This is a genomic window from Shewanella sp. FDAARGOS_354, from assembly GCF_002209245.2.
GTDB lineage: Bacteria > Pseudomonadota > Gammaproteobacteria > Enterobacterales > Shewanellaceae > Shewanella > Shewanella xiamenensis.
This window is the reverse complement of record NZ_CP022089.2, coordinates 1211103-1268773: the sequence shown is the minus strand read 5'-3', so window position 1 is coordinate 1268773 and position 57671 is coordinate 1211103. Positions and strand designations below refer to the sequence as shown.

The window sequence follows — 57671 nt, the reverse complement described above, 5'->3', positions numbered from 1 at the left end:
CGTTTATCACTCTGGGACGATCAACATCTTCATTAAACCATGCTCTATAAATACCCTTAAGTTCTTCTTTAGCCTTATTATCTAATTTATAGTTGGTGGCTATTTGGTCTACTATTGGTAACATAGCTTCAAATCCACCAGCCATTTGTTTATCGATTGACATCACTCTAAACATTTCATCTATTGGTGCTTCTTGCGCTACTACGGGAGTAGATAAAATAAATAACATTAACGGTAATAATTGGAACTTTTTCATTTTATATCCTTAATCATCTCAACGTTTATAAACGTAAACCTTAATTGAGTTATATATCCATAATTGAAGCTTCGTGCAAAATTAAGTCATTAGCACAATCATTAACGCAACTTAGCAGCTTATCTCTTAGCAAGCAATCGGTGAAAAGTTGAGTTAAGCCTTTGGTTGTTAAATCATTTAAACTACGCTACTCCATGTTTTAGCTCAAGAAGCTCGGCGCTAGATTAAAACTATTGGTATTATCAGGCGGGCTTAATTACACTGCGGCAACAGCGTTATGCTCCTTAGCGAAGGCTAACGCCTTAACCCACAACTCGCTTTTTTTGAATCGTTTTTATAGGAACTCGCTCGCCATTGACTCACTCTCGACGCTCAGCTCCGCGGCAAGCTAAACATCTGCAATCAAATCAGCAGTTGCTTGATGCTCCTCGTTCGATGAGCAGATTGACGAATGAAGTGCTGCGCGCTTTTGCCAGCGATGGCGTGCTCGCTAAGTATATTCAAGGGTTTAGTGCGCGTCATAGTCAGGTTGAGATGGCGCAAATCATCAGTGAAGCGATTGCGAGTAAGGGCAATGCACTGATCGAAGCGGGTACAGGGGTCGGTAAAACCTTCGCCTATTTAATTCCCGCTATGTTAAGTGGCAAGCAAGTGATTGTCAGTACTGGCAGTAAAAACTTGCAGGAACAATTGTTTTTAAAGGATTTACCCGCATTGACATCTATGCTTGGGATTGCGCCCAAGCTTGCGCTATTAAAAGGTCGCAATAACTATTTGTGTCAGTATCGGCTTGATAGGCAGATGCAGGAGGCCAGCCATATTGAGGCGCGATTATTGGACGATTTACTCAAAATCAACCAATGGGCGGGCATGAGTAAAGACGGCGATATTGGTGGCTTAACCTCAGTGCCTGAACATTCTCCCGCGCTTCCCTTAGTCGTCAGTACCAAAGAGACCTGTCTTGGCCAGCGCTGCGAATTTTATGATGCCTGTTTTACCCGTAAGGCTCGCAGCCGCGCGATGGATGCGAAAATCATCGTCGTAAATCATCACTTATTCTTTGCAGACAGTGTGTTAAAGGACACAGGCTTTGCTGAATTATTACCCGATCCCGATGTGGTGATCTTCGATGAAGCGCATTTGCTGCCGGATATCTGCGTCAGTTATTTTGGCCAGCAATCCTCGAGTCGCACTATCGATGATTATCTGCAAAAGTTATTGCAGATTTATCAAACGGAGCTCAGCGATACGGGGCAGATTGCCCAATTTTGTCAGCGTTGTTTAGCCAAATTGAGTGACTGGCATAATGGATTGTTTTCTATTGCCGAGTCGGATTGGCGTATGCTGCTTGGCAATAAGTCAATTGCGCTAGCATCATGGGATTTACTCGCAGAGTTAACCGCGCTGCAAAAACTCTTGCTCGCCCATGTGGGGCGCAGTGAGTTATTAGATGATATTGCCGTTAAACTGGCGGACCTTAACCATAAGCTCAATCAGTTTTTCCAATGTGACAATCCACAGGCTGCCTATAGTGTTGAATTTGGTAGCCGTTTTGTGATGCTACGGATTTCACCGATTAATATTGCCCGCGAATGTCAGCAGTTATTTGTGGCCAATACCAGTTGGATTTTTACCTCGGCAACCTTACAAGTGAACCGCAGCCTAGGGCATTTTGCCAAGGAGTTAGGGATCAGTGAGGCCAAGGCGCATATTTTGGATAGTCCCTTTGATTATCCGCGTCAGGCGTTATTTTGTGTGCCGAGGCAACTGGGCAATGTGGCGAATCAGCAGCAAGCAGTCAAACAGTTAGTCGATGTATGTGTCAAAGCGATTGAGGCAGCGCAGGGGCGAACCTTTATTTTGTTTACCAGCCATAAAATGCTTGAGCAAACGGCGTTGGCATTGCGAACTCGGACTCAATATCCGTTGCTGGTGCAGGGCCAAGCGGGTAAACAGAGTTTGCTCACAAAGTTTCGCCAACTGGGCAATGCGGTATTACTTGGCACCAGCAGTTTTTGGGAGGGGGTAGATGTGCGTGGCAAGTTATTAAGCTGCGTGATTATTGATAAATTGCCGTTTGTCTCGCCCGATGAGCCGCTTTACCGTGCCCGCGCCGACAATATTAGCCGTCAGGGCGGCGATCCTTTTACTCAAGTGTCATTACCTCAGGCGATTATTGCGCTCAAACAAGGGGTTGGACGTTTGATCCGTGACGAAAAGGACTGCGGCGTATTAATCCTGTGTGATAATCGGATTGTGAATCGCGCCTACGGACAGGCATTTTTAAACTCCCTGCCGCCGATGGCGCGCACCCGTGATTTAGATAAAGCCTTGGCGTTCTTGAGAACAATACCTTGACACTCGTCTTATGGTTTACTTGGGATGCTTAAATTTTTTTATTTTTATGGAATATGAGCGAAGTATTCAGTTGTTAGATATACATTAAGGCGATACAAACGGGGATAAAAAATGCCACCTGTGAGCAATAGATGGCAAACACCCTTGGAGGTGGGTCAAGTGGCATCCTGCCAAATGGTTCCATTCAAAACAAGTTATTCTTCGGCTTTTGGCTTTAGATTTTTAGTGAGTTAATGGCATGCTTTGCAGGCATCAGCAGGTGCTTTTTCTTCATGAGCGATATGGCAATTAGTGCATGTTAAAACACCATCATGCTTAGTATGAGCTTCACCTGCGAGTGTTTTCATTTCGCCATGGCATGATACACATTGCTCATTTTCAAAAACATAATCCGCAGAAGGTGTTTTATCCTTATGGCATGATTCACAGTCTGATCTTTCTGAATGGCTGTCGGCAAGAGATGCCGCCATTAAACTAGTAGAGAAACACAGTGCACACATGAGCATCATCTTTTTAAGCATGTTATTTTCCTTCTTTTATTGTGGGTTAAATTATCATTCTTAAGCCAGCAAATAAGCTCTTATTCGATCATAAAGAGCTAGTGGCGCAATATAAGCAATGTGCAAACATTGCTTTTTTAAATGTCTAATTAGTATTTCTCTTGAAACTTATACCGCTGTTTTATTATTAATGTGTACTGAAATACATTAGGGCTTAACAGAGTTTATTAAGCTTAAATTAATAGTTTTTTTAGATTTAACTTGGCTTCTTGAATGTATAATAGATTTTTAAGGTGACAAAACGTTGATCGTTATCAAAGGTGAATGGATGAATACTTTTTTAGTTTAAAAGTATGATCAAGATTTTATTGTGGGGGCGATAAATTCGATAATCCAAATCTAAATTTTAAAATTTAGATTTTATTTTAATTTATTTAGCAATTCTAAATTATAGAAATGAATTAATTAGGGATTAACCAGATTACGATTCGTTATTTAAGCAACAAGGGTGCTTGGGTCCCTTGTTGCTTAGCACTTCAACGATTAGATTTTTAAACCCACCATCAGCTGGTCCAATTGTCCCGCGGTGGCTTGCAACTCATCACAACCCGATACTGATTGGTTCGCCGATTGCTCGACATCGTGGGATTGATTGCGAATTTCCATCAGATTGGTCGCGATTTCGTTAGCTACGGCCGATTGTTCTTCCGCAGACGTGGCAATCAACACACTCATTTCGAACACGCGGCTGCTATGGTGGGCAATCGAATCGAGATCTTTACCCGTTTGCAGTACATGCTGTTTGCCTTCACTTGCTTGACTCACGGTGCGAGACATCACTTGAGTGAGGTTACGTGTGCCTTGTTGCAGCGACTCAATCATGGATTTAATTTCTACCGTTGCAGCTTGCGTGCGGCCAGCAAGGGTTCGTACCTCATCGGCCACTACCGCAAAACCGCGACCCTGTTCGCCGGCACGCGCCGCTTCAATCGCGGCGTTTAACGCGAGTAGGTTAGTTTGTTGCGAGATAGCATTAATGGTCGAAACCACCTCATCAATCTTACTGGCGTTGTCGTTGAGGGTATTGACGGCATTCGATGCAGCAGAAATTTCATCCGACAGCACATCAATTGCGCTTACTGTGGTTTCAATATCCTTAGAACCCGCATTAACCTGTTGATTCGCCTCTTGGGTTTCGGCGGAGGATTGCTCGGCGTTGCGCGCCACTTCTTTAACCGCAGCGGTCATTTCTTCCATCGCCGTGGCTAAGGAATCGAGGTGCTGACGTTGATTGACAGCAAGGGCTTGTCCTTGCTGCGCCGTGCTTCTAAATGATGAAACCACTTCGCGGATTTTGCTAGTGGATTCAGCAATTTGCTTCACTAGGGTATGTTGACGCTCGACCAAGGTGTCGATACTAATCGCTAAGATGCTGAACTCATCTTTCACTTCGAAGAAGTTCAATCGCCCAGTCAGATCCCCCGAGGCTGCGCGTTTAAGTGCCATCACTGTGGTGTAGAGCGCACCGCCCACAAAGGTGGAGATGTAGTAGCTAAACAGGAAGAGCACGAATAACAGCACCGCCATTAGGCTGTAGACTAAGATATTGTCATCGGCTAAAAGGGCGTTCAGTTGACGATCGTCGACGGGAATGATGGTCAGCATATTTTGATCATTAACCGAGCTAACAGCCCGATTAGGTGAACTGCTGGTATCAATACCACCACCGCTGCGCGCAAGGGTTTGTGCGCGGCTATCAGCCTCAGAAACTGTAACAATCTGAACATTCTGTAAGCCTTGGCTCAGCTGATTAGGTAAATTTTGGCGTTCTTGCTCGGGTAGCTTGCTAGAAATCTGCGCGGCGAGTTGATTGATTTTCTGGGAAGTGTCTTGGAGCCCATGCAAATGGCTTTCAAGCAGGGTATCCCTAAACTGAGTATTTAAAAATACCGCTAATCCCACAATCATAAACATCGGAACTAGGGCGAGAATTGCAAATTTGGTTTTTAAGGTCATGTGGATAAGGTATTGATCTATCCAGCGAAATTTAACTTCTTTCATTAGCGCCTCGATAAATTGGGCTGTGACCAAATGGATATCGGTCGATTTGCCATAGACTTTATGTTTTTCTGCTTAGTAAGCTGTTGCTTGTATTATTGTTGTCCAATTGCGGCATTTTTGTTTGTTTTGCAGCAATTTTGGCAAGGTACAAACATAAGTTTACAGTTTAGTTACATGTGTCGCCAGTGGTTAGTGCGTGATCACGTGACTGCTGTAAAAATCGACAAATGTCTTTCCAAGGCGATCAACTTGGAAGGTTTGTTGGGATAACACATGAATTTGCATGATAAAAACCCCGAATAAGCCCTAGTAATATGCCGCTCGCTCGCGTAAAATTTCTCTCCTTTTATTTCGTTATAGCTAGCAAAGCGTCTGGCATTAACGCCCGATAACCTGAGCACCGAAATAGCCTGAAAGTTTGGCGCCCATAGCACTTGTTTATCAAGCGCGACTATGCAGTGGAAGAGAAAATGCAGCAGTTAACTGAGATCGTAGAACAAGCCTTAGTCATTATTGACCAGGCCAGTGATCTAAAAGCACTGGATGATATCCGTGTCGATTACCTAGGTAAGAAAGGTAAGATCACCGACATGATGAAAATGATGGGCAGCTTAAGTCCTGAAGAAAAACCCGCTTTTGGTCAGGCGGTCAATGATGCGAAACAGGCCATTCAACAGAAATTAACTGAGCGCATCGACGTCCTGAGAAGTGCAGAGCTAGAAGCCAAATTAATTGCCGAAAAGATTGATGTGACGCTACCTGGTCGCACTATCGAAATCGGTGGTTTACACCCAGTGACGCGCACCATTGAACGTATCGAAACCTTTTTTGGGGAATTAGGGTTTTCGGTAAAACAAGGCCCTGAAATCGAAGATGATTTCCATAACTTCGACGCCTTGAATATCTCTGAGCACCACCCAGCGCGTGCCGACCACGATACGTTTTATTTTAATCCTAAGCTGATGTTGCGTACCCAAACCTCGGGCGTGCAAATTCGTACTATGGAAACGGAAAAGCCGCCACTGCGGATTATTTCACCGGGTCGTGTGTATCGTAACGATTACGACCAAACTCACACACCAATGTTCCACCAAGTGGAAGGTTTGCTGGTAGATGAAAACGTTAACTTCGCCGAATTAAAAGGCGTGTTGCATGATTTCCTGCGTAACTTCTTTGAGGAAGATTTGCAGGTGCGTTTCCGTCCTTCTTACTTCCCATTCACTGAGCCTTCAGCCGAAGTGGACGTAATGGGTAAAAACGGCAAATGGTTAGAAGTGTTAGGCTGCGGTATGGTGCACCCAAATGTGCTGCGTAGCGTTGGCATCGATCCAGAAAAATACTCTGGTTTTGCTTTTGGTATGGGCGTTGAGCGTTTAACTATGCTGCGTTACGGCGTAAACGATCTACGAGCGTTTTTCGAAAACGACCTGCGTTTCCTGAAGCAATTTAAATAACGGAGCTGTATAGCATGAAATTTAGCGAATCTTGGCTTCGTGAGTGGGTCAATCCTGCCGTTAGCCGTGAAGCATTATCCCACCAGATCACTATGGCTGGCCTCGAAGTCGATGGCGTTGATGCCGTGGCTGCCGAGTTCAACGGCGTTGTGGTTGGTGAAGTGGTCGAATGTGGCCAGCACCCCGATGCAGACAAACTGCGCGTGACTAAAGTCAGTGTCGGCAGTGGTGAGCTTATCGATATCGTCTGTGGCGCACCAAACTGCCGCCAAGGCTTAAAAGTTGCCGTAGCAATGGTTGGCGCGGTGCTGCCAGGCGATTTTAAAATTAAGAAGGCTAAGCTGCGTGGTATGCCTTCAGAAGGCATGCTGTGTTCATACAGCGAGCTGGGTATTGATATCGATAGCGATGGCATTATCGAACTGCCATTAGATGCGCCATTAGGCAAGGATTTACGTGAGTATCTCCAGCTTGATGATGCTGTGATAGAAGTGGATTTAACCGCTAACCGTGCCGATTGCTTAGGTATGGTAGGTTTGGCCCGTGAAGTTGGCGTGTTAAACCGTCAAGCGGTAACCGAGCCACAGTGGCAAGCCGTGACGCCAACCACTGATGCCAAAGTGGCTATTAATGTGAAGGAAACCGCAGCTTGCCCACGCTACTTAGGTCGTGTGGTGAAGAATGTGAACGTGAAAGCGGCTACGCCATTATGGATGCAGGAAAAACTGCGTCGCAGTGGTATCCGCTCAATCGATCCTATCGTCGATATCACTAACTTCGTGTTAGTTGAATTCGGTCAACCTATGCACGCCTTCGACCTTGCCAAGCTGACTGGCGATATCCAAGTGCGTTTAGGCAATGGCGAAGAGAAAATCACCCTGCTCGATGGCAGCGAAGTGACCATTCCAAGTGATACCTTAGTGATTGCCGACGATGCCCGTCCACTAGCGCTTGCTGGCGTATTTGGTGGCGAATATTCGGGTGTGAGCGACACTACCCAAGACATACTGCTTGAATGTGCGTTCTTCGCGCCGTTAGCGATTATGGGTAAGTCACGCCGTTTAGGTCTGCATACCGATTCATCACACCGTTTCGAACGTGGTGTTGACCCTGATATGCAGCACAAAGTTATGGACCGTGCGACTCGCTTAGTGCTGGATATTTGCGGCGGTGAAGCGGGTCCTGTGGTTGAAGCCAAATCTGACGCTGACTTACCAAAGCCTGCGCAAATTCTATTGCGTCGCAGCAAGTTAGATAAAATTCTGGGTCACCATGTTCCCGATAGCGACGTGGTTGAAATCCTCGAACGTTTAGGTTTCGGCGTCGTTGCAGGTGAGGGAAGTTGGCAGGTCACCACTGCGACGTATCGCTTCGATATGGCGATTGAAGAAGACTTAATCGAAGAAGTTGCTCGTATCTACGGTTACAACAACATTCCAAACGTTGCGCCCGTGGCGTCACTGCGGATGTCAGACCATAAAGAAACCGACTTAAGCCTCAAGCGCGTACGTTCGCTGTTAGTGGCCCGTGGTTTCCAAGAGGCAGTGACTTACAGTTTCGTCGATCCTAAGCTGCAAAATCTGGTTCACCCAGGTGAGCAAGCCATGGTGTTACCGAACCCGATTTCTAGCGAAATGTCGGCCATGCGGTTGTCGATGTTCACTGGATTATTGACTGCGGTTGGCTACAACCAAAGTCGTCAACAGGGTCGTGTGAGACTTTTTGAAACTGGCCTGCGCTTTGTTCCTGATATTCATGCAGAATCCGGTGTAAGACAGCAAGCAATGCTCGGTTGCGTCATTACAGGGCTTCAAAATGACGAACATTGGTCAATGGAATCGAAAACCGTTGATTTTTTCGACCTTAAAGGTGATTTAGAAGCAATTATCGGCTTGACAGTTTCCGCATCAGAATTTAGCTTTAGAGTAGCGACGCATTCTGCTCTTCATCCAGGGCAATGTGCTGAAATATTGAGAAATGATCGAGTGATCGGTCATATAGGTGCTATCCATCCTAGTTTGGAGAAGCCTTTTGGACTCAATGGTAAAACCATCGTTTTTGAGTTGGAATTGGATGCTTTATTGCATACCAGTTTACCGCTAGCCCAAGCTGTATCTAAGTTCCCGGCTAATCGTCGTGACATCGCAGTAGTCGTAGATGAAAGTGTATCTGCAGGCGATGTAATGAAATTGATAAGAAAAGTTGGCGAAAATCAGTTGGTTGGCATAAACTTGTTCGATGTATACTTAGGTAAAGGTGTTGAGCCCGGCAAGAAGAGCTTGGCGATAGCACTTACATTACAAGACACTACTCGTACACTTGAGGAAAAAGAGATCGCTGAAACTGTTGATTCAGTTGTTTCTGCCCTGAAGACCGAGTTCAACGCATCGTTGAGGGATTAAAGTATGGCACTTACCAAAGCCGAAATGGCAGAACATCTTTTTGAAACACTCGGTATAAACAAGCGTGTAGCCAAAGAGATGGTTGAGTCGTTCTTTGAAGAAATTCGAGGCGCACTTGAAAGTGGTGAGCAGGTCAAGTTATCTGGCTTTGGCAACTTTGACCTTAGGGATAAGAATCAAAGACCGGGAAGGAACCCAAAAACAGGCGAGGATATCCCGATTTCCGCTCGCCGTGTCGTGACCTTCCGTCCCGGCCAGAAACTGAAAACTCGCGTAGAAGCTTCTAACGCGGGCAAGTAATTTTAGATGTTCGACAGTAAAGCCACTCCTTCGTGAGTGGCTTTACTATTTTCTTTTTATGGTAAATGACTTTTCCACTGTCTGAGGTGATTTCTTTGTCAAGACAGCCCAAACATTTTGACCGACGTTTTCAATTGGCGTTATTGCACCCTAAATATTGGGTTACTTGGTTGGCGATCGGTCTATTAGTGATTTTTGGGATCATGCCCGCGTGGCTGCGTGATCCTATTGCTAGAACCTTGGCCAAACTGGTGGCGCCTATTGCGAAAAAGCCGATAGGTATTGCCAGGGCGAACTTAAAGGCGTGTTTCCCTGAAAAATCCGCCGCAGAAATAGAAGCCTTAATTGATGACAACGTGCAGAACTTCGTATTAGTGCTGTTATCGCAAGGTGAGCTGTTGGTACGATCTAAGGCGCATTTACGCCGCCGTGTGAATTTGATGGGCTTTGAGCATGTACAAGCGGCGCAAGCAGTAGGGCAGCCGGTGATATTTATCATGCCCCATGTGTGGCCTATTGATTATGCTGGGCTGAGGTTAAACCTCGATTTGCCCATGGTCACTATGGCAAAGGCCCATAAAAACGCGTTATTTAACTGGTTTAATAATCGAGTACGTAGCAGTTGTGGTGGCCACGTTTATATGCGGGAGGCCGGAATTCGCGCCTTATTAGCAGAGCTCAAGCAGAACAATAGCTTTTTCTACCTGCCCGATGAGGATTTAGGCCCAGATCAGAGTGTATTTACCCCGTTTTTAGGCACAGTCAAAGCGACATTACCCGTAGTTGGCCGATTAGCTCAGGCGGGAAATGCCCAAGTGCTACCGGTGAAAATTGGTTATAACCAAGCTTCACGCCAGTTTGATTTAACTGTGATGCCCGCCATTGCCGCCGAAGACATGGTCGGTAAGGAAAACGAGGCGTTAGCACTGAATAAAGCGGTTGAGCAAGTGATACTCGCTTATCCAGAGCAGTATATGTGGTTCCTAAGATTGCTAAAGACTCGCCCTGAAGGGCAAGCCTCAATTTATCAGTAAGCGTTTATTGCTTATTGTAAACCCGAATAATAATGGCTTTAAGTGTGTAGACTTAAAGCCATTTTTATCACTGAAGCCGAGCTTGTAATCGATTAAATATCCTCTGCTTGCTCCATTTCGAGCTGCATCAGCAGCATATCTTCACCCTCTAATACCCGCGTATGATAACTGTTACAGGCGGGGCACACGATTGAACGCTCACCGAGCACCGACTCTTGTTGGCAATCTGCACATTTGATCACTAGTGGCTGTAGTGTCATGCAAAGCTCGGCTTCGCGGCAGATCCCATCGAGTTTAAAGGTCTCAAACGCCGTTTGAAGTAGGGTGGGTTCGACACCGCTCATTACACCGAGTTTGATTGCTACCCGAGTAATTTTAGTTGCTTGATTTGCCCGTGCATGTTGCTCGCACTGTTCAATTAAGGCGCTTACTATAGAATACTCGTGCATTAACAAATCCTTGGTAGCAATTCACCTTGAGGCAAGTCTAAGTAACGTTTGGTATTCCATGGCGTTCTTAAGATCACTTTTCCGGGTAATTCGTCGCTGACGGTACCGATGATGGCCGCCTGCTCGCAGTGACCAAATCGTTGCATAATTTCTAACGCACCAAGGGCGATATCGTTGGGAACGGCCAGGATAAAGGTGCCTTCATTGGCTAAATCCATTGGCTCAAAGCCATAGAGTTCACACAAGCCTTTGACCTCATCACAAACCGGGATGCTCGCCTCATTAACTGTGATGCCTACATTGGCGGCAACGGCCCATTCATTTAATACGGCAGAGAGCCCGCCGCGGGTGGCATCGCGCATAGCATGCAGTGGAATATTAGCAGCGATCAATTGCTCCACGACTGGCCAGAGCGTGGCACAATCGCTTTGTAGCGTGGACTCGAGGGTAAGACCCTCACGCGCCATCAAAATAGCCGCGCCATGGCAGCCGACATCACGGGAGACAATAATCGCATCGCCGGGCGCGACATTGGCCGCCGAGATATTCGGACGTAAAATACGCCCAATGCCTGATGTATTGATAAATAAGCCATCGGCGCAGCCCTTAGGTACTACTTTGGTGTCGCCACAAACAATTCTAGCCCCACTTTGTTTCAGCTCTTTGGCCATACTGCGTACAATTGTGGTTAAGTCTTTGAGCGAAAAACCTTCTTCGATGATCACGCTACAGCTTAAATATTGAGGCTCAGCACCCATCATGGCGAGATCGTTAACAGTGCCAGCAATCGCCAGCTTACCGATATCACCACCGGCAAAAAACAACGGAGATACAGTGAAAGAGTCCGTCGTAAAGGCCGTCGCACCCTGTAATTCAAGTTTTGCGGCGTCTTCTTCGCTACGCAAAATCGGGTTATCGAATTCGGCAAAAAACAGATCGCGGATGAGTTTATTCATCTCTTTACCGCCACCACCGTGGCTGAGTTGAATCGCTTTCTCTTTGGTTGATACATCAGCCATGATGTTGCTCCTTGCTATCGATGCCTTGATAGCGGTAATAAGCATTACAAGCGCCTTCGGAGCTGACCATGCAGCTACCGAGAGGGGTTTCGGGATTGCAGCCGCGGCCAAAGACTTTGCAGTCCTTCGGTTTGGCGAGTCCACGTAGAATATCGCCGCACTGGCAAGCCTTATGATCATCAATCTCTTTGACGGGCAATCTGTCTTTAAAGCGCAGCTCTGCGTCCCTGTGTGCGTATTCATCCCTTAATTGCAGCGCAGAGTTGGGGATTGGTCCAAGCCCGCGCCAACGAAATTGCGGTCTGATCTGGAAAAACTGTTCAACTTTTGCCTGTGCGGCAAGATTACCTTGCTCAGATACAGCGCGGCTGTATTGGATATCGAGTTCTGCCTTGCCTGCGGCCTTTTGACGCACGATGCGCAGGATAGACTCCATGACATCCACGGGCTCAAAACCTGAAACCACTACCGGTGTGCCGTATTGCTCTACGGCAGGGCGATAGATTTTGGCGCCACTGATCACGCTGACGTGTGCTGGGCCAATAAAGGCATTGACCCTCGCATTAGGATCGTGCATCACGGCATCAATTGCGGGTGGGACTAATACATGGTTGATATGAAAAAACAAATTCGCCAGCTTTTCCTGCTCTGCCAGTTGCAACAATATTGCCGTCATTGGGGTGGAAGTTTCAAATCCAATGGCGAAAAACACCACGGTTTTATTTGGATTATCACGGGCAATTTTGAGCGTGTCTAAAGGGTCATAGATAGGCCGAATATCACAGCCTTTGGCTCTGAAACTGGCAAGTGAACCTTGGGAGCCGGGGACGCGGATCATATCGCCTAGCGTCACTAATATCACATCTTCCTGCTGGGCAAGCACTGCGGCTTGATCGATCCGCTCTTTAGGCATAATGCATACAGGGCAACCGGGGCCGTGGATAAACTCAATGTTATCCGGCAGCAAATCCAGTAAGCCGTATTTCATTATGGTGTGGGTATGGCCGCCACACACTTCCATAATGTTGATTTGTTGATCGAGTGAGTGAGCGACCTGGGCAATATCCTTTGCAAGCGAGGCAATGGTTTGGGGATCGCGAAAGCCTTGATAAAGTTGTTTTAATTCAAGCATGTTCAATCCTTGTCGCAGTGTATCGTCTGTGGTTTGTGATCGTTTACAACTGCGGCTGTTGCTTAATGCGTGGTTTCATTTTCAAGTTTTGCGACTATCTCTTGATATAATTCAAGGCTTTGCAGAGCATCATTGCGATCAATTTTATTCATCACAAAACCGATATGAATGAGCACATAATCACCAATAGCCAAGGGTTCAGTCATAAGATGGCTGCTGACATCGCGTCTTACGCCTAAGGTATCGACGGTTACAGATTGGCGCTCGTTATCAACTGCTACCACTTGTGAGGGGATTGATAGGCACATTATTGTGACTCTCCCACAGTGTTTCGGCGCAGATTTTCATTTAGCCAAGCGGCAACGGCATGCATGGAATCGCCATTTTTAATCGAGACTTCGAGTATTTGAGTGTCGGGATTGAGTTTTTTAAGCTGGGCTTTGGCCTCGTCGACACTGAAATCGAAGTAGGGTAATAGGTCACATTTTGTGATCAGAACCAGGTCAGCACGGCGGAACATTACTGGATATTTTTCAATCTTATCATCGCCTTCGGGAACGGAGAGCAGCACGATATTTTTATGGGTGCCCACATCATAACTGGCGGGGCAGACGAGGTTGCCCACGTTTTCCACAAAGCAAATATCTAACCCTTCCAGCGGCAAGTGATGCAAAGCACCATGCACCATAAAGGCGTCAAGGTGGCATGCACTGCCAGTTTGAATTTGATGGGCTGTAATGCCCTTTGCGATTAAGCGGTCAGCATCACGGGAGGTCTCTAAATCGCCTTCAATAACGGCGTAATTAAGTTTTGTGTACTCTTTTAAGTGCTCAAGCAAGGTCGTTTTGCCGCTACCTGGGCTACTCATTAGATTGAAGGCGGTAATATGGTGAGCCTCGAAATGGGCTCGGTTGTGGGCAGCTTCTACGTCATTTTTATCGAGAATTTTATGGATCACCGACAAGGTTTTTTTATCGTTAAGCTGAGGATTGGTATGCAATTCCTGATGTTTATGGCTGTGTTCGTGGGAATGACCTGTATGGTGATCATGCCCTTGTTGAATCGCAGAGTGGCGGGGTAGAGAGCAGCCGCAGTCTTTACACATCTTGTCATTCTCCTTGTTCTCGTCACAGATTTGAGCTGTTGTCCGAACAATATGGTGATGCTATCGAATAGGGTTAATTTGATTACGCTAATGTTAAGTGTGATACAAATCCTTAAAGGAATCTTTGATGTTCGTCAGGTTATTAGGTCGTTTTGACCCTGATCAATCAGATTTTGGCCATTTGGTCACGGCGCATATCAAGCTCTACGAAGATATGTCATAGCAGCGGTTTATTTGTGGTTTTTATCCATTGCCTCTTGATGAATTCCATACCAAAGCTGGCCAAGGGCGATACCGCCATCGTTAACGGGGATATGTTTGTTGGGGAGCACGGTATTGCCTTGGAGATGAAGTTTACTGAGGCAATATTCGAGCAGATATTGGTTTTGAAATACTCCGCCACATAGCGCAATGGGCAGTGATGGATAGCGCGCAGCATAACTACAAATAGCATCTCCAAGACTATGTAAAAACGCGCGGGCGATAATGCTTTGCCTGTGGGAGGAAAGTGGCGCCTCAGTGATGTGCACGATAAGCTGTTTAAACAGTTGGCTACTACACCAAACTTGCATTTGTTGCGGGTCATCCTCTGATGAACTCAGTGGTAAATTGAGGATAAGTGGTGGTAGATGTTGTTTATCGGCGCGTCTTGCTGCGGCTTCTATCAGCATGCCCGCTTGGCCTTCAAATTGTGTGGTGTCAATCAATCCTAAGGCGCAGGCGAGGGCATCAAATAATCGGCCAACCGATGAGCTTTTAATCGTATTGCCACTTTGCCAGATCCGGTGCAAATTGCTTAACGTTAAGGGTGTCAGGCTTTTTAGGATCGGTAAATCTAAGGTTTGTACCGCCGCTAAACTCATTTGTTCAAACAGCAGTGCCAGTAATAATCGCACAGGCTGTTTTATTGCTTGCTCACCGCCCAGTAGGGAGATGGCTTCAAAATGGGCTAAGCGCTCAGCTTTGTCTAACCAGGTCAATAACACTTCACCGCCCCAGAGACTGCCATCATCGCCAAGACCAGTACCGTCAAAACTAAAGCCTAATACCGGATCTTGATATTGATTGATGGCCATGACGCTAAGCACGTGGGCATGGTGATGTTGCACGCTTAAGGTTTGGATTGAACCAGAGGCTCCACTCTGTGTATCAAGGCTTTTCTGTTGCTGCGCTTCTGCCCAACGCGATGGTGCATAGTCTGGGTGCTTATCATGGACAATCAGCTCTGGACTGAAATGATACAGGCGGGCGAAGGTGCCTAAGGTGCGCTCGAAATACTGCTCGGCACTGACACTAAAAAGATCGCCAATATGCGGACTTAAAAACACATTTGCACCAAATCCGAAAGCGATAGCATTTTTTTGCTGTGCTCCAACGGCGAGGATTGAGCGTGTTAGTGGCGCTGTTAATGGAAAACTTAATGGCGCATAACCCCGGGCTAGACGCAGCACTTGCACCTGCGGCGTATTGTCATTCGGCAGTTGAATAAGTTGCACAACACTGTCATCACAGCCGTTGAGTATTGGTCGGTTATGATCGACGATGGCATCCACCACATGCCCAAGTTGGCTGATAAGCGCATCGCAATCGGTGATAATGGGCTCGCCCGACACATTGGCACTGGTGGCCACTAGCGGGCCATTAAATTGGCTAAGCAGTAAGTGATGCAGTGGCGTATAAGGTAAAAATACACCCAGCTTGGGGATATTGGGTGCGATTTCGGGGCTAAGGTCATGCTCATCCAACGCTTGCATCAATACGATGGGCCGTTCTGGCGAGCTTAAGGTTTGCCACTCCGCCTCAGTGCCTGTAACGTACTGTTTTGCCCTTTCAATACTCGGCATCATTACCGCCAGCGGCTTTGCCTTACGCTGTTTTCGCTGCCGTAGTTGACTCACTGCGAAGCTGTTTCTCGCGTCACACATCAAGTGGAATCCGCCGAGCCCTTTAATGGCGAGGATGTGTCCTTGTGCAAGCTTATTGGCCGCAGCGGCCAATACCGCCATGCTGTTGTTTTGCGAGTGGAGCAAGGGCGTCAATGCGATTAGCTCACCCTGAGGTGTTTTTAAACTCAGGTGTGGGCCACATTTTGGGCAACTGACGGGCTGAGCGTGGTATCTGCGATTTAATGGATCTTGATAGGCCTTGGCGCAATCGGGGCACATAGCGAAATCTGCCATGGCGGTATGATGGCGATCATAGGGTAAGGCATTGATAATCGTGTATCTTGGGCCGCAATTGGTGCAATTAGTAAAGGCATAGCCAAAGTGGCGATCCTGTGGATTGCGCATATCGCCTAGGCAATCCTGGCAGGTACTTTTGTCGGCCGACACGGCAACGAGTGCTGCTAAGCTAGGGTCTTTTGTTTCATCACTTTGGCTATCGCTTTGAACAATCTCGAAGTGTGTCTCCGCTAATTTTACCGCTAGCTGTCCATGGGTTATATGGTCGATACGTGCCAGTGGTGGCGGGTTAGTTGCTAACTCTTGGATAAAAATATCCAGTTTTGCGCTCGGTCCTTGCAGTTCTATCATCACGCCCTTGGCATTATTGAGTACTGTGCCAGTGAGTTGCAAATCGGTTGCCCAGCGGTAGACAAAAGGCCGAAAACCCACGCCTTGTACTATGCCAGTGATATGCAGTTGGCGACGTTCAATCATATCCTGTTGGTTAGCGGATGAGGCTGCTTGTTTCAATTTCAGTCTTCTTTTAGGTTTGTTCGCAACATTAGAAGATAACAATCTATCCTCTAATGTTGCGATATCTCTGGGGCAAACACGAATGTTAAGTATTTATCCAAGGGTGTTTAATTGCCGCTGCTTAACATACAGCGCACCTACAGCAAGGTTATCTCCCTCTAAGTCGAGACTACGATTGACCAGTAACGGGAAGTTTTTACCTAAGCGTAAACTCATGCGTTTACAGAGGGTTTCGTTAGCTAACTCATTACCCGCTAAAGCAATTGTCTGTACTCCAATATTTAAGTCTATATGCTCAAGCCAATTAGCAAGGTAATCGGCGAGGGAGTCCTGCATCGCAAAAGCCAGTTGGCTTGGGTCGCTGTGGCCAGCCACTCTAAAGCTCAGTAGTGTGCCAAGGGTTTTGCACCAATTAAGGCTCCGATGGGCTTCGCCTTTGGTGAGAGGGTAATCGATGCGCGGTGCATTCGCTCCCTGATAACGCATGGCCGCTGCCATGAGAGCATCGCTCAAATAGTCTTGTGACTGGGTTTCTTCCTGCGGATTCAAACCAATCAATATCGCGGCAATTGCCCATAGGCTCTGAAGATTATCGCGTCTGCCGTTAAGTTTTAGGCTCAGCAGCTTTAAGTAGTCTTCTGGAAACAAGCTCTTAAATTTTTGCGCGACGGCTTTTTGTGGACTGCTGTCGAGGCAATGGAAAATCTCGTAACCATTGTCGGGCAGTTCGGGCAGGGCAAAAAACAGTGAAGTGTCGCCTTTATTATCGCAGGTGACAATTTGGCTCGGATGAGCATGGCTTAAGTAAATCACCGCCGCATTTTTGGCTTGCTTATGGCTGGTAAATTTACCATTTAGCAGTGCAGCAAAGAGCGCTGCATCGGTAATCGTATGATCTTCTTGATCACCTTCGTAATTCGTCTCACTCTCTACTGAGGATAAGACTTGTACGCTAAGCGTGCCTTGGTGCGAGCGTGTTTTTTTATGCGCTTGCCATTGTGCTTTAAAACCGAGAAAGCGAATGTCTTCCCTTAACGGCTCCGGCGCATTGAAATGTTTGCTGATGTTATTAGCATTATCTCCATCTTGGTGGGACAACTGGGCCCATGCGCCATCAACCCAAGCTAATTTGGGCCTATGGTGCTGACCTTGAAGATAAACCCAATCAATTCCTTTTTGCCGCAAAATTTCGCTAAGGACCGCTACCACGCGACTATAGCCAAAACAAATATCGTATAGCGGCGCAAATAGTTTTTGGTGATCTTGAATGGGTCTTGCGCAAATAAGCGGTTTTTCAATGCTGGATAGCGCAACGACTTGATGATCCTTTAAGCAAAAATGTGCATTTAAGGTGTTTGGATTACAGATCAGCAGTTGTGGTCTGCTGGCATCGCGAGCAAACGGTTCTAAGCTTAGCGCTATACCTTCACAGCTTAACGCTAATGAGCCTTGGGTTATTAACTGCTCAGCCATGGCTTTAAGATCGGTTAGCGTGAGGGCTTTTTGGGCAGGGGTTAAGCGGGTTTCACCGTGGCAACAGGAACAGGTTAAATCAATAGCACCAAATTGCGCCGCTTGATTATCGCCAAACAGGGGATAACATTGCTGGCAAAAAGCGGCAACCGATTTATCCATTTGGGGATCATGAGTCTCCAATAAGGTGCGCTGGCCTTGTGGCTCATCGATAACTTTAATGCCTGAGTCAACCAACCAAACAGACATTAAAAAGTCAGCGGCAATCGCATCGGCCAATTGCTCTAGCAGCGCTTGTTCACCTTGGGCTTCAATAAAATAGGTTTGTGGACCAAAATCATTGTGGTTGTCGCAACCAATGCTAATATTCAGCGCATCATAATTTAGGTATTGATTACATAAATGCGCATATAAGGGCACCTGACGTGAGCAGGTAAAATCAAATCTGATGTTTTTCATCTTCTATATTTTCACCAAGAGTGACACCACGTTTATAGGAGTCGGGGATCAGCGAGTCGATACTATGATCGGCAATGCGTGTCGCAGTGAATCCAAGGGAGGCTAAGTGGGATAACAGGGTGCGCTCCATCAAAGGAACTGCGGATGCAACTTTGGGGGTGAGGCCGAGAGTCATAGGTTCAAGCACGGTTGGAGTAACACCTAATACAAAGGTTTTTGGCCTGTCGCCAACCATTTCCATCATGTTTAGGGTTTGTAGCATTTCGACTTCATGGGCGCTGCCTTGCCAGTCAATTTCCTGCGGGGCTTTATCAAAGTCGAAGAAATAGACCTCACCCGCTTCGACGCCATTGGCATTGACAGTATCGACCACGATCAAATAATCGTATTGGCAAATAATCGGAATGAGTCCCTGGGCTAAGGTGCCGCCATCGAGCATCTCGAGCTGATGGGACTCGTGTGTAAACTGATAATTCTCAGTGATGTAATTGACAAAATGTACGCCGATGCCTTCATCGGCGTACAGGACATTGCCAATACCCAGTAGCAATATCTTCATTGGACTCCTAGTGGTGTGAGTCTGGTTTCGGGTAGTCGTAACCAGAGACAATTGAGTCAACTGAGTTATGTTTGAAGCGTATCCCTGACCAAACCGCCATATAGACGTGGATAACCACAAAGATAACGAATGCCCAAGTGAGGTAGTGGTGCCAAATTCTCACCTGTGCCAGCCCGCCCATTTGTGCGGTGATCCAAGCTGCACTGCTCCAAAGCATGCCACCTAAACCTTCATGGTAGACATTGGCATACAGTACGAGACCAGTAATACATATCACAAGCGCAACAAAGGAGATTGCTACATAGGTCACAAATTGCAGTGGCCCGTAAACGCCAGCTTTATGTAAATGTCCCATCCAAATGTAAGATTTTAGTTGGGTAATCCAGCTCTTAATGCTCATCACATCACGAAACGAGCGTCGCTCGATATCGCTACGACTGAAAAAATACAAGTAGAAGCGAGCCAAGGTGACTGCGGTTAAGATAAAACCGCAGATCAAATGGGCAAAACGGATCCAACCTTGTACTAATACATCCGTACTTTCGGGCGCCACAAGAAACGGCCAAGCAATATAGAATCCGGTGATCACCAGCACTAAAATAGTCAGTGCCCGTAACCAGTGGAAAATCCGTATCGCAGGACTAAAAACCAGTGTCCGAATGCGGGTTTCAGAATGGTTCATGTTGCGTTCCCTCCCTCGTTGTTATTGACCATTGGGGCTGACACGGAACTCGCTCAATGCCTGACCTTTAAAATCCATCACGTGTACAGAACACGCCATGCAAGGGTCAAATGAGTGAATAATACGTATCACCTCAAGGGGTTTAGTGGGATCTTCCAGTTTCAAACCAATCAGTGAGGCTTCATAGGGGCCTATCTTGCCATTAGCATCCACGGGACCTGCGTTCCAGGTAGTAGGCACCACGGCTTGATAGTTCTCAATGACACCATTTTTGATTCGGATCCAGTGGCTTAGCATGCCGCGGGGCGCTTCAATCATGGCGTGACCCACATACTCTTTACTTGGATCGATATGGGGTTTCACATAGGTGGTTTCATCTGACTGAATATTTGTTAACAAGGCATCGAAGGTTTTCAGGCCTTCCTGCGCGACGATCACGGTTTGCAGCATCCGCGCAGCCGTACGGCCTAGGGTAGTGAAGAGTGCTTCTACTGGGAGACCTGTGCGTGCAAGCAAAGCATTGACGGCATCGACAACCACTTTATTGCCACGGGCATAACTGACTAATAAGCAAGACAGTGGGCCCACTTCGACAGGTTCACCTTGATAACGAGGTGATTTCACCCAAGAGTATTTACCATCACCATCTAAAGTTGGCAGTTTGCCATAAACCGTATCCCGCTCAACAAAGCCGGTATAGTTTGGAATGGTGGTGCCATCATACGGATGTTGCGGCGCATCAGCATTGTACCAAGCGTGGCTGACATCTTCGGCGATAAGATCAGGGTTAATATCACTCACACCTGCTAAATCGCCATTCATAATCACGCCTTGGTCGAACATATATTCGCCATTAGCGAGCACAAAGTCATGGGTAGCCATGAAGTTTTTAACATTGACGCCGCCTAGCACGCTAGGCTCAGTACCAAAGGCTTCGGCTGCCATCACGATATCGGCTTGATAAGCACGCAGGATAAAGTCTGTTACGATTGCGTGTTTTTGCTTCCATTCTTGCAGACGTGCAGGGCTCAACATATCGCGTACAGAAGTCACGCCACCGACAACTAATGATTGAGGATGTGGCTGTTTACCGCCGAATATTGCAAGCATTTCGGCAGCAACCCTTTGTACTTCAAGGGCTTTAAGGTAGTGAGATAGAGCAATCAGGTTTTGTTCAGGGGTAAACTTATAGGTGCCATTACCCCAATAAGCGTTGGCGAATGGACCAAGTTTTCCGGTTTCTACAAAGCCTTTTACGCGCTCTTGCACAGCCCTTAATTCACCTTCGCCAGCGGCGATAGGCTTATCGGTATATTTGAGGGCGACTTGGGCGGCCTTAGCGGGGTCTGCACTGAGTGCTGAAACCACATCAACCCAATCTAAGCCATGGAGATGATAGAAGTGCACTATATGGTCATGCATATAGAGCGATGTTTGCATTAGCGAGCGAAGATACTTTGCATTCAAGGGAATTTGAATCCCTAAAGCATTTTCCACCGCTTCGGTACCACAGCGATAGTGCGAATAAGTACATACACCACAGATACGTTGCACAATGAGGCCCACGTCCATAGGCGTACGGCCTTTGAGAATAACTTCAATACCACGCCATAACGTAGAGGATGACCATGCTTTGTTGATGACATTATTCTCATCAACTTCAACTTCGATACGTAAGTGACCCTCGATACGGGTGATAGGGTCGATAACAACGCGCTTGCTCATGGGTTATTCCTCCAGCGGCTTGGCAAAAATACTGGCAACAGCGTGGGCTCCAATGCCGACGACAGTCGCGCCTAAAATCACCGCACCGACGGTGTCTGCGGTTGCATCCAATCCATGGAGCAGTTGACGACCAAGGGGTTTTTCAAAGTCAGCCATATCGTCCCAGAAATTAGGTTCTGAGCAGCCCATACAACCATGACCAGCTAACACAGGCCAACTGGTATGGTGATTGAAGCGTTCAGTGGGGCAGTTGTTATAGGTATAAGGTCCTTTACAGCCCACTTTATAGAGGCAGTAGCCTTCTTTTGCACCGTGATCGCCAAATTCTTCAACGAATTCACCGGCATCAAAACGGCCACGACGTTCACAGTTATCATGTACCCGTGCGCCATAAGCCCATTTTGGACGATTGAACATATCCAGTGCAGGTAATTTGCCGAACATGATGAAGTACATCAAAGTACCGACAATGTTCTTTTCACTTGGTGGGCAACCGCCTAAGTTAATCACGGGTTTGCTTACAACTTCGTGCACGCCCTTAGCCCCTGTGGGGTTCGGGTAGGCGGCTTGTACACCACCGAAGGATGCACAGGTGCCCACAGAGATAATCGCTGCGGCGCCTTCGGCGGCATGTTTGATAATTTCTAAGCCTGTATGGCCTTTACAGCCCACGGTCAAGAAGCTGCCGTTATTGGCGGTCGGTATCGCGCCTTCCACCGCGAGCAGGTAGCGACCCTTGTAGGTTTCTAAGGCGTGCTCGAGGTTTTCCTCTGCTTGCCAACCCGCAGCTGCCATCAAGGTTTCGTGATATTCCAAGGAGATATGATCGAAGATCAGCGAATCTAGGTTGGGGGTGTCGGCACGAACTAAGGATTCGGAGCAGCCAGTACATTCAGCCATATGTAACCAAATTAAGGGTACACGGTCGGCTAATTCGGCGGCCTCTGCAACTAAGTTACTAAAGGGGAGTGGTAGGGCGAGCATACCCGTTACCATCGCACTCCATTTCATGAAGTCACGGCGTGTGATGCCATGTTGTTGTAATTTATCGAGTAATGTCTGCTGTTGACGGGGAGCTAATTGGCGCAACGCATCTAAGCGCGCCTTTCCCTGTTCATAGAGGGCTGCATGTGTGTCCATGGGTCAACCTTTTGTTGTTGGAATGTAAATTGTTAAGGGTTTACATAATTGACACATGCAGTTTAGGCGCTAGGCACTAGAAAATTATTGATGCATATCAAGAATTTTTCAGAGATGTGATTAAACTGATTTTGACATTAAATTAACATGATTCAGATCTAATTTCGATTTTGCTAATGGGACAAAATGTCTCAATTTTAACATTTTTGCCGTTAGAGCTCACTTTCCAACCAATTGATGGCTCAGATGTCCATGTGGCATAAAGACTTTATTTATTCTTTTTAAGTTTAAGCAAACCTTAAGATTCAGTTAATAAATTCGTAAGCGTAACGCCAACCACACATTCCAATCCTAACTGATCAACTTTACCCTGTCTGCCATTATCAACTGCCAGGGTAATCATCATGCACCGTACCAAAGAACAATGGCTGGCCTTGTTTGCCGAGCAAGCCCAAAGTGGTCTCACCCAAACTGAATTTGCAAAACGTCAGGGCATCATTCCTACATATTTTAGTTATCGCAAGCGTCAGTTGTTGGCGTTTCAGGATGATGACGGTGGCTTTGTTGAGCTGACGCCACAGGGTTTGCAGCTGAATCAATCCATTTTGCTACGCAAGCGCGATATCGAATTGCAGTTTCCAGCCGGCACCGATGCACAGTGGTTAGCAGCCTTGCTAAGAGCGCTCTGACCATGAAAATGTTCCTCGATGTGCCTAAGGTCTATTTGCATAAACAGCCGGTCGACTTTCGTAAATCCATTAATGGCTTATCGTTGCTGGTCGAGCAAGAGATGCAGCTCTCGCCATTTAGCGGCGCACTGTTTGTGTTTTGTAATCAGCAGCGTACCCGGTTAAAAGTACTGTACTGGGATAGCACCGGGTTTTGCCTGTGGTACAAACGGCTTGAAAAAGACAAGTTCCGCTGGCCACGGCAGATGCCTGGCAAAATACTGTCTATTAGCGAGCAGCAATGGCATTGGCTGTTGCAAGGTGTCGATATCCAAAAAATCACCGCCCATCAGCCACTGCATTACCAGAGTGTGGGCTGATATGACGATCGGCTATAAATCCTTATGATCGCATCCAAAACAATCTAAATTTTACCAAGCACTTAGCTAAATTGGCCGTTACAATAGCGGCCATGAAAAAGACACCTCAATCCTTACCTGATGACGTTGCACTGCTCAAGAAAATGCTGCTTGAGCAGACGCAAAAGCTTGAGCGCAAACTGGCGCAAAAAGATAAACGCATCGCCAAATTAGAGCGGGTTAACCAGCAACTGTCGGACAAGTTGCAGCAGTTGCTGGAGCGTTACAACCTGAAGAAGTACCAGAAATTTAGCCCCAGCAGTGAAACCTATGAAGGTGAAGGCGAGGTGTTAAATGAGGCCGAACAGCTTATTGAAGACGAGTCAGTAGCGACAGAGCCAGATACTCAGACGACCGAGAGCGCTAAGAAAGCTGCTAAGCCACGCCGCCCACGGATTGCCCCTGAGCTGCCGCGCGTTGATGTTATCCATGACATTGACGATAAAACCTGTGCTTGCTGTGGCCATGCGCTACATCAAATGGGTGAGGAAGTCAGTGAGCAAATCGAGTTCGTACCGGCACAAATCCGGGTGCTCAGAAACGTGCGGCTGAAATACAGCTGCCGGCAGTGTGAAACCACGGACACCAAGGTCGACATTAAAATTGCCGATGTGCCACCGGCGGTTATCCCTAAGAGCATGACCACACCGAGTCTGCTTGCCCAAATCATCAGCAGCAAAATGCACTATGGCTTACCGCTTTATCGTCAGGAGCAGTTGTTTAATCAGGCCGGTATTGAGCTTAGCCGTCAAACGATGAGCCGCTGGCTGATAAGCTGTGCAGAGAAACTGAAACCGTTACTGGCGTTAATGAAAGCTGAGCTTCTGAAACAGCCCGTGCTGTGGGCAGATGAAACCACGGTTAATGTGCTGGATGTTGAGAAAAGCACCTGTTATATGTGGGTATATGGCTGTGGCTTAGAAAAAAGTACCGGCCCCAAGCTCGTGCTGTTTGATTATCAGGATAGTCGCAGCAGTAAACATCCCACCGACTTCCTGGCGGGGTTTAACGGTTATCTGCAGGTCGACGGTTATGCCGGATATGAGAAAACCCACGCAACCTTAGTCGGCTGCTGGGCGCATGCCAGACGCAAGTTCGTCGAAGCCCAAAAAGCGCAGGGCAAAGGCAAAACGGGTAAGGCCGATGTGGCCCTTAACCATATCCAGAAACTCTATGCGCTGGAGAGTAAATTAAAAACTGCGCCGCCTGATAAGAAATATGAAGCCAGGCAAACGCTAGCCAAGCCGTTGCTCGCGCAATTCAAAAGCTGGTTGGATAAATCAAGCGAGAGTGTCACGAAAGAAAGTTTACTGGGAGCGGCTATTACGTATAGCCTGAATCAGTGGCCCAAGCTTGTCCGCTATCTGGATGATGGCTGTCTGAATATCGACAACAATCGTGCGGAGCGCGCCATCAAACCGTTCGTGATTGGTCGCAAGGCGTGGTTGTTCGCTAATACCAAGACGGGAGCACAAGCCAGTGCGGCACTGTACAGCCTGGTCGAGACCTCAAAAATCAACGGACTGGAGCCGTATGATTACCTATGCCGCTTATTAACCGAGCTACCCAAAGCCAACACCCAAGAGAAACTACAGCAACTCCTGCCTTACTGATCACCAGCCACACCGCAAGGTGTGGTTGGCGTTACGCTTACATAAATTCGAACTGTATTGTGATAAATGGATAGCCTATGAAAAAACTCGTGTTGTTCCTCGGATTATTTAGTGCAAGCGTACTTGCCGCTCCTTCACTTGAACACCTTGTCTTTGATGCACAAAATCAAACTGTTTCACTGAATGAATTTAAAGGAAAAGTCGTTTACGTCGATTTTTGGGCCTCTTGGTGTGGACCCTGCCGTAAGTCTTTTCCTTGGATGAATACCATGCAGCAAAAGTATCAAGAGCAAGGGTTAGCGGTGGTAGCCATTAACCTTGATACCGACAAAGCCCTTGCCGATGCATTTTTAAAGCAAGTACCAGCCCAATTTACGGTGCGCTTTAATCCTGAAGGCGATGTCGCACGTAGCTTCGATTTATTGGGTATGCCCAGTAGTTTTATCTTTAATCGCCAAGGCAAGTTAGTAAATCAGCATGTCGGTTTTTACCAAGACAATATTGCCGATTATGAACAAGAACTGGTGAATCTTTTGAAGGAGTGATCTATGCGCAAAATCACATTAGTTGCTGTCTCGTTAGTGATGCTAGGAGTGAGTGGTTGTTCAAGCTTAGGGGTTGAGCCGTGGGAAAGAGGGCAGTTTGCGCGTAGTGATATGGCGCTTGATAGCGAAAAGTTGGATCAGGCGTTAGATGATCATATTTACTTCAGTAAAGAAGGTAGTAGTGGTGGCCGAGCTTTTGCTGGTGGTGGATGCGGTTGTAACTAAACTTTAATTTAATAATCGTTAATACCTTAGGTTTTCGTCTAAATAAGCTTCAGTGACATAAAGGTGTTGTCAGCCATGACAAATAAGAACAATAAGTTAGACAAAAATGCCCCGCAAATTGTGCAACTAAAACCGCAGACAAAACAGATCGCTAGTGCGTTAGCCTTAGCCAGTTGTGGTTTGTTCGCGTCCAATGGTCATGCAACCGAGCTGGCGAAAAATATCGATGACTGGAAAGTTGATGCCGCACTCATGTATTACGGTGAACAGGACAGAGTTCAAGCGATAGAAGCCATAGGTACGGCACAGAAAAACTTTGGCGATGACAGTGTACTTGACCTTAAGCTGGTGGTTGATAGCTTAACGGGGGCCTCGGCCTCGGGCGCTGTCGCTCAAAGTAACAGTCAAACCTTTACCCGTCCTTCAGGCAATGGCCAATATACCGTAGCAGCGGGAGAAACCCCGCTCGATGATACTTTCCACGACACTCGAGTTCAGGCAAATGCGAACTGGTCGCAGGTACTGAATCCCGATTGGAAGGTCAATGGCGGTGTTTATGCTTCTAAGGAATTCGACTATATGTCGATGGGGATTAATGCAGGTGTCGAGCGTGGCTTTAATAAGGACAACACCACGCTGTTTTTAGGTACCTCATATAGCTTCGATGTGGTTGACCCTGTTGGTGGCAGGCCTGTAGCGTTATCAACGATGGCGATCCGCGATAACTTTACCAGCGATGAAGCTTATCGCAGTGCATTTGATGCCACTCGCCAAACTAGTAGCGATGATAAACAAACTGCTGATTTGATGTTGGGTATCACTCAAATTCTTAATCAGCGTTGGTTATTGCAAGCGAACTATGGTTTATCGAGTGTCAGTGGCTATTTAACCGATCCTTACAAAGTCTTAAGTGTCGTAGACAATAACGGTACGACCGAGAATATCGTCTACGAGAATCGTCCAGATTCACGCTTAAAACACAGTTTTTATATGATGACTAAAGGCGCGCTCGATTCGGGAGTGGTCGATTTTTCCTATCGCTATACTACCGATGATTGGGATTTAACCTCACACACCTTAGAAACCCATTATCGTTATTACTTCAGTGGCAGTTTTTATGGTCAGTTGCATCTTCGTTATTATCAACAAGCTGCGGTGAATTTCTATCAACCTTTTTTGATGGCGGAGTCACCATTGCCTGAGTTTGCTAGTGCTGATTACCGCATTGGGGATATGAGCGCCTATACGGTAGGGGTTAAGTTTGGTCACCGTTTGTCAGGCGGACATGAGATGACATACCGCTTGGAATACTATCAACAAGATCCGAAAAACAATGGCACCGAACTCCCAGGTCAGTTGCAAAACTATGATCTGTTCCCGACTCAAAAGGCGATTACTGCACAGTTTAGTTATTCTTTTTAAAGCTAAACTGTGCTAATTAGTTCACGTTATTACGGTTTGAACTGGGCAACTGAGTTGCCCAGTTCCTGTATGTAAGACTTGTATTTAAACCTGTCATTGGTGAAGCCACATTAAGCGCCACCATAAGGAACCCGAAATGCCATCATTTTCTCCAAGTGCGCCATATCGACTCCTGCGCCGTGATTGGGGATTCTTGGGGGAATTTAGGGCAATGGCCAGCCCATGCGAGCTACTCATTGCCAGTCATGATGAGAGTATTGCCTACGATATGCTCGATATGGCAGCTCGGGAGGCGTCCCGCATCGAGCAAAAATACAGCCGTTTTATTGAAGGTAATTACCTGTGGCAGTTGAATCATGCTCAAGGCAAACCAGTGACCATTGATGAAGAAACCTGGCAACTTTTAACCTTTGCTAAACAATGCTTTGAGCTTAGTGGCGGGCTATTTGATATTTCTGCTTGTCCATTGATGCAAGTGTGGCGTTTTACTCCGGACGCTACTCTGCCCACAATGGCTGATATCGCCGCAGCGCGATCTTTAGTGGGATTTGAACGCCTTGAATTTAATTCACACGAGCTAAAAATCCCCACGGGTATGCAACTTGATGTGGGGGGGATTGCAAAAGAATACGCGGTTGACAGCGTGGCCTATGAACTGGCGGAATCCTACCCTAAGATTTCGGTATTAGTGAATTTTGGCGGTGATATTGCTTGTCCTGTAGCGCATTCAGTCCCATGGCAGGTGGGGATTGAAGATCCGCATCGCCTTGATTGTGCAGCCAAAGTGCTCGCTATTACACAAGGTGCTTTAGCGACGAGTGGTGACACAAGGCGTTTTATTGAGGTCGATGGCAGGCGTTATGGGCATATCATTGATCCACGAACCGGATATCCTGTGCGCGGTGCGCCACGGTCGGTGACCGTTCTTGGACCCAATTGCGTTACCGCGGGAATGCTCGCCACCATGGCAATGTTGCAGGGTGAGCAGGCAGAAGCCTTTTTAACCGAGCAATCGGTTCAGTTTAGTCTTTTTCGATAGGGCATCATCATGCGTATCATGTTAGTGGAAGATAATGAATTACTGGCCCAGGGAATTTGCCTCAACCTTGCCAAAATGGGCATGCAGGTGGATCACTTAAGTAGCTATCAGCAGGCGTTAGTGGGAATAAAAAATGAAACCTTTAGCGCTATTGTGCTTGATTTAGGTCTTCCCGACGGTAATGGTAAAGAACTCCTTAAAACATGGCGTTCGCAGGGGGTATCGATTCCCACCATAGTGCTGACCGCGAATACCGATTTTGATACTAAATTGGAGTGCCTAGATGTCGGAGCCGACGATTATTTAGGTAAGCCCTTCGATGTGCGTGAGTTAGCGGCACGTATAAGGGCAATTGTGCGCCGTCAATATGGTCTAGACCATAACAGTTTAAATATTGGTGCATTAAGCATTGATCTCAACACGCGAGAAGTGATTTTTCGCGATCAAAATGTGCCCCTTTCACGCAGAGAATTTCAATTATTACTCGAACTTGCTCAGTCGGCTGGTCGAGTGTTAACCCGTAATCAGCTGGAACAGCTCACCTATGGCTGGGATGAGGTGGGCAGTAATTCAATCGAAGTCCATATTCATCATTTACGTAAAAAATTAGCTAATGAGTTAATTAAGACCGTGCGCGGAATTGGCTACACCCTTACGGAACTGAATTAGCCATCTTGCAATTTATGCAAGGATTTAAGTGACAAACTCGACGTTTATCGGTATGAAGTAACTGCTTTATAAGACAGGTTACACTCATACAAACGACGGGGATAACGGGTTGAATCGACTCAAGGTGCTGGATGTGTACTCTTTACGCTTGCTATTAACCTTGCTAATGCTCTCGGGGATTTCGGTTTCAGTAGGGATTTCAAGCTGGTTTAGCACTCGTGATGCGAAGCATCAAATTGAAGAATTATTTGATGCTCAAATGTTGCAAACCGCAAAAATGCTCGAGTTGTTCTACCATGAAGAAGCCGATTTTAAGCTTCCCCAATCACAACCTCAAGTTCTCCACGTTCCGGACAGTCAAGTCAGTAGCTTTGCTGAAAAGGCTGACGCACTTAAGCTTGCCTATGAACATAAACTGGCGTTTCAGATCTGGAGTGAAGCGGGGCAGGCGTTGGTTTTTTCAGACAATATTGGGCGTGAGCCGATCACTAAATTTGTGCAGGGCTATAGTAAAAAAGTATTCGAAGGGGAGCTGTGGCATGTGTTCAGCTTTTTTTCTGTTAAATATAAAGTGTGGATTATCACGGCTCAGCAGGATGAAGTGCGCCAAGAGTTGGTTTCGCAAATTATGCATAACGCAGTAATAGTGCCATTAATTGTGGTACCGTTAACCCTGTTTATCGTCAGTTTACTGTTTTATATTCTATTTCGGCCGCTAAAAACCCTTGAACGGGAATTAATGGCACGCTCACCTAACGATCTCACTCCGTTAGCTATGTCATTGCCTAAGGAATTAGTGCCAGTTCGACGGGCACTCAATCAGTATATCAGCAGTATTGCACACTTCATTGCTAGAGAGCGCCGCTTCAGTGCCGATGCCGCCCATGAGTTAAAAACGCCATTATCTGTGATTAAGTTACATCAACAGGGGTTAGAGGGATTAGTCGCAGATGAACCTGCTCAGCATATCCACCTTGCTGCGATTGATGCTGGTGTTAAGCACATGAGCCATACAGTAGAACAATTATTGTTGCTCGCTCGTGTCGATTCGATTGCCGAGTTGAATGTGCAATCCCATACCTTGTTGTCTATGGTGGAGGATGCGCTCAACCAACTGATGCCCCTGATCACTGAATATGAGTGGAATATTGACGTGGATGCCGGATTATCCATTATGTGTGACCGTTTTTATATGCTGGTGGTTTTAAAGAATATTATCGAAAATGCTTGTAAATACAGCCCAGTAGAATCTGAAATTAGCATTAGTGCAGCGCAAACCACCACAGGCGTTGAAATAAAGATCGCCGACCGTGGTCAAGGGATGACAAGTGAGCAAATTGCGAATGCCACCGAGCGTTTTTACCGTGTCAATGAAAATGAAGGTATAGGTGCGGGATTGGGATTATCCATTTGTCAGCATATTATTGGCTTACACCAAGGCCAACTAACCATCACTCCCCGTGAAGAGACTGGTTTAGTCGTCAGCCTATTTTTGCCTCGATAGTGTTACGAGTGTAAGTCAATGAAGTCTCTCACGAATCACTTTTTGTATGCTTAGGCTCGCATATTAGCGACTATCACCTAAGATTATTGTCGGTGGCCAGTTTGTAAAACTAACTGATTTTATGTTCATTCTGCGAACTTGGCAGCATTTTATTAGCCTTTGTAACTTTTAAAGATCAATTTGGTATGTTAATTCGAATTTGATATTCTTTAAAAGTATAAGTATATTGCTAAATAGTATTGTGCAAAGGGAGTTAACTGCATCTTTATTTATGAGTTTTTTACTCCTTCTGATATCTTTCGCGATGTGTAACAGTCGGTGTTTTTTTTCGCTCAAACCGCAATAAAAAAATGTCACTGTACATATAAAAAACGTTGATTTCTTAGTTTATTTTTAGGTTACCTATCCTATGGTTAGCTTGTTGCGTTGCCAATCGTTTAAACCTTCTTCACTCATTTGCTCACTGGCGCTTAGCGCGGCGTTCGCCTTTTCGGGCACTGCATTTGCTGATGAGACCAAGCCTGTTGAGAATAAACCTACCACGCCCGTGGTGAGTCCACCCAAGGCAACTGCTCAGCCTGCAAACAAAACGCAAGTAAGATTCACCAAAACAGGCACCTTTGATGGTGAAACTGTGGTGAAATTGGCGCGTAAATTGGCCTCTAAGCCCTATGTCGTGTTAAAAGATCCACTGCCTGCTGGTCTTGCTAAGTTAACCTATGATGAATACCGCGATATTCGTTTTAACCCAGTATCGTCAATTTGGCGCGATCAAGGTTTACCGTTTCAAATGCAAATGTTTCACCGCGGGTTTTATTTTCAAGATTTAATTGAAATTGCCATCGTTGAAGCAAACCAAGCGACCCACTTAGCTTATGAGCCTAAGTATTTCACTGCGGGTGAGGTTATCTCTCAAGCATTACCTAATGATGATATCGGCTACTCAGGGTTTCGTATCCATAACCAATTAAACACTAACGGTATTTTTGACGAGTTGATGGTGTTCCAAGGCGCGAGTTATTTCCGCGCCTTAGGTAAAGGTAACTCTTATGGTTTATCTGCCCGTGGTTTAGCATTAAAAACTGCTGATCCAGAAGGTGAAGAGTTTCCGATTTTTCGCGCTTTTTGGGTTGAACGTCCATCCTACGACAGTAATCTGATCGTGGTACATGCGTTGCTCGATAGCCCGAGTGTTGCAGGTGCATACCGATTCTCGGTACGTCCAGGTGATAACACCCAAATCGACGTTGAAGCGACCTTATTCCCTCGTGTCGAATTAAATAAAGTTGGACTGGCACCTAGCACCAGCATGTTCCTGCATTCATTAAACGGTCGCCACGATACCGATGACTTTAGACCTGAAGTCCATGATTCAGACGGTTTATTGATGTTCAACGGCCGCGGTGAGCACCTATGGCGTCCATTGGCAAATCCACGTCAATTGCAGGTGAGTGCGTTTTCTGATAACTCACCACAAGGCTTTGGTCTTATACAGCGTGAACGTAACTATGCCTCTTATCAGGATCTTGAAGCCCAGTATGAGCGTCGTCCAAGTTTATGGATTGAGCCTGTGGGCAACTGGGGACAAGGTGCGGTTGTTCTGACAGAAATTCCAACAGAATCAGAAATTCATGATAATATTGTGAGCTTCTGGAAGCCGCGTCAGCCTATTCCTGCTGGTAGCGAATATCACTTCGCTTATCGCATGAGCTGGGGCGATGAACCAGTTGCGAAAACCAATTCTGTCGTGGTAAGTCGTACTGCAAGTGGTCGTGCTGACATTGCTAAAGCGACCCCTAGACGTTTGTTTGTCGTTGATTATCATCTAAATGGCGCTATGCCTGATGAGTTACCACTCGCGAAGGTTGAATCTTCTGGTGGAGTAATTTCAAATGTTGTCATCGCGCGTAATGCGGCAAACAATGGTTATCGCCTCGCGTTTGAGTTAGAGCCCGAAGATAAAGACCTTATCGAATTGCGTGCTGAACTCAAGTTCTCTACACCGCGTCAGGTTGAAACCTGGCTCTATCGCTGGACGCTTTAAGGTCCATGACGGAGCAACATAATATGACTGTATCCGAGAATTCGGTACTTGAGACTGAAGTACTCGTGGGTGGTAGCGCTATGCCTAATGAAAGGCCAGGCGCTATGGAGCCCCAAAGTTTAACCCAAATGCCTGAAGGATTTCCACGCCGTAGCACTGTGGCAAATGGAGTCCGTTCACGGGTTTCCCGTCGGGTGTTTGTTGTTGGTGGTGCCTTATTACTATCGGCCTTTGCTATCTATGAAATGGGCGCAGTTTTCAGTATTGGAGGGATTACTCCCCTCGAATATTTGATGTTGGCGTTATTTGCGATTAACTTCTGCTGGATTGCACTGGCGTTTTGTAGTGGTATTGCTGGCTTTTTCCTCCTATTGAAAAAGCCTAAACCAAACGAGCTTGCACAAACTGAGCTGCACACGCGCACTGCGATTTTAATGCCTACTTATAATGAATCTCCTGACCGGGTATTTTCAGCGGTATCTGTGATGGCTGAAGCATTATCGCAAACGGGTCATGGGCATGCGTTTGATTGGTTTATCTTAAGTGATACTACCGATCCTGAAATTGCGCTGTTAGAAGAACAGGCGTTTTTAGTTCTTCGCCAAGAAACCCATAAACATTCTCGTGTTTATTATCGTCGCCGCCGTAAAAACGTCGCACGTAAAGCGGGTAACGTAGCGGACTTTTGTCGTCGTTGGGGCTCGCGTTATGATCACTTGCTGGTCCTGGACGCCGACAGTTTGATGGAGTCATCCACTATCACGGGCTTAGCGCAGCGGATGCAGGCTGATCCTGATGCGGGTCTTATTCAAACGATTCCATCACTGATCAATGGCACCACCTTAATGGCGCGTTTGCAGCAGTTTGCTGCACGCATTTATGGTCCTGTGATCGGTACTGGTCTTGGTTGGTGGGTGCAAAAAGAAGGTAACTTCTGGGGCCATAACGCTATTATCCGGACTGAAGCCTTTATGGGCGCTGCGGGTTTACCTAATCTTAAGGGTAAGCCACCTTTTGGTGGTCATATCCTAAGCCATGACTTTGTTGAAGCTGCATTGATCCGCCGTGCCGGATGGAGTGTGGTCATTGCATACGATTTACCCGGTTCCTACGAGGAATGCCCTCCATCAATTGTTGACTTAGCGGTACGCGATCGTCGTTGGTGTCAGGGTAACTTGCAGCACTCGCGTATTCTGCCAACTAAAGGGTTGCATTGGGTTAGTCGCCTGCACTTAATGACGGGTATTATGGCGTATTTATCTTCGCCATTTTGGTTGTTATTGATTTTAACCGGGTTGATGCTCGCTTTGCAGGCCCACTTTATTCGTCCAGAGTACTTCACCGATCAGTTCTCATTATTCCCAACGTGGCCAATCATGGACTCGGATAGGGCATTGAGACTGTTCTATATCACTATGGTGGTGTTATTTGGACCGAAGATCTTTGGCGTGTTGTTGCTGTTAAAAGATGGCAAATTTGCCCGCAGCGTAGGCGGGCGCATTAAAGCGATGCTTAGTGTGCTATTTGAAGTCATTCTCTCAGCATTGATCGCGCCAATCATGATGTTCATCCACTGCGGTGCGGTAATGTCGATTCTGATGGGACGTGATAGTGGTTGGTCTCCACAGCGCCGTGACGATGGTAGCATGCCTTGGTTAACCCTGATTTATCGCCACCGCTGGCATATGCTGGCGGGCGTCATGTTGGGTTATGCCGCGATTTTGGACTCCTTAACATTGCTCGCGTGGATGAGCCCCGCCTTGATTGGTTTGTGGTTAGCGGTGCCCATTTCGGCTTGGACCGGTTCGATTAAAATTGGGGAGTTTTTCAAACGTATTGGGATCCTCGCCACTCCAGAAGAACGCAGTCCTGCGCCTATTTGTATTAGGGCACAAGAAGCACGTGCGGCTTACCAAGCGCATATCGAACAGCCTTGGACATTAGCGCAATTGCTGAAAGATCCTGCGCTGATGGAGCTTCACTTAGCCATGGTTGATAAACAGCCACTACGTGCCGCCGGAACGCCGATTGAACCAGTTGAAGCCATTGTGCACGTCAAAGTACATGAAGCACAGTGTCAGCAAAGTGCCTTAGCACTCTTTAATCGCCAGGAAATGGCTTTAGTGCTGGCTAATCCTCTAATGCTGCGGAGTTTGCAAAAACTACCAGAACAGTTTGTGCCAGAGGATCTGGTCTCCTTCTGTTAATTACTTTCTATTACGCTAAATAGTAAAAATGCCACTGATGATCAGTGGCATTTTTGTTTTAGGTCGATAGTGAGCTGCATTTTACGAACAGCTTCAGCTATAGTGATCTTAATACTAATCTCGCTCTGGATAATAAATGTATCGCAAACAATTCGTTGCACGACTTACTGGATTGAATTGACTTGCTATAAGCTCGTTTTTTGCGCGTACATTTTCCTTGTTTTCAGCGCAAAGTGCAGTTTGAGATTAGGCATTTGATTTTTTGCTGTACTGATTGCATTTATCCATCTCTTAACCTACCTAAGTTACTGTTGTCAAAGGGAGATGTCTATGGTGTTTGTGACTCGTTTTGCGCGGTGTTATCTCTTGGGGTGTTGCACATTTCAATGGTATTTAAAAGCGCTGTTGATGGTGCTTACATTCGTTTCGAGTGCACCACAAGCCGCTGAGTCTACCGAATTAACACATGGTTATACAGAGCTAGACATTTCTATTACACAACTACTCGATCAGACATTGTTGCTTGATCTTGCCGATGTCAGTCCGGTATTTCGAGCTAATTATCAAAAACTCAGCCAATGGCAACATCGGCCCTTGAGTACTGATGAACAAGCCGAACTGCTTAAGATGCACCAACAACTTGAACGCTATTGGTATTACCTCGATCAGCAAGCGGAATGTGTTGAACCTTGTATCAGTAAGGTATTTACTCAACAGGACACTCATTACCGAGCTGTGCTCTTTACGCTTAAACAGCTCATGAGGTTAGAGAACATGACTTCATGGGATACGTTAACACAGGAAGAAAAACTAAATCCCGGGCAGCAAAGTCCTTTGATTTTGCCAATTGCAAAGCGACTTTTTGTATTAGGCTTTCTGCCAAATGAACTCACTATCGAATCTGCTGAAGAGGTGAGTAATGGGATGATTTATCGCGATGAACTAGTGATAGCCATTAAGAAATTCCAGCAGCAACACGGCTTACAGGCCGATGGCGTGATAGGGCCCCCTGTGTCAGGATTGTTGTCACCCCTAAATAATCATTATTTTTAAAGACAGGGTGCGGCAAAAGAGAACAAAATGGCTCGGTATTCACCAGAACGTAAAGAGGCGATCCTTAAAAAATTATTACCGCCTCACAATTTAACGGTCGCAGAGGTTGCTCGGGAAGAAGGCATTGCGGTGCAAACCTTGTATCATTGGCGGGATATTGCCAGAAAAGAAGGTCGCCCCGTGCCAGGTAAAACATTAACAGCCGATGATTGGTCAGCTGAAGCCAAACTTGCCGTGATTATTGAAACTGCTCCGCTATCAGAAGCAGAAATAAGCCAGTATTGTCGTGAAAAAGGCTTGTACCGCGAACAAGTACAACAGTGGAAGTTGGAGTGCTTGTCTGGTTTTCAAACCTCAGAAGTACAAACTAAAACCATTAAACAGCAGGCCAAGGCTGACAAAGCCGAAATCAAATCGCTGCAACGGGAATTGCGCTACAAAGAGAAAGCGTTGGCAGAAGCTGCCGCATTACTGGTGCTCAGAAAAAAGCTCAATGCGCTCTGGGGGGACGACAGCGAGGAGAGCTAACCCCCTTGCCTGAGCGCATAGCATTGATTGCCTTAATTCAAGAGGCCTATACCAATGGTGCTCGCCTTTATAAGGCTTGTGCTGAAACGGGCCTCAGTAAGCGTACCTATCGACGTTGGTATCGAGAAGGTCAAGTACAAGCTGATTTAAGGCCGACAGCGGCTCGTCCAGAGCCCGCCAATAAACTCGAAGAACATGAGCGACAACAGATATTAAGTGTGTGTAATCAAGCGGAGTACGCCAGCTTACCCCCGTCGCAAATTGTGCCAACATTATTAGATAACGGGATTTATATCGCTTCGGAATCCAGCTTCTACAGAGTGTTAAATGCTCATGGTCAACTTAACCATCGTGGTCGCACTCAGGCTGCTGTTAATCGAAGCAAACCGTTAAGTTATCGGGCAGATGGGCCGAATCAAGTGTGGTCGTGGGACATCACTTATTTGGCTTCAACCGTCAAAGGCCAGTTTTATTATCTGTACATGTTTGAAGATATTTACAGTAGAAAAATAGTGGGTTACGAAGTTCACGAACAAGAATGCGGTGAGTACGCCGCCGCGCTAATCCAACGCTGCATGTTACGCGAACAATGTTTTAATACGCCATTAGTGCTGCACTCTGATAATGGGGCGCCGATGAAGTCATTGACCATGAAAGCCAAGCTAGAAGAACTCGGTATTACGGCATCATTAAGTCGGCCGCGGGTGAGTAACGACAACCCCTTTTCAGAGTCGTTATTTAAAACCTTAAAATACCGACCACAGTGGCCTGCATCAGGTTTTAGCAGCTTAGCAACAGCAAGAGAATGGGTGGAAAAGTTTGTAACCTGGTACAACGATGAACATAAACACAGCCAGCTCAATTTTGTCTCACCAGGACAACGTCATGCTCAGCTAGATAACGCTATTTTAGCCAAGCGTAAGGAAGTGCTTGAAGCGGCAAAGGCAAGAAGACCGACGCGCTGGTCTAAAGACGTGAGAAATTGTGAGGCAGTTGGGCCCGTGACCCTAAACCCAGATAAAGCACCAATAGAAGGGGTAATAAATGCAGCTTAATATTTAAGCAAAGAGTGACAACTACCTTGAAAAACACCGAGGGAAACAAACCCTTTTCTGGCTTAACCAATCGCCCCATACTCGGGCTAAGTTACTGGCGAAAAATATGCTGAGACAGTGGATATTGACACCACAGTTACCAGCACGCTACCTACTGGTTAATATTCCAGCATTTGAGCTCCAGTTAGTTGAAGAAGGGAAGGTGACTTTACAGTCTAAAGTGATTGTCGGTAAAGCATCGCGGCCAACGCCTTTATTAAAAAGTCAAATTTCCAGTGTTGTGATGAACCCTGAATGGCGAGTGCCACGCACGATTATTCAACGTGATATCCTGCCGCATATTCGCCATGATGGGCATTATCTTACTGAACGAGAATTTGATGCTTACGATTATGATGGTAAGCGCGCCGAGCATTCTGCAGAACAATGGCAAGTACTCGCTTCATCGCATTTTCCTTATCAGTTGGTGCAACGGCCAGGACCCAAAAATGCCTTAGGCCGCTATAAATTTCATTTCGACAATAGTTTTAGTGTGTATTTGCATGGAACTTCTGAGCCAAGTCTCTTTAAAAAGGCTAACAGAGCTTTATCATCGGGCTGTATTCGGGTCGAGAAGGTTGAAGAATTAGCACGCTGGTTTAAGAGCCATTTAGTCAATGATCAGCGCCTTTGGGATAAGTTAAGTTCAGATATCACCCAATCCCAATGGTTTTCCTTGTCTGATAAGTTGCCCATATTTATTGTCTATTGGACGGTATGGCTTGATGACGCTGGGGAAGTGCAATATCGGAATGACATTTACCAGCAGGAGAGTGAGCTGAGTTATGTGGTTTCGGCAACGATTTTTAACATGCTCTAATTGATTGAACTTTTGAAGGATTTTTTAATCTGATTGTTTGCATGTCGATCAAGACTTGATCTAGATGGCAATTCACGATAATTTGCGTTCTCAGTGTCCAAAAAACAAACAGAAGGTGATGATGTGACCTTACTTTGTCCTGCCCGTAGGCAGTTGTTGTTAGGCCTCAGTGGTGTGGCATTGTGTTCCTTAATTCCTTCCAAAGCGATAGCGAGCCGTTCAACCAAAGGTGTGCGTGAGCTTAGCCTGTATAATCGCCATACGGGTGAATATAACAATGGTAGCTATTGGGTCGATGGCCATTATCAGAATGAAGTGTTGGCCGATTTTAGCCACTTGCTGCGAGATCACCGTCAAAATGTAACAGCACCGATGGATAAACGCTTATTTGATCTGCTTTATACGCTTAAGACGACGTTAAATACTGATAATGAAATCCATGTGATTTCTGGTTACCGCTCACCAAAAACCAATGCGATGTTGGCAGGTAAAAGTGGTGGTGTAGCTAAAAAAAGTTACCATATGCAAGGCATGGCAATGGATATTGCGATCCCTGGGGTCAAATTAAAGACAATCAGAGATGCGGCTTTATCACTTAAGCTAGGAGGCGTAGGCTATTATCCTAAGTCTGGTTTTGTGCACGTTGACTGCGGTCCTGTGCGGCATTGGTAGTTTGTATCTTTTGCTCAGTGTTTAATGAGAGCTGCTGATAAAATTGCAGCTCTAGCGTTTGGATGTCCTGTAAGTAATACTCGAGTAGCGGCAAAAAAACTTGTCCCAGTTTATTCATCTCACGGTGTTGCTGCCAATCACTAACCTGCTTATTCAGACTTTGTGAAAACTTAAATTGCCTTAGTCTTTGGCTCTCAACTGCCGGTGATTCACAGATCTGCATTAGCATGAGTAAACTGCGGTTTTTTTGTTGTGTGCAGGCGAGCAGTTCCAGCAATTTTAACTCTATCGTGGTCTGCTGATAGGGGACAGTTTTAATGAGTGAGACCAGTTCACGGGCTAATTGGCAGGAGAGTCGATTTTCTTGTTGCAATAAATACAGCTCGTGACACATGTTTTACAAGGCTGAAGTGGCAAAATTTGCTCGAGCTTAACAGGCATCGAATGGCTTAAGTGTGATCAAGATCGCGTGTTTTTCGATTCAGATCAAAGGTGTTTCGCCTATGTAACAGCGCTAGAACAAGTTTCCCAATTCAATAAATACTCTTGTTAATTGATAACGATATCCCATTATTACCCCATTGCATTCAGAGTCTGGCTGTTCTTGTACCTGCTGAGTAACTGTGTTAGTATGCGCGCGCTTTATATGAGTCACCATTGGTCGAGAATGGTGATACTTTTTACTCTAAATTTAAGTGAGAAACACATGTCTTACACTATCCCAGCACAAACCCGCACTGAAATAGGGAAAGGTTCGAGCCGCCGCCTACGTCATGCTGGTAAAGTTCCTGCCGTTATTTATGGCGCAGGCAAAGAGCCAGTTTCTATTGTTTTTGATCATAAAGACATCATCAACATTCAAGCTAACGCTGACTTCTATACTTCTGTAGTGACTATCGTATTAGATGGCAAAGAAGTAGGCGTTCGTGCACAAGCTATGCAACGCCACGCGTTCAAGCCAATCATTGAACACGTTGACTTCGTTTACGCTTAATTGCGTAATTGAAGCAAAAAGCGCCTATATGGCGCTTTTTTTTGTGGCTGCTTTTCACTCATCAAACTCTGATGCTTGCAAGTTAAGTGACTTTAACCATCAAACAATTGCTGGTGTTTAATCATTTTGCCTGTGCACAGCGTCAATATCATCATCGGCATGTAGCTCACTATTGTGTCTGCGTTCTAGCCAAGCACTACTTGATATTGAAATTGTAATAGATATCGAGGGATTGCCCTAAGGTACCGGATACGGTTTCAAGATAGAGTTGGGATAACAGGTAATATCTGACAGTCATCTCATATCCAGGATTGAATACGCCAACACCGTATTTGACTATAAGGTTATCACCGATAAAACCACTGATGGCAACGCGGCCCTCATCATTAGTATCGAGTTGCACGTTAGAGAAACCAAATTCTTCGATAATGCCCGCTGCTGTATTTCCAATATTATTAATTGCGCCACCGCCACCAACCTGAGCACTGAGTCCCAGCGCAGCTCCCATCATCAAGGAGTTGTTCTGCTCATTATTGGTACTGTTGAACCCGCTGCCTTTAATAATATAAGACAGAATTTCGGCTTGTTCCTTGGCAGGATTAGAGAAAAGGGTGACCACCGGCCGAGTTGGAGTACCAGTGACGCGCACTCCCGCGACCAGATCTTCGCTCTTAATTTCCCGAATTGCTTCAATATTTAAATTAGGGACAGAAGGTGGGCCTACAAATTGCACTTCACCCGTACGGATTTTCAGCGTTTGCCCCATAAACTTATAGTTGCCTTGTTTGACCTTAATATCTCCAAATAACAGGGGTGGGCGAAACGCCTGTTGCTGAAGTTTTAAGGTTCCCTGTAGCTTACCTTTGAGGCCCATACCATCGATTTTAAGATCGTTGCCAACGTTAATATTCAGGTCGGCCACAATGGCATAGGGGCTGGCTTTAGGTTGCGCGGCGGCAATTGAGTCATTGAAAACGACATCCTCTGACAAGGCTACACCACCCTCAGCCAGTTGCACTATCTTAATATTACCCGAGGGAACATCGACTACCCCTTTGACTTCAAGTTGTTGGCTGCTAAAAGCAATCGTGAGATCGGGCGATACATCTAAGAGTGCGAGTGGTGGTTGGATCACCGCCAGTTTATCGCCTTTGACGGCAAGTTCTCCGCTAAACTGCCCTTGAGGCCAACGCATTTGTCCCGTAATTCGGCCTAAACCATTGCCCATCATCCAGCGACCTTTAAGGGATGCCTGCTGACCGCCAAGATCCATCGACAGATCAATTTTATTGATAAGGGTAGGGTTCGCTGTCAGTGCAAGAGCTCCTTGAGTGAGCGAAACATTACCCGATACTTCGGGGGCATCTAGGGTACCAGCAAAGTTTAATTTGCTAGTCAGTAAGCCTTCTAGGGTATTGAGCTGTGGGAAAAATTCGCCAAGAGGTTGAAGGTTAATTTGTGTGATATTGGCATAACCCGACAACGAGCGGTCAGGCGTCACGTTAACAGTGAGTTCACTTTGCCAGCTTGCCACGTCCTGTGACTCAAAGTTGATAGACGACATTAGTCGTTTGGCATCTAAGTTAGCTTTTAAAGCAAGTTGCTGATATTTAATGGTGACTTCGCGATTTTTGGCGCGTTTGAGTTTGATGCTACCGGGATCGAAGTTAAAATCGACATTCGCCGTGGGTTTTCGCCCTGCGGTCCAAGCAAAGTTTGCCAATAGCGAAGAGCGACCATCCCAATCCATATTGCTTGGTAATACTGGGGCTAAAAGTTTACCAAGATTACCAGCATAACTTAGTTGCACCTCGCCTTTTTTACCTAGCGAGATTTGATTATCTAAACAAATCTTACTGTTAGGGTTGACTAGACAGAAGGGACTGACATTGCCTTTGGTTGTATTTTGATCCCATGCAACAAGGATATCTTTATCTATTTCCCAGCGACCAACAGGAGTTGCCAAGTTAATTTTATTCACTTGAGCTTGTAGTCGAGATTTTTTCATATCGTATTGACTGGTCACGCCAAGCTCGAGCCCCAAATCCCCAGTGGCACTTAGGGTCAGTTTTTGGTTTTGAATATCGCCCTTACTGCCAAAGGTGACGGTATCTAGATTCTGTGAACCGAGTTGTAGCGCCTTAGACTTGAGCGATAGGGCAAATTCGTGTGCATCCAAAGGCTTATAGTAGGCTTTGAGCGTGGATTCCCTCAGCTTAATATTTTGGTGCACCAGATCGACCAGTTGCGCGGTTAACTCAAGCTGTGGATGTTTTTCATCCCCAGTGACATTGATATCGGCCTGCAATTGGCCGCTGGCTTGGGGTAGCCATAAACCAAAGTCGGGGACTTGCAGCTTACCCTTAATGTTCCAGGTTTTGTTGGTTTCTCCCGCTAAAGTTAAGGTGGAACCCAGTACCTTGGCATTGACCCCTTTGGCGCTGATATACAGTTTATCGTTGATACTGACATCGGCGGTGATATCAAATGGATATCCCTGCAAGCTGCCCGACAGTTGAGTGTCCGCTAGAGCAACTTGCCACTGTTTATCTAACAAACGTCCCGTGGTCTGTAATTGTCCAGAGATTAAACTGTTTGGCAGGCTGCTGCTTGCAGTGGCAGGCATCGCCTTATCGGTATTTGTGCTCGGTGTGTTCGTGTCCTTATTTGGCGTTGATTCTGGCATCTGCGCTATTTCTGGCAGGGTGATTTCCTGTAATTTCAGGTTATCGAGCAATACCTTGGCTTTCCAATTGATCGCCTTAGCGTAATCTAGCTCACCAGTCACATCGATCGAACCTAGCTCGCCCTTAGCATTAAACTGCTTAATATCGAGTTTCGCATCTTGATGATGGAGTTCACCGCTAATGGCTAACATTTTATGAAAAGGTGTGGTGACATTTCCTTTGAGTATTGCGGCTTGTTGAGTAAGGGAGCCTTGGCTGTCGAGGTTAAGATCGCTGACGAGATACTCGGCATGTTGCAGTGGCCACTGTGCGCGGGCTTTCTCCAGTTTGACCTTGTAGGGAAGCGTGGGATCTTTCAGGGTCAATTGCCCATTGAGACTAAAATCGACATCTCCTTTTGCAAGGGCTTGAATACCGAGTTGTCCGACACTTTGGCTAAGCGTGAGGCTTAATTGTTGATGTGTCAGCTCCGGCAACTCGGCAACCTGAGTCACATTGGCCTTAACCTCAAGCGCGAGCGGATAGTCCTGTTCGAGGGCGAGTTGGCCCACCACAGAAAGATCTCCATAACTGTGGCCAAGTTGCAGTTTATCAAGGGTTAACTGATACTTGGCAAATTGCCCCTGAAGCTCAATATGGCTAAACAGATCTTCGCGTGGCCCAATCTGCAAACGGCTGTTGTCTAAGCTAAGTTGCTTTACATCCACCGGAAAAGGCATAAACACCTGCGGCAAATGGGCAAGTGCCCATTCCTCTGTAGATGTTTGCTTATCGGCGTTTTTATCAATTTGCTTTTCAGCCTGGGTATTCGCTGGCGTTTGCGCCGTAGCTCCCTTATTAGCAATGGGCTTATCCGCTGAAGCTTTAGCACTTGCTGTCGCCGCTGCAGTTGCAGCTGTCTCGGCTGCCTTGGTGTCAGTGACTTGTGTGCCTGTGATTTGAGTATCTGTGACTTGAATACTTGCGCCTTGAGGATCTGTGGCCTGTGTGTCTAGCACAGGGCTGTCTTCGGTAGGAATTAACACAGCCAAGCCTTCACTGCTAAGCTGCTCAACCGTCAGTCCTTCGGCAAACCAAGTCGCGGCGGTCTGAATATGATTGGCCGAAAAGCGCATCTTATCGACCGCAATATTGATGTTGTTCAGTTCGGCGCTGTCGAGCTTTATCCCAAAGGGCAGAACCAGTTCACTCGGCTCATCATTTTCGGGGGTAACGTCGTCTTCAGTGGAACCTGAGCTTAAGGCCTCGGTATCGATATTGACATCGATTTGGCTCGCCGTTAAAGCATTCACACACAGTTGTTTTTGTAGCAAACAAGTGGGTTGCCACGCCAAATGTAAATTCTTGAGCTCAACGTTAATCCCTTCCATCGACCAACTGGCGTGGGCTAAGGTGAGATCCTTATTTAAGGAGCCTGAGGTGTAGGTGAGCGCCAGATCGGGCACAAATTTATCGGCTAAGCCGACACTGATCCGTGAGCCAATTTCAGTCCCCAGCAGTAATGCCATCATCACCAAGAGAGTTAAGGGGACGTAAACAATAATGCGCGTAAAGAGTTTAAATATTTGCCATAGGCGCAGCTTTAGGGTTTTAGGCGGAACACAAGTTGGGTTTTGTTCCACAGTTTGTGGCTCATGCGTTTGATTTTCATGTTGAGCGGATGTATTGGGCTCATGAATTGGGGGCTGACTCATAATTCTGTCCCCATGGTTAAGTGAATACGCCATGAGCGGTCGATAGTGTCTGTCTCTTTCAAACCTACCCCTAAATCCAACTTAATTGGGCCGATGGGGGATATCCAATGGATACCACCGCCTACGGCGATAACTGGCTCAAACTGATTGTTATCAAAAGCGTTACCCGCATCGACAAAGGTAGCAACCCGCCATGTTGGTGTAACGTAATATTGATATTCCAAACTACCAACCATTAAGTAACGGCCACCGATAACCTCCCGATTGACCTTGCCATCGGCATCGATATAGTCCAGATAAGGGCCTAACTCTTGATAGCCATAGCCGCGAATGGTTTGGTCACCACCTGCAAAGTAACGCAGTGATGGTGGGATCAAGGCTAACTCATTTTCATTGGCAAGGTTGGCGGCGAGATCCATACGCGCCACGATTCTGTGGTTATCAAAAAAGGTGTCAATCCACTTAAATTTTGCCTGCAAGCGGGCAAGGCGTGTTTCTGAGCCTAGATAAGGATCGGCATAATCTAGGCTGTATATTTGCCTAAAACCGGATTTGGGATCGAGGGTGTTATCGCCACGGGTAGTTTTAGAAAAGTTAATCCCCGCAAGGTAAAAACTGGGGCTGTAGTTGATATCTGACTGAGTATATTCTTCACGAATGGCATCGAGGGAATAGCTCATGAGCCATTGATTTTCCAGCCGTTGCTGTCTTAATAGACCGAGTAAATACTTGGTCGCTTCTAGCTGCCCTGTGTTGCGAAAATCACGATTTTCAGGCTCGTAAACTTGTGTAACCCCATATTTATCCCGCAACAATCCTAAACGAATTTTGAGTTGATCGTCTAAGGGATGCGTCAGTGGAATGGTATAAGTGGTTAAAAACTTGGGCCTGTCTGGCGACCACTCCAAACTGGTTTCTTGGGAATGGCCGTATTTATTGATCTGCGGGGTTCGCCAAGTAACACGCACCCTAGGATCGAAGGTCTTATCTGCGCTTTGGCCGATATCACCACCTAAGCCTAATTCGATGGAATGGCTGGCTTTATCGGTCAACTCTACCTTGACGGGCAGTTGATTATCTTTTGCCTGATCGAGCTGTGGGATCACTTTAATATTGGAAAAATAACCCGTATCCAGCAATTGACGGTTAAGGGCGCTGACTCTGCGAGTCGAATAGGCCGCATCTTCCTTAAAGGGGATAAGTTTGGTGAGAATATCCGGCTCTAAGGTATGACCTTCAAAACTGACTTGGCCAAAATGGTAACGTGCGCCAGAGTTAAAATGCAGGCTGATTTGGGCGGTGTTTAAATCGCGGTTGATGTTAATCTGTGATTCTGTAAATTCGCCATCGAAATAGCCTCGCGCGAGGGCGAGCGTCACCAGTTGAGATTTGACATCCGAATATATGCCGTGGTTTAGCGTATCACCGGGCTTAATATTGACCTCAGCAAGCCATTTGTCGAAGGCTCGGTCGTCAAGCATTTCGCCTGAAAAATTAATATCGACCCATTGAATTTTAACCGGTTCACCTGCATTGACCGTAAGCTTGAGTTCCCAAGGACCTTTCTCTTTCTCGACTAAATGTTCCTCCAACTCTCCATGGTAATACCCCATAGACTCGAGGGCGGTGGTAACATTGTCTTCCACATTAAATAAGAAGGCTCGACGCTGCACTTCGGAGTCAGGCATTGCACCTAAGTGGGCGAGAATATTACGTTTCAGGGCTTCGTCGACCCCATTGACTGAAAGCGTTAAAAAGTTATCAGCGGCCATAGTCGCTGATGCCACTAAACTTAGACTCAGTAGCAAATGAAGACGAAAAGATAATGAGGTAATTTGCAAGAATCGCTGCACTTTATAGTCCCTGTGATGTGACTTCATTGTCGCCAGAATAGCGTTAACAGGCAAGGAGATGATTGAAATTAGTCATTGAAATGGTTACAAAGGACGTTACTGTTTAAGGGGATGTAAATAATGAAAATAAAATTAGCCACCTTTAGTTTAATTCTCTCGAGTGCACTTTTTATGTCACAAAATACCCAAGCAAATGAAAAACCTTTTGCCATTGCGATCCACGGTGGCGCAGGCACGATTTCTAAAGCCAATCTCACGCCTGAACTGCGACAAGCCTATAAAGATAAACTAAAAGAAGCCGTCGATAAGGGCTCAAAAATATTAGAACAGGGTGGCGATAGCATACTTGCCGTACAAACAGCCATCAATGTATTGGAAAACAGCCCATTGTTTAACGCCGGTGTCGGTTCGGTTTACACCTATGATGGTGGTCATGAGTTAGATGCCTCTATCATGGATGGTAAAACCATGAATGCAGGCGCTGTGGCAGGTGTACGCCATATTGCTAATCCAATCGATTTAGCTATAGCGGTGATGAATAAGTCCGAGCATGTGATGCTCTCGGGCGCGGGTACTGAGGAGTTTGCCTTGACTCAAGGTTTTACGCTGGTACCTAACAGCCATTTTGATAGCGATGCCCGTTATCAGCAATTACTCGATGCCAGACAAAACTTGCAGGCGGCTGAAAAGTCCGAGCAAATTGCAGGCATTGAGATGAAAGATCTCGATTATAAATTTGGCACCGTTGGCGCAGTCGCTTTAGACAAAAACGGTAACTTAGCGGCGGGGACATCCACCGGCGGCATGACGGCTAAGCGCTTTGGCCGGATCGGGGATTCGCCAGTGATTGGTGCGGGCACTTATGCGGAAAACGGCGTTTGCGCTGTATCTGCAACGGGTCACGGTGAGTTTTTTATTCGCTACCAAGTGGCGGGCGATATCTGCGCCAAGGTGAAATACCAGCAAAAATCCATTATTCAAGCGGCGGATGAAGTGATTAATCAACGTCTTATCACGGCGGGCGGTTCTGGTGGGGTGATTGCGGTTGATCATCGAGGCAATGTTGCTACCCCCTTTAATACTGAGGGGATGTACCGTGCAACCCGCACCAATGGTGAACCCGCACAGGTAATGATTTGGCAGGATCAATAATGTGAGTCACCTGCGATCATCACAAAGAATAAGTGTCGCATAAGCGGCACTTATTATTTGTAAGACATTAGGGTGTGTTGACGTTTCGAGATTAAATGTTGATCGTTCCGGCAGTACGTGCTCGCGAAACGAGGAATGCTGTGTCGTTATTCTACTCAAATGACGAACGGCTCTTATGGCAGGAAGTAAGTCGAACCCTTGAGGAAGCATTTAGCTGGCGTTTCTGCCGCATTATCGTCCGTTTATGTAGAATAACTACACGGACTTTGCCTTGCATAAACGCCCGCCAAATTGCTGCAAAAATAACCCTAAAACGTCAACATACCCTAGGTATATCATGTATTGACAGGGCTGTTACTTTTGAGGTCCATATGCATTTTGATTAGATGCTCTTCCATATCGAAGGTCACCTTAAAGCCTAGGCTTTTAGCAAGACTTGCCATATTGCGGTTTTCAAACATGGTAAAGCCTGTAAGCACAGGGGTGTCATTGGCTTGATAGTATTTAATCAATTTTTCAAGCAGCAGTTTACCTAGCCCAATGCCTTGGTGATCCCCCCGTACCGCCATAGCAAATTCTGCCTCGGTATTATCGGGGTCGATGGAGGCCCTTACCGCGCCTAAGGTAATGTCATCACCGTCCGGTCCTTTGGCCGTAGCGATAAAGGCCATTTCGCGGGCATAATCGATTTGAGTCAATACCGCCATTTCCTCGTGGGTCATTTTCGAGCGTACGCCAAAATAGCGTTTATATCTGTCCTCATCGGAGAGGGAGTTATCAAAGGCCAAATGTTTAGGCTCATCCTCGGGAAGAATGGGGCGAAGCATCACTCTGAGGCCATTTTTTAGCTCGGCAAATTCTTCTAACTCTTTGGGGTAGGGCATGATGGCAAGTCGAGAGGGATTATCCGTATTGGCATCGTGTAGGCGGATATTCACATCGAGCAGGGTAATGTTTTCCCCCGCCGCCAGTACAGGGTTGAGATCCAGCGCCGCAATCTCTGGACAGTCGATAATTATGTGGGATATTTGCGTCAGCATCACGCATAGGGCGTTCATATCAAGCCCTAGTGGCAAATGCCGATCTTTTAACTTATGGGTTTTTAGGGCTTGGATGACCATATAACGGGCCAGTGCCATATTGAGTGGAGGCAAAGCAACCGCCGCATCCTGAGTCGGATCCCATTCTGAGCCGCCTTCACCCAAACAGATGGCTGGGCCAAAGACGGGATCGCTAATCACGGCGACACGGATTTCCTGCGCGCCCGCAGTCAGTGCCATCTTTTGTACTATCATGCCTTCGATAATGGCGTCCGGATTGGCCTGATGTACCCGCTGGGTAATTGCATTCGCGGCATGGCGAATGTCTTCCTCCGAGGTCAGATTAAGCATCACCCCGTGAACATCGGATTTATGCAAAATATTGGGTGATTGCACCTTGAGCGCAAGGGGGTAACCTGCCTCATTGGCTATAGCGACGGCCTCATCAGCATCTTTGACAAACCAAGTGTCGATAGTATTGAGGCCATAGGCGCGCAAAATCGGGCTGGCTTCATGGGTTTCGAGTACCGCTTTACCCTTGGCCTGCGCCGCTTGCAGCAATTTTCGCGCTGTTTGGCTATCGGTCGGAATATTGTCGGGGATCGACTGCGGCACTTCCTGTAGCAGTTTTTGATTGCGACGATATTCCACCATATGCATAAAGGCGCCTACTGCCCCTTCGGGGGTGCGATAGGTGGAGATGCCGCCCTTGGTAAAGCGTTTGCGGGCTTGATAGGCCGAGTCTTCACCGCTCCAGTTGGTGAGGATATTTAAACGGTTTTTCTTCGGATGCGCGTGGATAACTTTAATTAAGGCATCGGCAATCTCGACACTTTCACCAAGGGCTGAGGGCGAATGCAATACTAAAATGGCATCTAATTCCTCACTATCCATTAGGATGGAGAGCGCATTGGCATAGCGGCTAGCATTCGCATCACCGATAATATCCACCGGATTTTGCTTCGACCACGTCGAGGGCAGTACTGCATCAAGCTTAGCAAGCGTGTCTGGGGATAATTCTGCTAATTTCCCGCCGCGGAGGATCAGTTCATCGACGGCTAATACCGCGGGCCCGCCACCATTACTGATAATACCTAATCGCTCTCCCTGCAGTGGATTGGAGTGGGCAAGGCTTTCAACCGCGGCAAAAAGTTCTATTAAATCATTTACCCTCAGCATCCCCGCGCGCCTAAAGGCGGCTTCATACACAGCATCATTACCACCGATACCGCCCGTATGTTGTTTCGCGGCCCGTACGCCTTCGGCGCTGCGGCCCGATTTAATCACTAAAATCGGTTTATTACGCGAGGCTGCTCGGGCAGCAGAGAGAAAATGGCGCTTCTCATTAACTGAGTCGATATACAGCATAATGGCAGTGGTACGGCTATCGCGGCCGAGATAATCGAGCAGTTCATCGAAGTTAATATCAGTGGCATCGCCAAGGGAAATAAAAGACGAAAAGCCAATCCCTTTGTTATTTGCCCAATCGAGCACTGTGGTGCATATTGCCGCTGATTGGGATACAAACGCAATTTTGCCGGGTAAGGCACTCGCATGGGCAAGGCTAGCATTGAGTCCTAAGGGCGGTAAAAGCATCCCTAAACTATTAGGACCAAGGATACGCATGCCATAACGTTTGGCATGTTGCATGGCTAGGTCGAGTAAGCTTACACCATCATCGTTGACTTCCTGCGCCATCCCAGAAGCCATAATAATTGCCACTTTACAGCCAAATTGCGCGAGAGTTTCGACAATCGCGGGTACACGGCTAGCACGAGTACAAATCACCGCGAGGTCGGGTTTTATCGGTAAGGCTTCAATGTTGGGATAGGCAAGCACGCCCATAACCGCGCGATATTTGGGCGTAACGGGCATGATGGGCCCAGAAAACCCGCTGGATAGCAGGTTTTTCATTAGCACATTACCTGCTCGTTTCTCGCTATTAGAGGCGCCAATGATGGCAACGGATGTGGGTTTAAATAAGGAATGTAGTGTACGTTGACTCATAAATGATCCCATCCCAGACGAAGACGCTGCCAGTGTAACCTACGCACGTGGGGCTGCACAGTTTTGATTCAGGTATTGCGCGGTAAGTTTATTAGTAAATCATTAAGTTAAATGCGGTAAACATCATATTTTTATCTTTAATGAAACATTTTTAGTAACAGCGAGATCTCTGACTACAGAAGCGAAAACCTGTGGGCTTTGCGGAGATTTTGGTTGCCAAATGCTACAAGGCAGCAGATGGCAAACGTCTACTCCTTGCCTCTCGTCATCTGAGTCGACGTGTTACGAGAGTATAAGCTTGCCAGAGCGAAGATAATCTAATCAAGAAATGTCAACACGCCCTCAACAAAGTAAAATTTTTCCGTATTTGTTTGAAAACCCCTGAATCTCAAACTACTTTTTACACACGGATAAATTATTGTGAAGTGTTTATGAGATACATGGATGGCATCATCGCAGTCTTTGCAATAGCAATAGGTTACTTGGTGGGGTCTATTACCCTTTGGCTCCTCAGTCCGGTGTTGGCGGTTGCCGTGATGTTATGTTGGCAATTTTACCGTCAGCAGCAATCTTCGGTGGTGTCTAGCATATCTCAAGTAGAACAACGGGATGGCGTCGCTCTTGGTTGGCAAACGCACCAACGCTTATACCAAGAGGCGATTGCGACTGTTAGTGAATGTGAAAATAATATCCATAATGTCCTTCGGGTTCAGGAAGATGCGGTTAATTTACTCGGAGATTCTTTTGATGGCTTAGGCCGGCTGATGACTGAGCAAACGGGATTTATCTCTGATCTAGTAAAAAGTACTGATGATGCTGAGATATTTCACTCCGAGCAGATGAAACAATTTGCGAATAATACGTCGCAAACGTTAGAACGCTTTATTCAATCCACCATAGAAATGTCTGCCTCAACAATGGAATTGCTTGAGAAAGTTAATCTTATTTACGAATCCATGCCGCAGGCGATGAAGGCCTTACAGGATATCGATCAAATATCTTCTCAAACAAACTTACTCGCTTTAAATGCCGCGATTGAGGCGGCGCGTGCGGGGGAAGCGGGTAGAGGCTTTGCGGTCGTGGCGGATGAAGTGCGTGCATTGTCTAACCGCAGTTCTGGATTTAGTGAAAGTATTCAAAAACAACTGAGATCTATTCAGAATCAGATTGAACAACTCACCCAGCATGTAAGTAAAGTTGCCGCACAGGATATGAGTTATATTATTGATGCAAAAAAGATATTGATACAGCACTCAAACAAATTATCGTAAAGGCGGAAAAGGATTCTAAGGTCATTGCGCGCATTGATTCATCTGCGCATGAACTTGAAATAGCAATTTCAGATACGATAAGGGGATTACAATTTAGTGATATAACCTCTCAAAGTTTGTCACACACCAATCAAGCATTACATCATTTAAAAGAATCGCTCAAACAAGTCACAGCTATGTCTTATGAGGAGTTTGGAATTACCGGTGAAGACGTGACTGAAAAAATGAGTCGGCACCGAAATGAAAAACATAATCCCGTATCAAGGAATGAAATAACGAGTGGCGAAATCGAACTCTTTTAAATGGATATTATATTATGTCAAACATTCAGACCATTATCTTGCCAGAGCGATTTGACTTTTATTACCACAAAAATTTTACACGAGACTATCAACAAATCTTAACTCTTAAGGACGTTAATCATATTATTTTGGATTTTAGCCGAGTGTTATATCTTGATAGTTCAGCGTTAGGCATGATGGTACTGCTATATCGAAAAGCTCAAGAAAAGGGAATGTCGACATCAGTAAAAGGAGCTCATGGTCAAGCTGAGGAGATATTAACCATCGCCAACATGCAGAAAATTTATATCATCGAGTAACCTAGCTATGTCAGAGCACTCAGCAATTAATCACTTTGTATTGGTTGTCGATAATGATGCTGTTGTGAGTCAGTCTATCAGTGACTTTATTCATAGCAAAGGTTATAACGTGATTATCTGTGATAATCTTGAGGATGCTTTTTTTGAAATATCCATCAACAGAATTGATTTGATTTTAGTGAATTTCTTTCAGTCCGATGGTACAGCGTTGACATTGCTAGAAAATCTTCGTCAATTGAATAAGGAAATTCCAGTTGTCGTTGTAACTGATAGGAAAGAACCTCAGGCATTTTTAGATTGCTTTAAAATGGGGGTATTGGATTTTGTTGTTAAACCTATCAATGTTGAATTGTTTTGGTATAAAGCTGAAATTTTATTAACACGTATCAGATTGCAAGAAAAAGTTAAGCAGCAAAGTGTTGAACTCGAAAAAATGCTCTATGAAAAAGCAAGGGAAGAGCAACTGGCTCGTCATATTTTTGAGCATTTAGTGAATGTTGATAATAGCCAATTTGACTTTATAAAGTCATTTTCTCAAGCAAGTGCGAATTTTAGTGGCGATATTTTGTTAAATAGTGTCTCACCTAACGGTAATTTATTCATTATACCCGAATTCAACTGCGAAGTGCGACACTCGCCAATATCAAGCAGCCAATACCATTTCTTTAAAGACAATCGCTGGTTGCTTGAAATCTAAACACTTTTTCGGTCGATAATTTATCCGTGATAAAGCGAATTCAATATCACTGTCTGTTACCGTTGTTAGGTCGGTTCCTTTCTTCACATATTGCCTTAAAAGACCGTTAGCATTCTCATTGGCTCCACGCTCCCAAGAACTATAAGGGTGGGCAAAGTAAACATCAGCCTCCAACTCCTTTGCGATGGTTTCATGGCCTGCAAACTCTCTCCCGTTATCTGCCGTGATGGTATGGACATGCTCCTTGTAAGGCATGAGTAGCTCTATGGTTGCTCTAGTGACATCATCCGCTGACTTGGATGGCACTTTCTTCACCAAGTAAAATCGTGTTTTACGCTCTAAAATAGTCACCATCGCCCCCGTGCCGTGCTTGCCTAATACGGTGTCGATTTCCCAATCACCAAATCGCTCCTTACTGTCAACGATGCTTGGCCTATCATCGATAGAAACCGCATTTTTGATCGCTGGTGCTTTCTCTTTTTTACCGCGACGATACCGCTTGTGACCTTGCCTCAAGTGGCGATATAACTTGCCACCCGAGCGTTTATCCTGCGCAACAAATCGGTAGATCCACTCATAGCTGACAGCGGCACCGACTTTAGTTAATACACTGGAAATCTGCTCTGGACTCCAATCCGCTTCTAAAAGGAGGCGGATAAAATCAACACGCTCCTGAGGTATTCTGTATTTACGCGCTAATGTGCGTTTTTTGAGTGATAACACCTGAGCTTCGTTTGGGCAATAATGACTGCCCTTGCTGCCACGTTTAAGCTCCCGATATACCGTGGAGCGATGGCACTGAACGGTTTTAGCAATCTCAGAAACTGAAATCCCCCGTTCCAAAAGAGCAGAAATCTGGTATCTTCTGCCTTCGGTCAACTGCTGATAATTCATGGTAGTACTGCTTGTTTCTTTGGCGAGAAGAGCGTACCACTTTTAGCAGTTGGCTTCCTCTTCTACACCTTTCCATGAATGTCGCACTTATTATCTGAAATCGGGTGCTAGCTGATTCAACAGGTCACGGTCTTAGTGCTGCAATGCCTATCATGCGAGTGGCAAGTACATTTAAAGCTATGGTTTATAAGTGCTTTTCACTAGTAACCTTAATCTATGAGCTTAATGAAAAATTATTTTACGAAAATCCAGATGATAGATTTGTTGCCTGCATTCTTCTTGAAGCCGATTTATTTCGTAATAAACTTTATGTTTGGAATGGTGGTATGCCGCCTGTTTTTCTTCACCTCAGACATAATAATCAATCTCAAGATAATAATTCGTGGCTAAATAAAGTGTTTAAGTCAACGAATATGGCGCTTGGAATTTTACCGCCAAATACATTTATTGCAGACATTGTTGAGATTGATTTGCCGCACGAAGGATATGCATGTCTATATAGCGATGGATTAATTGAACAGCCATTATTTGATAACTCTCAGTTTGGTATGGAGCGACTTAATGCTCTGTTTCATGAAAAGTTAGACTCCTTGCCTTATTTTTTTAAAGAAAATTTTGATAATAATTCTCTGGATAATCATATTGTTGATGATATTAGTGTTTGCACTCTTGATTTTCAGCGTCTTCATGACTGGTATCGTTCTCAAGATGTTAGGCATTTATTATCAAATAAGAATGGAGAGTTTGATTGGGATATCAAGATATCAGGACCTATGCTACTAAGTGCGGATTACTTGAGTATGCTCAACCAGTTTTTATCAGCATTTGGTTTTGCGACATATTTTTGTCAAAGAGTATTTACGGTAGTGGCCGAGTTATTTAGTAATGCTATCGACCATGGTGTACTAAAATTAGATTCTAGACTAAAAAATGATCCTGAAGGCTTTGAATTGTACCATAGTATAAGAGATGGCTGCGCAGATAGGCTTACTTCAAATGATTGGGTAAAAGTGAGCATAACGTGGAATGACAGGTATGAACTGTTGATCACTGTGTCTGATAGTGGCAAAGGATTTACTGGTTTTGATAAATCGATTTCAAATTATCCTGAACTTTCTGGACGAGGCTTATCACTGGTGAAAAAATTATGTAAACACTATGAATTAATTTCTCCCGGTAATATCACTAAAGTGGTTATGGAATAGGGCATGAGTAAAAAAATATTAATTGTTGATGATTCTGCTGCCATTCGACAGATGGTTGAAGCCACGCTGAAATCAGCAAACTATCTAGTCACTTTGGCTAAAGATGGCCAAGAGGCTCTCGATTTGTGTAGTAGCCAGCGATTTGATTTTATTTTGACTGACCAAAATATGCCGAGAATGGATGGTTTAACCTTAATTAAATCTTTGCGAGGGATGTCCGCATATATGCGAACCCCAATCATAATGCTAACCACTGAAGCGGGAGAAGATATGAAAGCCCAAGGAAAAGCGGTTGGTGCAACGGGATGGATGGTTAAGCCTTTTGACCCGCAAAAATTATTAGCAATAACCGCCAAAGTGCTGGGTTGAAGGTATCGGGGGCAATATGTCCATTAATATGGCTGAGTTTCATCAAGTCTTTTTTGAAGAAAGCCATGAGCATCTTGAAAGCATGGAGCAACTGCTTATTGCCCTCGATCTTCAGTCGCCAGATCCCGAGGAGTTAAATACTATTTTTCGAGCGGCGCACTCTATTAAGGGAGGCAGTGGTATTTTTGGCTTTACGGCGCTCACCAGTGTCACTCACGTAATGGAAAACCTACTCGATAAAGTGAGAAAGGGTACATTTGAGTTATCTTCCGGGGTCATTGATTTACTTTTGAAGACGGTTGACACGCTATCCCACATTCTTAGCTTGTATCGTGAAGATTCACCAATTGATTGGCAACAGGTTGAATTTGCTAAAAATCAATTAATTGCAGCATTAAATGGTGAGCCTTTTTCGATTACCCATTCTAACGAAACGTTCACTTCGCCAATTCAAACAGCAGTGCCACACACAGCAACGGTTTTACCCAAGGCCTGTGACGAGAATGATCTCGGCTTTGGTTTTTTTGAAGATGATGTCAAATTAACCTTAGCCATTGAAAATCAAGATTTTGGTTTTTTTGATGAAGCGTATATTGCGAAAGAAATTAGTATTGATGATTTAAGCAAAACGGTCACAAATAGTCAGCAACTTAGTACAGCGCCTGACGATGACTTAGGTTTTGGTTTCTTTGAGTCTTTAACAGCTGAAAGCATTGACAGTGAAATTGATGCTTTAGTGCAGATTAAAACTAATCCAGCACATCCCATCATTGAGCCAATTGCAGAGCCTATTAGTCATCATTCCGGTGCTAAAGTGCCTCGTTATACAGGCAAAGTCACGCAAACCGAAAAAACAGAACCCACAGATTTGGTTACTTCAAATGCATCAAATCAGCATGTGGCTTCTGCGGTCACATCACCACAAACAATTGTTGCGACTAAAAAAGTCAACACGACCACTCAAGATGCCACATTAAGAGTCGAAACCTCCAAAATCGATACCCTAGTCAATCTTGCGGGTGAATTGGTTATTACCCAGTCAATGTTGACCCTCATTGGTAATGAGCTGTCGGGTGAATTGGGTGAAAGGCTTAAGACTGCATTGGTCGAACTTGAGCGAAATACGCGGGAGATGCAAGAGGCTGTGATGTCGGTCCGAATGTTGCCAGTTTCCTTTGTATTCAACCGGTTTCATCGATTAGTCAGGGATTTATCAGAACAACTCGGCAAAAATGTCAATCTCGTGATCGAAGGTGGCAACACGGAAATCGATAAGGGCATGATTGAAAAGCTGGTCGATCCGCTCACGCATCTAGTACGCAATAGTTTAGACCATGGTATTGAAAAACCAGAAGTCAGGCGTGCGTTGGGTAAAGCTGAAACGGCCCAATTATCGCTTAAAGCAAGTCAGCGGGGGGGCTGTATTGTCATTGCTGTGCACGATGATGGTGCTGGATTACATCGCGAGAGGATCTTACAAAAAGCCCGAGAAAATAATATGCCAGTTGCGGATAACATGCCGGATAAACTGATTTGGCAACTGATTTTTACCGCCGGATTTTCGACCGCCAAGGAAATTACTGATGTTTCTGGCCGTGGTGTCGGGATGGATGTTGTTCGTCGAAATATTGAAGCACTAGGCGGACGAATCGATATCGATTCCGTGGCGGGTCATGGGGCTACCTTTGAAATTCAATTGCCACTGACCTTAGCCATTGTTGATGGGATGAGTGTGAGTGTGGGGAATCAAATCTATATTCTACCGCTAGTCCATATTATCGAATCAATACAACCCCATAATGAGCAGCTAACGTCCTTCGCTCACGAGCGTTTAATCCGAGTCAGGGAAGAATATTTACCCCTATTAAACCTGCATCA

At 45.9% G+C, this 57671-nt stretch carries 45 protein-coding genes and 2 pseudogenes (2 of these 47 cut by a window edge); 28 read left to right on the top strand and 19 right to left on the bottom strand.

What is annotated here, in order from left to right; genetic code table 11:
* Nucleotides 1-256, bottom strand: partial view of a DUF2059 domain-containing protein gene (locus CEQ32_RS05780; RefSeq protein WP_037417916.1) — the 5' portion only. Its footprint begins 215 nt before the window's first position; 256 of the gene's 471 nt are visible here — the first part of the coding sequence; its start codon is at nt 254-256; its stop codon lies off the left edge, out of view.
* 435 nt (nt 257-691) lie between these two features.
* Between CEQ32_RS05780 and CEQ32_RS05775 the strand changes: the two genes are divergently transcribed.
* Complete coding sequence (locus CEQ32_RS05775) at nt 692-2614, top strand: ATP-dependent DNA helicase (RefSeq protein WP_192959153.1); 1923 nt, start codon at nt 692-694, stop codon at nt 2612-2614.
* Nucleotides 2615-2844: 230 nt separating this feature from the next.
* Here the strand turns inward: CEQ32_RS05775 and CEQ32_RS05770 are convergent, their stop codons facing one another.
* Both CEQ32_RS05770 and CEQ32_RS05765 read right to left on the bottom strand, forming a co-directional pair.
* Nucleotides 2845-3135 carry a cytochrome c3 family protein gene (locus CEQ32_RS05770; RefSeq protein ID WP_037417920.1) on the bottom strand — a complete coding sequence of 97 codons (291 nt, stop codon included), beginning with the start codon at nt 3133-3135 and terminating at the stop codon, nt 2845-2847.
* Between the two features lie 522 nt (nt 3136-3657).
* Nucleotides 3658-5175: a methyl-accepting chemotaxis protein gene (locus CEQ32_RS05765; RefSeq protein WP_088585674.1), complete on the bottom strand. Its 1518-nt coding sequence runs from the start codon at nt 5173-5175 to the stop codon at nt 3658-3660.
* Between the two features lie 470 nt (nt 5176-5645).
* Between CEQ32_RS05765 and pheS the strand changes: the two genes are divergently transcribed.
* From pheS to lpxM, 4 genes are all read left to right on the top strand, one after another.
* The gene (gene pheS / locus CEQ32_RS05760) at nt 5646-6629 is read left to right on the top strand and encodes a phenylalanine--tRNA ligase subunit alpha (protein WP_037417925.1); all 984 of its coding nucleotides are present in this window, start codon (nt 5646-5648) and stop codon (nt 6627-6629) included.
* A 14-nt stretch (nt 6630-6643) separates the two neighbouring features.
* Nucleotides 6644-9031 (top strand): phenylalanine--tRNA ligase subunit beta, encoded by a 2388-nt coding sequence (pheT, locus tag CEQ32_RS05755; protein ID WP_088585673.1) that lies wholly within the window; start codon nt 6644-6646, stop codon nt 9029-9031.
* A 3-nt stretch (nt 9032-9034) separates the two neighbouring features.
* Nucleotides 9035-9331: an integration host factor subunit alpha gene (gene ihfA, locus CEQ32_RS05750; RefSeq protein WP_011622581.1), complete on the top strand. Its 297-nt coding sequence runs from the start codon at nt 9035-9037 to the stop codon at nt 9329-9331.
* A 95-nt stretch (nt 9332-9426) separates the two neighbouring features.
* Nucleotides 9427-10365, top strand: coding sequence for a lauroyl-Kdo(2)-lipid IV(A) myristoyltransferase (gene lpxM, locus CEQ32_RS05745; protein ID WP_088586950.1), 939 nt, complete (start codon nt 9427-9429; stop codon nt 10363-10365).
* Between the two features lie 92 nt (nt 10366-10457).
* Here the strand turns inward: lpxM and hypA are convergent, their stop codons facing one another.
* From hypA to hyaA, 11 genes are all read right to left on the bottom strand, one after another.
* Nucleotides 10458-10814 (bottom strand): hydrogenase maturation nickel metallochaperone HypA, encoded by a 357-nt coding sequence (gene hypA / locus CEQ32_RS05740; RefSeq protein ID WP_088585672.1) that lies wholly within the window; start codon nt 10812-10814, stop codon nt 10458-10460.
* Nucleotides 10814-11833, bottom strand: coding sequence for a hydrogenase expression/formation protein HypE (hypE, locus tag CEQ32_RS05735; RefSeq protein ID WP_088585671.1), 1020 nt, complete (start codon nt 11831-11833; stop codon nt 10814-10816). Before hypE ends, hypA begins: the two co-directional genes overlap by 1 nt.
* Complete coding sequence (gene hypD, locus CEQ32_RS05730; RefSeq protein WP_037417937.1) at nt 11826-12965, bottom strand: hydrogenase formation protein HypD; 1140 nt, start codon at nt 12963-12965, stop codon at nt 11826-11828. The genes hypE and hypD overlap by 8 nt, the downstream gene beginning before the upstream one ends.
* A gap of 62 nt (nt 12966-13027) precedes the next feature.
* Nucleotides 13028-13273 carry a HypC/HybG/HupF family hydrogenase formation chaperone gene (locus tag CEQ32_RS05725; RefSeq protein WP_037417941.1) on the bottom strand — a complete coding sequence of 82 codons (246 nt, stop codon included), beginning with the start codon at nt 13271-13273 and terminating at the stop codon, nt 13028-13030.
* Nucleotides 13273-14070, bottom strand: a complete 798-nt coding sequence (gene hypB, locus CEQ32_RS05720; RefSeq protein WP_069455049.1) for a hydrogenase nickel incorporation protein HypB — start codon at nt 14068-14070, stop codon at nt 13273-13275. Before hypB ends, CEQ32_RS05725 begins: the two co-directional genes overlap by 1 nt.
* Nucleotides 14071-14300: 230 nt before the next feature.
* Complete coding sequence (gene hypF, locus CEQ32_RS05715; RefSeq protein WP_181159829.1) at nt 14301-16730, bottom strand: carbamoyltransferase HypF; 2430 nt, start codon at nt 16728-16730, stop codon at nt 14301-14303.
* A gap of 132 nt (nt 16731-16862) precedes the next feature.
* The gene (locus CEQ32_RS05710; protein WP_088585669.1) at nt 16863-18701 is read right to left on the bottom strand and encodes a NiFe hydrogenase; all 1839 of its coding nucleotides are present in this window, start codon (nt 18699-18701) and stop codon (nt 16863-16865) included.
* Nucleotides 18682-19260, bottom strand: coding sequence for a HyaD/HybD family hydrogenase maturation endopeptidase (locus CEQ32_RS05705; protein WP_037417949.1), 579 nt, complete (start codon nt 19258-19260; stop codon nt 18682-18684). Before CEQ32_RS05705 ends, CEQ32_RS05710 begins: the two co-directional genes overlap by 20 nt.
* A gap of 7 nt (nt 19261-19267) precedes the next feature.
* On the bottom strand, nt 19268-19942 hold the full coding sequence (gene cybH, locus CEQ32_RS05700) for a Ni/Fe-hydrogenase, b-type cytochrome subunit (protein ID WP_037417952.1): 675 nt from the start codon (nt 19940-19942) through the stop codon (nt 19268-19270).
* Nucleotides 19943-19963: 21 nt separating this feature from the next.
* On the bottom strand, nt 19964-21667 hold the full coding sequence (gene hyaB, locus CEQ32_RS05695; protein ID WP_037417953.1) for a nickel-dependent hydrogenase large subunit: 1704 nt from the start codon (nt 21665-21667) through the stop codon (nt 19964-19966).
* Between the two features lie 3 nt (nt 21668-21670).
* Nucleotides 21671-22807 (bottom strand): nickel-dependent hydrogenase small subunit, encoded by a 1137-nt coding sequence (hyaA, locus tag CEQ32_RS05690; protein WP_037427738.1) that lies wholly within the window; start codon nt 22805-22807, stop codon nt 21671-21673.
* 404 nt (nt 22808-23211) lie between these two features.
* On the opposite strand from hyaA, the gene tnpA reads away from it, so the two are divergent.
* The 15 genes and pseudogenes from tnpA (at nt 23212) to CEQ32_RS05615 (ending at nt 39329) form a co-directional block, all read left to right on the top strand.
* The gene (tnpA, locus tag CEQ32_RS05685; protein ID WP_088585668.1) at nt 23212-23496 is read left to right on the top strand and encodes an IS66 family insertion sequence element accessory protein TnpA; all 285 of its coding nucleotides are present in this window, start codon (nt 23212-23214) and stop codon (nt 23494-23496) included.
* 2 nt (nt 23497-23498) lie between these two features.
* Nucleotides 23499-23855 carry an IS66 family insertion sequence element accessory protein TnpB gene (gene tnpB / locus CEQ32_RS05680; protein ID WP_057786146.1) on the top strand — a complete coding sequence of 119 codons (357 nt, stop codon included), beginning with the start codon at nt 23499-23501 and terminating at the stop codon, nt 23853-23855.
* A 92-nt stretch (nt 23856-23947) separates the two neighbouring features.
* Nucleotides 23948-25507, top strand: a complete 1560-nt coding sequence (gene tnpC, locus CEQ32_RS05675; RefSeq protein WP_088585667.1) for an IS66 family transposase — start codon at nt 23948-23950, stop codon at nt 25505-25507.
* Between the two features lie 77 nt (nt 25508-25584).
* A complete protein-coding gene (locus CEQ32_RS05670) occupies nt 25585-26052 on the top strand; it encodes a TlpA disulfide reductase family protein (RefSeq protein ID WP_037417957.1) in 468 nt (155 codons plus the stop codon).
* Between the two features lie 3 nt (nt 26053-26055).
* Nucleotides 26056-26277, top strand: a complete 222-nt coding sequence (locus CEQ32_RS05665) for a DUF4266 domain-containing protein (protein WP_037417959.1) — start codon at nt 26056-26058, stop codon at nt 26275-26277.
* A gap of 75 nt (nt 26278-26352) precedes the next feature.
* Nucleotides 26353-27699 carry a DUF3570 domain-containing protein gene (locus CEQ32_RS05660; RefSeq protein ID WP_088585666.1) on the top strand — a complete coding sequence of 449 codons (1347 nt, stop codon included), beginning with the start codon at nt 26353-26355 and terminating at the stop codon, nt 27697-27699.
* Between the two features lie 136 nt (nt 27700-27835).
* Nucleotides 27836-28738 carry an FAD:protein FMN transferase gene (locus CEQ32_RS05655; protein ID WP_088585665.1) on the top strand — a complete coding sequence of 301 codons (903 nt, stop codon included), beginning with the start codon at nt 27836-27838 and terminating at the stop codon, nt 28736-28738.
* Between the two features lie 9 nt (nt 28739-28747).
* A complete protein-coding gene (locus CEQ32_RS05650; protein WP_037417965.1) occupies nt 28748-29407 on the top strand; it encodes a response regulator transcription factor in 660 nt (219 codons plus the stop codon).
* A 109-nt stretch (nt 29408-29516) separates the two neighbouring features.
* Nucleotides 29517-30911, top strand: coding sequence for an ATP-binding protein (locus tag CEQ32_RS05645; RefSeq protein ID WP_088585664.1), 1395 nt, complete (start codon nt 29517-29519; stop codon nt 30909-30911).
* 409 nt (nt 30912-31320) lie between these two features.
* A complete protein-coding gene (locus tag CEQ32_RS05640) occupies nt 31321-32955 on the top strand; it encodes a glucan biosynthesis protein G (RefSeq protein WP_037417971.1) in 1635 nt (544 codons plus the stop codon).
* Between the two features lie 23 nt (nt 32956-32978).
* Nucleotides 32979-35162 (top strand): glucans biosynthesis glucosyltransferase MdoH, encoded by a 2184-nt coding sequence (gene mdoH, locus CEQ32_RS05635; protein WP_037417976.1) that lies wholly within the window; start codon nt 32979-32981, stop codon nt 35160-35162.
* Nucleotides 35163-35492: 330 nt separating this feature from the next.
* Entirely contained in the window at nt 35493-36215 is a 723-nt protein-coding gene (locus tag CEQ32_RS05630) for a peptidoglycan-binding protein (protein WP_088585663.1), read from the top strand.
* 27 nt (nt 36216-36242) lie between these two features.
* Nucleotides 36243-37798 (top strand): IS3 family transposase gene (locus tag CEQ32_RS05625; RefSeq protein WP_088213182.1). Its coding sequence is split into 2 segments (ribosomal slippage): nt 36243-36705 and nt 36705-37798, totalling 1557 coding nucleotides; the frame shifts between segments, so codons are not numbered across the junction.
* A gap of 40 nt (nt 37799-37838) precedes the next feature.
* Nucleotides 37839-38657 (top strand): annotated as a pseudogene (locus tag CEQ32_RS05620) (L,D-transpeptidase family protein); the annotation flags it as partial.
* A 123-nt stretch (nt 38658-38780) separates the two neighbouring features.
* On the top strand, nt 38781-39329 hold the full coding sequence (locus CEQ32_RS05615; RefSeq protein ID WP_037417980.1) for a DUF882 domain-containing protein: 549 nt from the start codon (nt 38781-38783) through the stop codon (nt 39327-39329).
* Here the strand turns inward: CEQ32_RS05615 and CEQ32_RS05610 are convergent.
* Complete coding sequence (locus tag CEQ32_RS05610) at nt 39280-39723, bottom strand: hypothetical protein (protein ID WP_037417982.1); 444 nt, start codon at nt 39721-39723, stop codon at nt 39280-39282. The two genes, CEQ32_RS05615 and CEQ32_RS05610, sit on opposite strands and share 50 nt — an antisense overlap.
* Nucleotides 39724-40035: 312 nt before the next feature.
* Between CEQ32_RS05610 and rplY the strand changes: the two genes are divergently transcribed.
* On the top strand, nt 40036-40323 hold the full coding sequence (gene rplY / locus CEQ32_RS05605; protein WP_037417983.1) for a 50S ribosomal protein L25: 288 nt from the start codon (nt 40036-40038) through the stop codon (nt 40321-40323).
* 196 nt (nt 40324-40519) lie between these two features.
* On the opposite strand, the gene CEQ32_RS05600 is transcribed toward rplY, so the two are convergent.
* Complete coding sequence (locus tag CEQ32_RS05600) at nt 40520-44704, bottom strand: translocation/assembly module TamB domain-containing protein (RefSeq protein ID WP_088585662.1); 4185 nt, start codon at nt 44702-44704, stop codon at nt 40520-40522.
* Entirely contained in the window at nt 44701-46557 is a 1857-nt protein-coding gene (locus CEQ32_RS05595; RefSeq protein ID WP_037429113.1) for an autotransporter assembly complex protein TamA, read from the bottom strand. Before CEQ32_RS05595 ends, CEQ32_RS05600 begins: the two co-directional genes overlap by 4 nt.
* Before the next feature lie 120 nt (nt 46558-46677).
* On the opposite strand from CEQ32_RS05595, the gene CEQ32_RS05590 reads away from it, so the two are divergent.
* Nucleotides 46678-47709: an isoaspartyl peptidase/L-asparaginase family protein gene (locus CEQ32_RS05590; protein ID WP_055648380.1), complete on the top strand. Its 1032-nt coding sequence runs from the start codon at nt 46678-46680 to the stop codon at nt 47707-47709.
* Nucleotides 47710-48044: 335 nt separating this feature from the next.
* Here CEQ32_RS05590 and CEQ32_RS05585 read toward each other — a convergent pair whose 3' ends face one another.
* A complete protein-coding gene (locus CEQ32_RS05585) occupies nt 48045-50756 on the bottom strand; it encodes a bifunctional acetate--CoA ligase family protein/GNAT family N-acetyltransferase (protein WP_088585661.1) in 2712 nt (903 codons plus the stop codon).
* Nucleotides 50757-51187: 431 nt separating this feature from the next.
* Here CEQ32_RS05585 and CEQ32_RS23255 point away from each other — a divergent pair, with 431 nt between their 5' ends.
* The 3 genes from CEQ32_RS23255 (at nt 51188) to CEQ32_RS05570 (ending at nt 53325) form a co-directional block, all read left to right on the top strand.
* Complete coding sequence (locus tag CEQ32_RS23255) at nt 51188-52027, top strand: methyl-accepting chemotaxis protein (RefSeq protein ID WP_413776996.1); 840 nt, start codon at nt 51188-51190, stop codon at nt 52025-52027.
* Nucleotides 52028-52343: 316 nt separating this feature from the next.
* Nucleotides 52344-52628 (top strand): STAS domain-containing protein, encoded by a 285-nt coding sequence (locus CEQ32_RS05575; RefSeq protein ID WP_037429105.1) that lies wholly within the window; start codon nt 52344-52346, stop codon nt 52626-52628.
* Between the two features lie 7 nt (nt 52629-52635).
* Nucleotides 52636-53325, top strand: coding sequence for a response regulator (locus CEQ32_RS05570; protein ID WP_226871875.1), 690 nt, complete (start codon nt 52636-52638; stop codon nt 53323-53325).
* On the opposite strand, the gene CEQ32_RS05565 is transcribed toward CEQ32_RS05570, so the two are convergent.
* Complete coding sequence (locus tag CEQ32_RS05565; protein WP_055647838.1) at nt 53272-54219, bottom strand: IS30 family transposase; 948 nt, start codon at nt 54217-54219, stop codon at nt 53272-53274. The two genes, CEQ32_RS05570 and CEQ32_RS05565, sit on opposite strands and share 54 nt — an antisense overlap.
* A 104-nt stretch (nt 54220-54323) precedes the next feature.
* On the opposite strand from CEQ32_RS05565, the pseudogene CEQ32_RS05560 reads away from it, so the two are divergent.
* From CEQ32_RS05560 to CEQ32_RS05550, 3 genes and pseudogenes are all read left to right on the top strand, one after another.
* Nucleotides 54324-55424 (top strand): annotated as a pseudogene (locus CEQ32_RS05560) (SpoIIE family protein phosphatase); the annotation flags it as partial.
* Nucleotides 55425-55427: 3 nt separating this feature from the next.
* Nucleotides 55428-55793 carry a response regulator gene (locus CEQ32_RS05555; protein ID WP_037418002.1) on the top strand — a complete coding sequence of 122 codons (366 nt, stop codon included), beginning with the start codon at nt 55428-55430 and terminating at the stop codon, nt 55791-55793.
* A 16-nt stretch (nt 55794-55809) separates the two neighbouring features.
* Nucleotides 55810-57671 carry the 5' portion of a chemotaxis protein CheA gene (locus tag CEQ32_RS05550; protein ID WP_122040743.1) on the top strand. 244 nt of this gene lie beyond the right edge of the window, so only the first 1862 of its 2106 coding nucleotides appear in the window; its start codon is at nt 55810-55812; its stop codon lies off the right edge, out of view.

Bases quoted from the DNA above. Each gene is read 5' to 3' on its own strand.
- CEQ32_RS05775 (WP_192959153.1), top strand. From the start codon at position 692: ATGAGCAGATTGACGAATGAAGTGCTGCGCGCTTTTGCCAGCGATGGC.
- hypB (WP_069455049.1), bottom strand. From the start codon at position 14,070: ATGTGTAAAGACTGCGGCTGCTCTCTACCCCGCCACTCTGCGATTCAA.
- CEQ32_RS05570 (WP_226871875.1), top strand. From the start codon at position 52,636: ATGTCAGAGCACTCAGCAATTAATCACTTTGTATTGGTTGTCGATAAT.
- cybH (WP_037417952.1), bottom strand. From the start codon at position 19,942: ATGAACCATTCTGAAACCCGCATTCGGACACTGGTTTTTAGTCCTGCG.
- CEQ32_RS05650 (WP_037417965.1), top strand. From the start codon at position 28,748: ATGCGTATCATGTTAGTGGAAGATAATGAATTACTGGCCCAGGGAATT.
- CEQ32_RS23255 (WP_413776996.1), top strand. From the start codon at position 51,188: ATGAGATACATGGATGGCATCATCGCAGTCTTTGCAATAGCAATAGGT.
- CEQ32_RS05660 (WP_088585666.1), top strand. From the start codon at position 26,353: ATGACAAATAAGAACAATAAGTTAGACAAAAATGCCCCGCAAATTGTG.
- tnpB (WP_057786146.1), top strand. From the start codon at position 23,499: ATGAAAATGTTCCTCGATGTGCCTAAGGTCTATTTGCATAAACAGCCG.
- CEQ32_RS05555 (WP_037418002.1), top strand. From the start codon at position 55,428: ATGAGTAAAAAAATATTAATTGTTGATGATTCTGCTGCCATTCGACAG.
- pheT (WP_088585673.1), top strand. From the start codon at position 6,644: ATGAAATTTAGCGAATCTTGGCTTCGTGAGTGGGTCAATCCTGCCGTT.
- ihfA (WP_011622581.1), top strand. From the start codon at position 9,035: ATGGCACTTACCAAAGCCGAAATGGCAGAACATCTTTTTGAAACACTC.
- hypA (WP_088585672.1), bottom strand. From the start codon at position 10,814: ATGCACGAGTATTCTATAGTAAGCGCCTTAATTGAACAGTGCGAGCAA.
- hypF (WP_181159829.1), bottom strand. From the start codon at position 16,730: ATGATTGAACGTCGCCAACTGCATATCACTGGCATAGTACAAGGCGTG.
- CEQ32_RS05705 (WP_037417949.1), bottom strand. From the start codon at position 19,260: ATGAAGATATTGCTACTGGGTATTGGCAATGTCCTGTACGCCGATGAA.
- CEQ32_RS05655 (WP_088585665.1), top strand. From the start codon at position 27,836: ATGCCATCATTTTCTCCAAGTGCGCCATATCGACTCCTGCGCCGTGAT.
- CEQ32_RS05770 (WP_037417920.1), bottom strand. From the start codon at position 3,135: ATGCTTAAAAAGATGATGCTCATGTGTGCACTGTGTTTCTCTACTAGT.
- CEQ32_RS05640 (WP_037417971.1), top strand. From the start codon at position 31,321: ATGGTTAGCTTGTTGCGTTGCCAATCGTTTAAACCTTCTTCACTCATT.
- CEQ32_RS05610 (WP_037417982.1), bottom strand. From the start codon at position 39,723: ATGTGTCACGAGCTGTATTTATTGCAACAAGAAAATCGACTCTCCTGC.
- CEQ32_RS05590 (WP_055648380.1), top strand. From the start codon at position 46,678: ATGAAAATAAAATTAGCCACCTTTAGTTTAATTCTCTCGAGTGCACTT.
- CEQ32_RS05630 (WP_088585663.1), top strand. From the start codon at position 35,493: ATGGTGTTTGTGACTCGTTTTGCGCGGTGTTATCTCTTGGGGTGTTGC.
- CEQ32_RS05585 (WP_088585661.1), bottom strand. From the start codon at position 50,756: ATGAGTCAACGTACACTACATTCCTTATTTAAACCCACATCCGTTGCC.
- hyaB (WP_037417953.1), bottom strand. From the start codon at position 21,667: ATGAGCAAGCGCGTTGTTATCGACCCTATCACCCGTATCGAGGGTCAC.
- CEQ32_RS05665 (WP_037417959.1), top strand. From the start codon at position 26,056: ATGCGCAAAATCACATTAGTTGCTGTCTCGTTAGTGATGCTAGGAGTG.
- CEQ32_RS05565 (WP_055647838.1), bottom strand. From the start codon at position 54,219: ATGAATTATCAGCAGTTGACCGAAGGCAGAAGATACCAGATTTCTGCT.
- hypE (WP_088585671.1), bottom strand. From the start codon at position 11,833: ATGGCTGATGTATCAACCAAAGAGAAAGCGATTCAACTCAGCCACGGT.
- CEQ32_RS05600 (WP_088585662.1), bottom strand. From the start codon at position 44,704: ATGAGTCAGCCCCCAATTCATGAGCCCAATACATCCGCTCAACATGAA.
- CEQ32_RS05725 (WP_037417941.1), bottom strand. From the start codon at position 13,273: ATGTGCCTATCAATCCCCTCACAAGTGGTAGCAGTTGATAACGAGCGC.
- rplY (WP_037417983.1), top strand. From the start codon at position 40,036: ATGTCTTACACTATCCCAGCACAAACCCGCACTGAAATAGGGAAAGGT.
- tnpA (WP_088585668.1), top strand. From the start codon at position 23,212: ATGCACCGTACCAAAGAACAATGGCTGGCCTTGTTTGCCGAGCAAGCC.
- CEQ32_RS05575 (WP_037429105.1), top strand. From the start codon at position 52,344: ATGTCAAACATTCAGACCATTATCTTGCCAGAGCGATTTGACTTTTAT.
- CEQ32_RS05710 (WP_088585669.1), bottom strand. From the start codon at position 18,701: ATGAAAAACATCAGATTTGATTTTACCTGCTCACGTCAGGTGCCCTTA.
- CEQ32_RS05670 (WP_037417957.1), top strand. From the start codon at position 25,585: ATGAAAAAACTCGTGTTGTTCCTCGGATTATTTAGTGCAAGCGTACTT.
- hypD (WP_037417937.1), bottom strand. From the start codon at position 12,965: ATGCTTGAATTAAAACAACTTTATCAAGGCTTTCGCGATCCCCAAACC.
- CEQ32_RS05765 (WP_088585674.1), bottom strand. From the start codon at position 5,175: ATGAAAGAAGTTAAATTTCGCTGGATAGATCAATACCTTATCCACATG.
- tnpC (WP_088585667.1), top strand. From the start codon at position 23,948: ATGAAAAAGACACCTCAATCCTTACCTGATGACGTTGCACTGCTCAAG.
- pheS (WP_037417925.1), top strand. From the start codon at position 5,646: ATGCAGCAGTTAACTGAGATCGTAGAACAAGCCTTAGTCATTATTGAC.
- mdoH (WP_037417976.1), top strand. From the start codon at position 32,979: ATGACTGTATCCGAGAATTCGGTACTTGAGACTGAAGTACTCGTGGGT.
- hyaA (WP_037427738.1), bottom strand. From the start codon at position 22,807: ATGGACACACATGCAGCCCTCTATGAACAGGGAAAGGCGCGCTTAGAT.